Genomic DNA, 57,671 nt, shown 5'->3' on the forward strand with positions numbered 1-57,671 from the left:
AACACGGAAATCCTGACACCCCCGCCCAAGCCGGGATCACCGAGATTCGGTCGGTCGACTATGACGTCATCACACGCGGTAATAACTGCTATGCATCGGCACCGGCTGCGGCGCCGTGGAAACCCTTGGAAGTATCGCAGCCCGGCCGAATGTATCTGGCCCCAGCCGTTCCGCTCTCGAACTATCGATGGCTGCGCGACAACGAGAAGGTCTATTGGATCAACAACAATGACTTTATCTTTTTCGGCCCCAATCAGATCAAGGTCAGTCCTTCCAATCGAAGCTATCTCATCGGTACCGACGGGGACGACACCTTCGATGCGAATTACTACGCAGCGTATGGCCACTGGATCGACAGCAAGCTGCTCGTCAATTTCCTCGCGGGCGACGGCAACGACATGATGGGCGGCAGCAGCCGCAACGACAATCTGTGGGGCGGGACCGGGAACGACACGCTGTTCGGCTATGACGGTGATGACAGGCTGTACGGCGAGGACGGCGACGACGAACTCAATGGTGGCGCAGGCAACGACGTGCTCGACGGCGGTATCGGCAACGACAAGCTCTTCGGCCAGGTCGGTAACGACATCATGAACGGTGGCGATGGCGACGACATCATGATGGGCTTTACTGCATCGAACGACAGCAAGCAAATGCTGGCGTGGGGCGAAACGGATGACGACATCATGTACGGCGGCGCAGGCAACGATCGGATGTGGGGCGGTGTCGGCCACGACTACATGGATGGTGGTGACGGCGCGGACTTCGTGAGTGGCGGGGACGGAAACGACACGGTCTTCGGTGGCGCCGGGAACGACGAACTGCACGGTGATGCAGGCAACGACCGGCTTGTTGGCGACGCCGGTAACGATCGCATCTTCGGCGAAGCCGGCGACGATGTGCTCTGGGGCGGTGATGGCGATGACGTGCTGATCGGTTTCACTGCCAGCAACGATGCCAAGCAAACGTTGTCGTGGGGTGAATCCGACAACGATACGCTGTATGGCGGCAACGGTAACGATGCGCTGTACGGAGGTCTTGGCAACGACTACCTCGATGGCGGCAACGACAACGATTTCCTCGACGGCGGCGATGGCGACGACCGGCTCTTTGGCGGCGCGGGCGACGACGAACTGAACGGCGGCAACGGTCACGACGCGCTTTCCGGAGAAGCAGGTAACGACAAGATTTTCGGCGGCGCGGGCAACGACACGATCTGGGGTGGCGACGGCGACGATATTCTTGTCGGCTTTACGGCCAGCAATGACGCGAAGCAGTCGCTGGCAGCGTGGGAAACCGATGACGATACGATCTACGGCGGGGCCGGAAACGACCTGATCCTCGGCGGTCTCGGCAATGATCAGCTCCACGGCGACGCTGGCGATGATGAAATTCAAGGCGGGGACGGCCACGACAAGCTTTATGGCGGCGATGGCAACGACCGACTGTTCGGTCAGGTCGGGAACGACATCCTGTACGGCGGCGCAGGCGACGACTTGCTGGTGGGCTTCACCGGTGACAACGAGGCGAAGAGGACGCTGGCCCCCGGCGAGACCGACGATGACTATCTCTACGGTGGAGAAGGCAATGACACGCTGCTCGGCGGTCTGGGCGACGACTATCTCGACGGCGGTGCCGGTGCAGATCACATGGAAGGTGGCCAGGGTAACGACACCTATATCGTGAACAGCGTCAACGACGTGATTCTCGAATACGCGAACGAGGGTTACGACACGGTAATCAGCAGCGCAAACTACATTCTCAACGCCAATATTGAAGAACTGAGACTCGTCGAGGGCTTCAACATCAACGGCACGGGCAATGCGCTCGATAACCGGATCGTCGGCAACAGCGCAGACAACATCCTCGATGGCGTCACCGGCGCCGACACGATGATCGGCGGAAAGGGCAACGATACCTACTACGTCGACAATGTCGGCGACCGCGTCGTCGAATTCGCTGGCGAAGGCATCGATACGGTGCAGAGCAAGATCAGCTATACGTTGGGCGAACACGTCGAGAACCTTAACTTGCTGGATTTCGGCAAGCCGGAGAAAGGGCTCGTCGATGGCGCGGCCGTTCACGTGTACGGTTACCCGAAAGCCAACGAGCTGGATTACATGCAAGGCGATGCGGTTCCGACGTTCCAGGGAACATGTGCGCTGACGTCGATCGCGAATTTGCTGACGCAGACCGGTACGCCGACGACCGAGGGTGACGTCGTCCGCCGCGCAATCGACAACCAATGGGCGGTCACCACCCCTGCCGCAACGGACTACCAGCGAGGCGGATCGAATTACGTTCAGCAACAGGCACTGCTCAAGAGTTACGGCATTGCAAACAATCTGCTTGCCGGATACGACGAACATGCGGTCGCGAATCTCATCCGCAGTGGCCGTGGCGTGATACTGGCGCTGAACTCCGGGCGTCTTTGGGGAGACAGCGCTTATCTCGATGGCGGCGGCGTGAATCACGTCGTAACCGTGACGGGCGCGGTTTATGGAGACGCCGACGGTGAGCTCAAAGGCTTCTATATTGCCGACTCGGGCCGCCAGCGCGTCAGCGACATGACGCGCTACATCAGCCTTCAGGAGTTCCGGGCGGCCGCCAACGTACCGAATGCCTACGCGATCTACACGGCCGAGGCGCTGAAACTGTGGAACGAGGACATCGACGGCACGGGTAACGCACTCGACAATACGATCATCGGCAACCGGGGCAACAACGTGCTGGATGGCGGTGCCGGCAACGACATCCTGATCGGCGGCCTGGGCAACGATACCTATCGATTCGGTCGCGGGTCCGGCCGCGACACGATCCGGGACGATGATGAAACGCTCGGCAACAGCGATGTGATCAGCATCGGCGTGGGCGTATCGGCGGATCAGTTGTGGTTCCGTCACGTCGGCAACGATCTGGAGATCAGTATCCTCGGCACCAGCGATACCGCGACGGTGAGGGACTGGTATCTGGGTTCGCGGTATCAGATCGAGCAGATCCGGGTGGACGACGGTCGGACGCTCGTCAACGCCGATGTCGAGAAGCTGGTACAGGCCATGGCGGTATGGTCGCCGCCGGCTGCGGGGGCGGTCACGCTGTCCCCTGAGCATCAGGCCGCGCTTGCGCCGACGCTGGCGACGAGCTGGCGTTAATTCCGGTTCCCGAAGGTCGATTCGTCCGGTTGCACGTTACGTGCGACCGGACGGCCTGCTGCCGGCCGTATCGTATTTCCTTCCCCGCCTTGTGTTCCCGTCATGGACAGTTCCATTCTCCGGCCTACGGCGTCGTCTCCGACGCAGGATGTCGACTCCGGTCTCGTTGTCGTTCTGATGATGGCCAGCCTGCACGGCATCGCAGCCGACGAAGCCGCGTTGCGACATGAATTCGGCTTCGGTCGTTTCGATACTCAAACCATCCTGCGAGCTGCGCGCTCACTTGGCATGACGGCCCGGGCCGTTCAACAGAGCCTCGAACGACTGGATCGGGCACCTTTGCCCGCGGTCGCACGGATGAAAGGCGAAGGCGGCTATTTCGTGGTCGCGCAGTATCAGGCCGGGGACGGAACGCGCGCGCCTCGAACGCTTGTTCAATTTCCGGGCGAGGCGCCTATCGTGCTGACCCGCGAGCGTCTTCTGGAAATCTGGACCGGCGAGCTCATCTATTTCACGAGCAAGAGCAGCATTGCGGGTACCCTGGCGCGCTTCGATTTCAGCTGGTTCATTCCGGCAATCGTCACGTACCGAAAGCTGCTGGGAGAAGTTCTCGCGATCTCTCTGGTGTTGCAGTTGATTGCACTCGCCACGCCGCTCTTCTTCCAGGTGGTGATGGACAAGGTGCTCGTCAATCACGCGATGAAGACGTTGAACGTGATCGCCGTGGGGCTGATTTGCGCGACGCTGTTCGAGGCGGCGCTTTCGGGGATACGAACATGGGTCTTCGCGCATACGAGCAGCAAGATCGACGTCGAACTCGGCGCGCGGCTCTTCTGTCATCTGTTGGCGTTGCCGCTGGCGTGGTTTCAGGCACGCCGTGTCGGCGATTCTGTCGCCCGTATTCGCGAACTGGAGAACATTCGCGCGTTCCTAACCGGCAACGCCGTGACGCTGGTGATGGACCTCGCGTTTTCGTTCGTTTTCCTTGGGGTGATGCTCTGGTACAGCGCGTGGCTTACGTTGATCGTCGTTGTTTCGATTCCGCTCTACGTGCTGTTGTCGGTCGTGTTTACGCCGATCATTCGGCGGCGTCTGAACGAAAAATTCAATAAGGGCGCCGAAAATCAGTCGTTCCTCGTTGAAACCATCAGCGGAATCGATACGGTCAAGGCGATGGCACTCGAACCGCGCTGGACGGACCGATGGGACCGTCAACTGGCCGCTTATGTGAGTTCGGGCCTGTCGGCGACCAACGTTGCCACGATTGCAAGCGGCGGCGTGACGTTGATCAGCAAGCTGGTGACCGCGGCGATCATGTGGCTGGGCGCCACGTTGGTGATCGATGGCAAGTTGACCGTCGGCGAGCTCGTCGCGTTCAACATGCTGGCCGGACAGGTGTCCAGCCCGATACTGCGTCTCGCTCAGCTGTGGAACGACTTTCAACAGGTAGGGATTTCGATGGGGCGCCTCGGGGATATCCTCAACACGGCGCCCGAAACCGCAGCCAAAAAGACGCGAGTACCCCGTCTCGATGGCGCGATCGAATTCGACCAGGTATCGTTTCGCTACCGGCCGGATGCGAGCGATGTCATCCGGCAGATCTCCGTCAGGATCGCGGCGGGCGAGGTCATCGGAATCGTCGGCCGCTCTGGATCGGGCAAAAGCACGCTGACCAAGCTCGCACAGCGGCTCTACGTGCCGGATCGCGGGCGAGTGCTGGTCGACGGGCACGATATTGCAGTGATCGATACGGCGAGTCTGCGCCAGCAGATTGGCGTCGTTCTGCAGGAAAACACACTGTTCAATCGTTCGGTACGGGACAACATCGCGCTGGCTCGACCCACTGCATCGATCGACGCGGTGATCGATGCAGCGAGGCTGGCCGGCGCACACGAGTTCATCTGCGAGCTTCCGGAGGGCTACGACACGCTTGTCGGCGAGCATGGCACAGGGCTCTCGGGCGGCCAGCGGCAGCGCATCGCCATTGCTCGCGCATTGATGACCGATCCACGCATCCTGATATTCGACGAGGCGACCAGCGCGCTCGACTACGAATCGGAAGCCGTCATACAGGCCAACATGCGGGCCATCTGCGCGCGGCGTACGGTGCTGATCATTGCGCATCGGCTCTCGGCGGTACGCGACGCCGACCGGATTCTCGTGATGGATCGCGGGCAAATCGTGGAAAGCGGCACGCACGACACACTGCTGCGCACGAAGAATGGAATCTACGCACACCTGTATTCGCTGCAACAAGGCGGTCGCGACGTAGCAGGGGGACGGATATGAGCATGCGACAGCAGGCAGGGGCCTGGCGTGAACTGTTCGGGCGTTACCGCGATGTCTGGCGTCACTGCTGGAAGCGGCGCCATCGGATGACGCTGCCGACATTCAATGCGAACGAGGCCGAGTTTCTGCCGGCGGCGCTGTCTGTCCAGGCGACACCTGTTTCGCCGGCAGGCCGTTGGGTCGCGCGCATTCTCATCCTGCTCGTAACGACGGCGATCGTCTGGTCGTATTTCGGGAAAATCGACATTGTTGTCGACGGCGGCGGCAAGATCATTCCATCCTCCCGGACCAAGACGCTGGCGGCGGTCGAGGTTGCCAGCGTGCGAGCGCTGCACGTGCGCGACGGACAGGTCGTGAAGGCTGGCGACGCGCTGATCGATCTCGATACGCGCGTAATCGACGCCGAACGTCAACGGGCGGACGGCGACCGGCTGAATGCGGTACTGCAAGCCGAGCGTGCGCGGGCGTTGATCGACGCAATCGACACGGGGCGACAGCCCCGACTGGCGGGGGCGGAGGGCGTGTCGCCCGAGCGCCGGCGCGAGGTCGAGCGGCACCTGCTGGATCAATGGCGCGATTTCGTCGCGCGACGGGACCGTCTCGACGGCGAAATACACAGGTACGGTCAGGCCGCTCCGCTTGCGGCACGTCGTGCGGACGATTACGCCAAGTTGATGGAGACCCGTGACGTTGCGGAGCATGCGTGGATCGAGGCCGAGCAGCAGCGCATCGATACGGCGGGACAGCTTGCGGATGCTCGTCACCAACGCGCGGCTCTCGTGGCAGAGACGCGAAGGATTACCCAGGATGCGTTGAACGATGCGCAGCGTATCGTGGACGCGTCGTCGGGCGACATGCGGCGTGCGGAGGCACACGGGGAACTGCTGCGCCTGACCGCGCCGATCGACGGAACCGTCCAGCAGCTTGCCGTCCATACCATCGGGACGGCGGTGCCGGCCGCACAGCCGCTGATGCAGATCGTGCCGCGAGAGGGGGCGGTAGAAATGGAAGCGTTCGTCGACAACCGGGATATCGGCTTCGTCGAGGAAGGGCAGGCCGCCAGCGTGAAGATCGATGCATTCGAGTACACGAAATACGGCACGTTGTCGGCGACAGTGAGTCATGTCTCGCGCGATGCGATTGACGACGACAAGAAGGGACTTGTCTACTCGGTCAGGATCCTGCTTGATCGTTCGGCGCTGCTGGTTGACGGTCGCGAGGTCGCACTGTCGCCGGGTATGTCGGGTAGTGCCGAGATCAGAACCGGTACGCGGCGGGTGATCGAGTACGTGCTGTCGCCGGTGCTGCAGCATGCGCGGGAGAGTTTGCGTGAGCGCTAGGAGCTTGAAAGATGGCGTGTGTCCGTGGATCTTCGGCCTGATGTTGGTTTCAATTGCCTGCAATGCCGAAACACGCGGGATTCCGGATGCCCTGGCCGATCCGTTGCTGACCCGTCTACCGGTGCTGGATGCGGGGCAGCGATTGCCGGGCGATGACATGGCAGTTGTATGCGCTTCGTCGACTGGCCCGGCGAAGCCGCTGACGCTTGGTGATGCGGTTGATCTTGCGCTATGTCACAACCCCCGTATTCGAGCGGCGTGGGCGTCGATCAAGATCCAGGCCGCTGCGGTGGGTGAAGCCAGATCGGCATGGCTCCCCACCGTCAACGGGGCGATCAGCCAATTGACGACTTATAACCGGTATTCCGATGCACCATCGATGAATACGCGCGGCGTCGGTCGAACGTCGAACGCGACGTTGAACTGGCGGCTACTCGATTTTGGCGGGCGAGCTGCAAACGGCGCGGCGGCGCAACAACTGCTGACGGCAGCGTTGGCGGGCCACGACGCAGCGATGCAAAAGGCGGTCGTGGATGTCATCGGAAGCTATTTCGATGTCCAGAATGCTCAAGCGGCGTTTGCAGCGCGTACCGAGTCAGCGACCTTGGCGGAATCGACGCTGCGTGCGTCGCGCAAGCGGCTGGCCTTGGGCGTAGCATCCCGAGCAGACGTATTGCAGGCGGAAACGGCGTTAGCCAAGGCATTGCTCGCTGCGCGGCGAGCTGGCGGGGAGGTGGCTCGGGCCCGCGCCGAACTGGTCTTTGCGACCGGTCTGCCCGTCGGCACGCGGGTCGAAGTCGAAGAGGCGGTCGCACCGGTTGCGCTGGACGCGGAGCGCCAGCTAAGCGACTGGCTTCGCACGGCCGAAGGTTCGCACCCCGAGATCCGGGCAGCGCGGGCCAAATGGAAGGCTGCGCAAGCGAAGGTCACGGCCGTGCGATCCGACGGAATGCCGACCCTCGATCTAAGCGGTACGCTGTCGCGAAACGGTTACCCGAATCAGGGACTGCAGTCAGTGCGGGCGACGCAGACGAGCATCGGTCTGACTTTGACGATTCCGTTTTTTGACGGCTTTTCTCGCACGTATCGGATTCGCGGCGCGCAGGCTCAAAGCGAACTGGCACAGGTACAGCTTCTCGATACGCAGCAGCAGATTCTGCGTGACGTGCTGAAGGCCCATGCCGACGCGGAGACGACGGCGGGCAACCTGGATGCGTCTGCACGCTTGCTGGCTGCCGCAGAAGCGGCGCTGACGTCGGCGCGCAATCGTTACGCGTTCGGCGCAGGAGATATTCTGGAACTGCTGTCGGCACAAGCGGCCCTTTCCGATGCCCGCCAGGAACGGGTGCGAACGCTGGCTGAGTGGGAGGCGGCACGGCTTCGGCTGTTTGCCAGCGCCGGCGTCATCGGACGGTGGGCATTTCGGTAGTACTGGAGACGGTCGGCACGAGAGCAGCAGTACGCGACCGACCGTCTTCGTTCAATTCTCCGCCGCCGGCATGTTCTGCACGACCAGCATCTGCGGGCTCGACAGCGTGATCCCCGCCGCGCGCAACTGCTTGAGGATCTCGAACAGCAGGTCGCTCTTCGTCGAACTCGCGATCCGCGGGCTCGACACGTAGCCCGTCACGCTCAGCGTGATCCCGTCCGGCGTGAGCTGGCTGAACGTGACCGACGGCGCGGGCTTCTCGAGGATCGCCTGGTGCTCGCGGTACGCGTCGAGCAGCAGGTCGCGCACCTGCTCGGGATCGGTGTTCAGCGGGAACGTCAGCACCAGCGTCGCGACGCCCTGCGTGCTGTTGCCCATCGTCACGTTGCGCACGTTCTGCGAGATCAGCTGCGAGTTCGGCACGATCACGGTCGAGCGGTCGCTGAGCTGGATCTCGGTCGCGCGGACGTTGATGCGGCGGATGTCGCCTTCGACGCCCGCGATGCTGACCATGTCGCCGACCTTCACCGGGCGCTCGGTCAGCAGGATCAGCCCGGACACGAAGTTCTTCACGATCTCCTGCAGGCCGAAGCCGATACCCACCGACAACGCGCTGACGATCCACGCGAGGTTGTTCCACCGCACGCCGAGCAGCCCGAGCGTCATCAGCACCAGCAGTACATAGCCGACGTTGGTGAACAGCGTGATCAGCGACACGCGCATCCCGGTATCCATGCCGAGCGCGGGCATGAACTCGCTGTCGAGCCAGCGTCGCAGCGAGCGCAACAGGTAGAAGCCGATCGCGAACCCGATTACCGCGTTCAGGATCCGGTCGGGCATGATGTTCAGGCTCTGCAGCCGCTGGCTGCCGATCATCGCGACCGCGCTGTCGAGCAGGTCGCCCGGGGTCGTGCCGAAGCCGCCCGTCACCAGCGCGATGGCCGCGATCAGCATCAGCAGGCTCGTTCCGAAGCCGGACAGCACCGTGCGCGCCTGGTCGAGGTGGCGGTCCTCGAGCGCGAACAGGTGCTTGATCTGCTGCCCCGTCGACAGGCTCGACGAGAACAGGCTTTCGCTCGCGTCGCGCGTCAGCTGGATCAGGATGTAGGTCGTGCACAGCACGATCTCGAACCACACGAGTTCGTACGTGATGAAGCGCGCGACCGTGACGTAACCGATCAGGAGTGCGATCAACGACGCGACGATCGCGAGCGTGACGCCGGCATGGATCAGCCCGGCGAGCGTCGAGCGCTGTTCGGGTGCCTCGCCTGCCGCCGCGAGCGCGGCGCGCGCACGGTTGGCGCGCAACAGCGACGCGCCGACCGTCAGCGTGACGACGAGCGACACGATGCCGCGACCGAACAGCGTGACCGACAGGCTGGTGTCGACGATCCGGTTGATCGATTCGAGCGTGCCGGACACGAGCAGCAGCGCGGCCAGGATGCCGGGGAATGGCTTCATCGCGAGCGCGACGGGATCGGCGAGCGCGGGGAGGCGCCACGACGGATGCTTCGTGCAGAGCAGTGCGCGGCCGAGCCCGGCGATCAGTGCGCAGGTCGCGGCGAGCTTCGCGAACTGGTCCCACAGATCGGTCAGCCCCGGCGTGAGGTCGTAACGGCGCGCGACGGCGAGGTAAAGGATCTGAACGGCAACGGCGGTGGCCAGCAGGGTCGACAGCGCGATGGACAACGCCAGCGCGCTGCGGCGCAAGCGGGTGGCCGGCAGGCGGTTCACGCAGAACCAGGCGAGCCCGCGCTCGAGGAGCCGGCGGCCGCCGAGCCAGGCTGCGATCGCGGCAATCAGCAGCAGCGCGGTGATCGCCTTTTGTCCGGGCACCCACGACGAGCGCAGCATGTCGCGGATTTCTTCGTTGAAGTCTCCGAGCCGCTGGGTGTCGTCCGGCGACAGATGGAACAGCGGCAGCCAGAACTGCGCGCTGAAAATGCCGCCCGAACGGAACGCGAGCTGGTTCTTCAGCAGGCCGCGATGCAGCTTCGCGAACTGTTCGGCGAGGTTCGTGAGGTTGGTCTTCTGGTCGGCGGCCTGCTTCAGCGCCGCATCGAGCTGCGTCTTGCGCGCGTCGAGCGTGGCCCGTTGTTTCGCGACGGCTGCCGTTTCGGGCGCGGCGCCCTCGGCGGGCGGCGGCCCGAGCACGTCGAGCTGTGCCTGAATCTGCGCGCGTTGCGGCGTGAGATCGCTTTGCAGTTTCACGACGTCGGTGCTCAGCTCCTGCGCCGAGTCGTCGAGCGCGTCCAGCTCCTTGCTGCTCGACGCGGTCGACGTCTGCTGCTTGATGCGGTCGAGCTCGACCTGCATCTGCTTGAGCTGCGCGACGGCGTCGTTCAGCGAGATGGCGGGCACGGGCGCGCCGACGCCGCTTGCGCCCGGGGCGGAAGCGGCCTCCGGAAACGCCGACGCGGTTGCGATCGCCGCGAACTGCAGCAACGCGATCAGCGCGATCCGGCGAGCGTACGTGGATAGTCGTTGTATGGACATGGAATGCTTACGATTTGCCGACAATGCCGGGCGCCGAAAGGTGCTCGGAAGCCGGTGGTTGGCCCGGTAGCATGTTACCGGGGTGTGGAACGCGTGGTTGTACTGATTGCGTACCCCCTTTGTGGCGGTTCCGGCGGCGTGCGGCCGGGCGAAACGGCGCATCAGGCCCGGACGGTGGGGCCTATGCCGCCGCGATGCGTCGCCGGGTCGCCGTTCCTGCGCGTTTGCCGCACCCGACAGACGGTTACGAAAGTTACACGTTGGTCAGCGCAAAAATGAGGCACCCGAATCGGTTCGACGTACGGCGTGCAGCCGGCCCGTCGTCGCGCGCCGGATATCGGGGCCGGGGTGCGCTCGCGTAGGACGGACGTGCCGGTACAATGCAGCGATTCGCCCGACGGCGGCTCGAAGGTCGCCGGACAACAACACGACACGAACAGGAGACGCGCCCAAGATGGCCTCAACGGACAGCCTTTCGCAGGCACCCGCCCAATCCCCTCCCGTCGACCCCGGCTCCATCTCGGCCCGCCTCGACCGCCTCCCGCCCACGCGTACCGTCTGGAAGCTCGTCGTGCTGCTGAGTCTCGGCTTCTTCTTCGAACTCTACGACCTGCTGTACAGCGGCTACGTCGCGCCGGGCCTCGTGAAAAGCGGCATCCTCTCCGCGACGACGCACGGCCTGTTCGGCACCACGGGCGTCGCGAGCTTCATCGCCGCGCTGTTCTCCGGACTCTTCATCGGCACGATCGCATGCGGCTTCCTCGCCGACCGCTTTGGCCGCCGCGCGATCTTCACGTGGTCGCTGCTGTGGTACACGGCCGCCAACGTCGTGATGGCGTTCCAGGACACCGCGGCCGGGCTGAACTTCTGGCGCTTCGTCGTCGGTCTCGGCCTCGGCGTCGAGATGGTGACGATCGGCACGTACATCTCCGAACTCGTGCCGAAGCAGATCCGCGGCCGTGCGTTCGCATGCGAGCAGGCGGTGGGGTTCGTCGCGGTGCCGGTGGTCGCGTTCCTCGCCTACCTGCTCGTGCCGCACGCACCGTTCGGTCTCGATGGCTGGCGCTGGGTCGTGCTGATCGGCGCGCATGGCGCGCTGTTCGTGTGGTGGATTCGCCGCGAATTGCCGGAAAGCCCGCGCTGGCTCGCGCAGCAGGGCCGGGTCGACGAAGCCGACCGCATCATGCGCGCGCTCGAGGCGAAGGTCGAAGCCGAATACGGACGGCCGCTGCCGCCGCCGGCGCCCGCCGAACCCGTGCCGCCGCGCGGCAGCTTCCGCGACATGTGGGTGCAGCCGTATCGCAACCGCACGATCATGATGACGATCTTCAACGTGTTCCAGACGGTCGGCTTCTACGGCTTCGCGAACTGGGTGCCGACGCTGCTGATCAAGCAGGGCATCACGATCACGTCGAGCCTGATGTATTCGAGCGTGATCGCGCTCGCCGCGCCGGTCGGCCCGCTGATCGGCCTCGTGATCGCCGACCGCTTCGAGCGCAAGTCGGTGATCGTCGCGATGGCGGCGGCGATCGTCGTCTGCGGGCTGCTGTTCAGCCAGACGACGGTCGGCGCATTCCTGATCGTGCTCGGCATCGGCCTCACGCTCGCCAGCAACATCATGTCGTACAGCTTCCACGCATATCAGGCCGAGCTGTTCCCGACGTCGATCCGCGCACGGGCCGTCGGCTTCGTCTATTCGTGGAGCCGCTTCTCGGCGATCTTCTCGTCGTTCGTGATCGCGGCCGTGCTGAAGGGCTTCGGCACCTTCGGCGTGTTCGCATTCATCGCGGGCGCGATGGTGATCGTGATGGCCGCGATCGGGCTCATGGGGCCGCGCACGAAGGGCATCGCGCTCGAAGCCATCTCGAAGTGACCGGTGATCGTGCACGCGTGTCGCACGGTTCGTGCTGCATGCGTGCCATGCGATGGCATCGCACTGCGCGGCCGGCGCGTACGGCTTGTTGGGAATGATCCGGTTTCCGAATCGATTTGGCGAAGCCATCGCACCACGGCGAAAAAGCAGCGCCCTTTGTCGGACTCGAAGGTGCAACCAACGAGATTGCCATGCATCGAAAGATGCGTGCGGCAACGAGTTGAAACAAAGCGTGACGAAGCGCAAATCCCCGTAAAACTGCGGCTTGCATCGCTGAAGATTCCTGCGCGGACGCGTAGAATGAAGGGCCTGACGACTCATTAGCCGCCATCGGACCGTACGCGTTGCATCGGCGAACGGCTCCGCCGCGAAGAGGCGTCGGCGCCGGGCGCACACGATGCGCCGGACGTGTCGATGGCTCGCGCGGAAGATGCGCCGCCCGCAACTGCAGCATGCGGCGGCCGGATCGGCCGATGGCTTCGAACGTATGATGCCTTTCAGCCTGACGCGGCCCATTTCGAAGTCGCGTTGCCGTACCCGCACAGTCGCCGCGTATGTGTCGCTCGCTGTTGCCCTGATCGTTCCCGTGCTTGTCGGGCCGCCTGCGTTTGCCGCGTCCGACCCTTCGTCGTCCGTTGCTCCGTCATCCTCATCAGTTGCGCCGCCCGCGTCGGCGGTGTCTCATGCGCAACGAGGCTCGCCTGCGCATGCGTCGTCGGGGGCGTCGGCCGTACAGCCCGCGTCAGCCGCGTCACACGAGCGTCATGCGGAGCCTGCCAGCGCGGCATCGGGTGCATCGACTGCTTCCGGCACTTCCGCTGCCGACGTCGCCTCAGCCGCGTCCGCCGCTGCGCCCGCGTCCGCCGCTTCCGCCGCTTCCTCCACCGCCGCGAGCGAGGCCGAAGCACCCGCGCCGACGCCGCCACGCCGGCATCCGCCGCTATCGGCAGAAGAAGCAAAAAATGCGACGGCGCGCGCGGTCGACATGCGCAAGCGCTTCACGCAGGAAGTCACGCGGCGCCTGAACGTGCCCGCAAGCGAGCAGCGCGCCTACGGCCAGCGGCTCCAGGAGGCGCTCGCCGATGCGGATCTAGGCGACCTCGCCGGCGAATACGTCGCGATGGTCGACCGCGCGCCGAACGTGCAGGCGCTGTTCATCTACTTCCGTGCAACGCCGGCCAACGCGTGGCTGATGATCGGCGCTTCGCCGGTCGGCACCGGGCTGCCGGGCAAGTACGACCATTTCGTGACGCCGCTCGGCGTGTTCCATCACTCGCCCGACAACATGGATTTCCGCGCGGAAGGCACGACGAACGAGAACGGCATTCGCGGCTACGGCCGCCGCGACATGCGCATCTACGACTTCGGCTGGGTGGACGGCGAGCGCGGCTGGGGCAAGGGCGGTGTGTCGCCGATGCGCTTCCAGATGCATGCGACCGATCCCGACCGGCTCGAAGCGCTGCTCGGCATCCGGCACTCGAAGGGCTGCGTGCGGATTCCCGCGTCGCTGAACACGTTCTTCGATCGTCACGGCCTGCTCGACGACGATTACCAGGCGCGTGTCGAGGCCGGCAAGTCGTTGTGGGTGCTGCGTCGCGACCGCGACATCACGCCGATTGCGGGCCGTTATCTGGTCGTGGTCGACAGTGCGCGCAAGACGCGCCCGGCCTGGGCGCCGATGCCGGGGCGCAATGCGTGGTCGAAGGTGCCGAAGGGCGGCGACACGGCGGATTGACCGCCGGTTCGCGGGGCTGACGGCTGCGGGCGATGCCAGGATGAGAATAAATCCGTTTTATTGATACATAAGAAAAGCAAACTTTTATTATCCGATCCGGGTTCGTATAGTCGAGGCCAGTTTCGCGGAACCCTGCCGCGCCTGGACCACCACCGATCACACGACCCGCATGAAAACTCTCTACAAGCTCGCCCCGCTCGCGATGCTCGGCGCCTTCGCGACCCATGCCTGTGCGCAAAGCAGCATCACGCTGTACGGTCTCATCTCGGCCGGTGTCGGGTTCGCGACCAACCAGGGTGGCAAGAACGCCTGGCAGGCGCTGTCCGGCACGAACCAGAACCCGCGCTGGGGGCTGAAGGGCAAGGAGGATCTCGGGCAGGGGCTGTCCGCGATCTTCCAGCTGGAGAACGGCTTCAACGTGATGACGGGCACGGCCGCGCAGAACGGCCGCGAGTTCGGGCGGATGGCCTACGTCGGCCTTGCCGACCGCACCTACGGCTCGCTGACGTTCGGCCGCCAGTACGATGCGATCCACGACTACATCGGGCCGGTGATCATCGCGAGCAACGGCGTGAACATCGGCGACAACGACAACGGCTACAACGACATCCGCGTGCAGAACTCGGTGAAGTACGTGAGCCCGGTGTACCACGGCCTGAAATTCACCGCGCTGTACGGCTTCAGCAACGCGACGGGTTTCGCGAACAACAGCGCCTACAGCTTCGGGCTCGGCTACGAGCAGGGCCCGCTGCGCTGGAGCGCGGTCTACGCGCAGTACAACCACCCTTACAGCGCGACGAACCAGGACGGCGCGATCGCGAACGACTACGCGTCGCCGCTGCTGATCTTCAGCAAGAGCGCGATGACGCCCGCGGCTTACGCCAGCCGGCAGCGGATCGCGGGCACCGGCGGTTTCTACACGATCGGCCGCGCGCAGTTCGCCGCGATGTTTACCGACGTGCGCTACGATTACCTCGACAATTCGCACCTGCACCTGCAGAACCTCGGCGTGAACGTCGTCTACACGATGACGCCGCAGCTCTTTCTCGGCGCCGCGTATGCGTTCACGAACGGCAAGTACGACGTGATCGACAAGCGGCCGAAATGGCACCAGGTGAACCTGCAGGCCGATTATTACCTGTCGAAACGCACCGACGTCGCGCTGACGGTGATCGCGCAGCAGGCGGCCGGCGACGCGGACCATGCGCAGATCTTCGCGTATGCGCGCTCGACCGGCACGCGCCAGATGATGGCGACGCTCGGCGTCCGGCACGTTTTCTGAGCGCCCGACCATGACCCATCCGATCGCACCCCGCCGCACCTTCCTGAAACTGTCCGCCGCGCTGGCCGGCACCGCGCTGCTGCCCGAAACGGGCGCGTTCGCCGCCGGCGGCGACGCCGCGCGCCGCACGGTGATCATCGATACCGACCCGGGGCAGGACGACGCCATCGCGATCCTGTTCGCGCTGGGCGCGCAGGACCGCCTCGACGTGCGCGCGCTGACCGCCGTCGCGGGCAACGTGCCGCTCGACCTGACCGAACGCAATGCGCGGATCATCCGCGACTGGGCCGGCCGCACGAAGACGCTGCCGGTCTACGCGGGCTGCCCGCGGCCGCTCGTGCGCGATCTCGTGACGGCCGCGAACGTGCATGGCAAGACGGGGCTGGAAGGCGTCGAACTGCACGAGCCGCGCGCGCCGCTCGCGGCAGGCCACGCGGTGTCGTACCTCGTCGATACGCTGAGCCGAGCGGCGCCGAACAGCGTGACGCTGTGCGCGCTCGGCCCGCTGACGAACGTCGCGACCGCGCTGGTCGAGGCGCCGCAGATTCGCGGTGCGCTGCGCGAGATCGTGCTGATGGGCGGCGCGTTCTTCGAGCGCGGCAACATCACGCCGGCCGCCGAGTTCAACATCTACGTCGATCCGCAGGCGGCCGAAGTCGTGTTCGGCAGCGGTGTGCCGATCGTCGTGCTGCCGCGCGATGTCGCGGTGAAGGCGCCGATCACGCCGGCGCGCGTCGCACCGTTCCGTGCGCTCGGCAACCGCTGCGGCGCGATCGTCGCGGACATCATGGATGCCGAACTCGCGTACAACAAGAAGCGGCGCGGCGCTGAAGACGCGCCGATGTACGACCCGACCGCGGTCGGCTACCTCGTCGATCCGACGCTGTTCGGCGGGCGCAAGGTCAACGTGATGGTCGAGACGACGGGACAGTGGACGCTCGGCGAGACCGTCGTCGACTGGAACGGGCGCAGCGGCCGCGCGGCGAACGCGACGTGGATCAACGAGGTCGACGCGGACCGCTTCTATGCGACGCTCGTCGAGCGTATCGCGAAGCTGCCCTGAGCGCGGGCGCTCATGCGGCGAACCGCGAACCGCACTCGGCCGACGCAATCAGATGTGCTTCGCAATCCACTCGCGGCATGTACGCACGTGCGGGCCGCGATCGTCGCCGGCGAGCGAGATCAGCGAGATCGCGCGCGTGACGCGCGGCTTGTCGACGCGCAGCGCAACGAGTTCGGGATCGTGCAGATGCATCGTATAGAGGCTCGGCAGCACGGCGGTCGCGAGGCCGTTGCGCGCGAGCGCGTAGAGCGGCTCGGTGTATTCCATCCGGTAGGTGACGTTCAGGCGCAGCTTCTCGGCGCCGCCGGTGCGATGCAGCGATTCGCTGACGCTGCCGCGCACGAACACCGCGAGCTCGCGATCGACGAGCTTCGCCCACGTGACGCTTTTCGCGCGGGCGAGCGGATCGTCGTGCCGCACGACGATCACGATCTCGTCCTCGAACAGCTGCCGGTAGCGCAGCGTGCCGTCGTCGCTGTCGGGTTCGCGTACGCCGATGCCGAGATCCGCGACGCTGTCGCGCACGGCTTCGACGAGTGCGCTGTTGGGCAGGTCGGTGAGCGTGAAGCGCAGCGTCGGGTGGGCGTCGCGCAGTGCGTTGAGCGCGGGCAGCAGGCGGCCGGCGACCGACGGGATGAACGCGATGCGCACGGTCTGGATGCGTTCGCCGATGAGCCGCGTCATGTCGTCGAAGGTGCCGCGTGCCTGGTTGAGCAGGCGTTCGGCGAGCGGCAGCACGGCTTCGCCCGCGGTGGTGAGCGTGAGCCGGTGCGCGGAACGCGCGAACAGGCGCCCGCCGAGCAGGAACTCGATCTGGCGGATCGACGCGGTGAGCGCGGGCTGCGTGAGCGACAGCGCCTGCGCGGCCTGCGTGAAGCTGCGTGCGTGGGCGAGCACGACGAAGTGCTGAACCTGCCGCAGCGTGAGCGCGGGCAGCAGCGACGAGCGGTCGGACGACATCGGGCAATAACGGTCGGGGTGCGGTACGCGGCAGTATAAGACCGCGCTGCGTGCATCGACACAGGACAATATTCGGAATCACAGGAGAACCACCATGTCAGCGACTGACACGATGCCGGCGCGCGCGCCGGCCAACTGGCTCGAACGCCGCTTCGCGCTCGCCGCGCGCGGCACGAGCGTGCGCACCGAGACGATCGCGGGCGTCACGTCGTTTCTCGCGGCCGCGTACCTGCTCGTCGTGATCCCGTCGCTGCTCGCGACGGGCGGCATGGAGCGCGGCGCGGCGACGACCGCGACGATCGTCGTGTTCGTGCTGTTCACGACGCTGATGGGGCTCTACGCGAACCTGCCGTTCCTGGTCGGCCCCGGCATCGGCGGCTCGGTGATCATCGGAGTGACGCTCGCGACGACGGAGCATGTGGGCTGGCAGACGGGCCTCGGCATCGCGTGCGTGTCGGGCATCCTGTTCTTCCTGCTGACGATTCTCGGTGCGCGCGGCGTCGTGATGAAGCTGATACCGGTGCAGATCAAGCTCGGGCTCGGCGCGTCGATCGGGCTGTTCGTGACGATGCTCGGGTTGCGCAATGCGGGGATGGTCGTCGCGAACGCGAAGACCAACGCGTTCGCGCTCGGCGATTTCTCGCGGCCTGGTGCGCTCGTCGCGCTGATCGGCCTGGCGGTCGCGATCGTGCTGCAGGCACGCAAGGTGCCCGGCGCGATCCTGATCGCGATCCTCGTCGCGGCAGCGGCGGGCGTGCCGCTCGGCGTCACGCATCTGCCCGCGTCGTTCGTGTCGCTGCCGCACAGCATCGCGCCGATCGCGTTCAAGCTCGACATCGGCAGCGCGTTGAGCCTCGCGGCCGCGCCGTACCTGTTCGCGTTCTTCGCGGCCGAATTCTTCTCGACGCTCGGCACCGCGCTCGCGGTCGGCGCGAAGGCGAACCTGCTCGACGAACAGGGCAACCTGCCGAACATCAACCGGCCGTTCCTCGTCGATTCGCTCGCGGCGACGATCGGGCCCGTGTTCGGCATTCCCGCGCTGACCGCGCTGATCGAATCGGCGGCAGGCGTCGAGGCCGGCGGCCGCAGCGGGCTGTCGTCGCTGGCCGCGGCCGTGCTGTTCGCCGCGATGCTGCTGTTCGTGCCGGTCGCGCTCGCGATCCCGAAAGAGGCGACCGCGCCGGCGCTGATCCTGATCGGGCTGTCGATGTTCGCAACGATCCGCCATACGCATTTCGACGACTTCACCGATGCGCTGCCCGTGATGTCGATGGTGCTGCTCACGCTGATGTCGAACAGTTTCGGCACCGGCATCGCGGGCGGGCTGCTGTGCTACGTGCTCGTCAAGCTGCTGGCCGGCCGCCGGCGCGACGTGTCGTGGGGGCTCGTCGTGCTCGCGCTGCCGCTCGGCTATTACGTCTGGACCGTCGTGAAGCCGCACTGAGAGACGGCTTTCGCGACGTATCGGCACTACCCAAAACGAGACTGCAATGAAGGCAACACCAGGTAACGTCCCGGCCGCGCGCACGGGCATCGAGATCACGCCGGCCCATCGGGCCTTCTTCCACGCGCTGCCGAAGGTCGAGCTGCATTGCCACCTGCTCGGCGCGGTGCGGCACGACACGTTCGTCGCGCTCGCGGAACGCAGCGGCGCGCCGATCGAGCGCGCGGAGATCGACGCGTTCTATGCGCGCGGCGAGAAGCCGGTCGGCGTGCTGCACGTGCTGCGCGCGCTCGACAAGTATCTGCTCACACGACCCGACGACCTTCGGCGCATCGCTTACGAGTATCTGGAGGATGCGGCCGCGCATAACGTGCGGCATGCGGAATGCTTCTGGAATCCGACGGGCACGGTGCGGGTGTCGGGGATCGCGTATGCGGACGCGCAGGCCGCGATCGTGACGGCGATCCGCGACGCCGCGCGCGATTTCGGAATCGGCGCGCGCCTGATCCCGAGCATCGACCGCGAGCAGGATCCGGACGAGGCCGTGGCGATCGTCGAATGGATGAAGGCGAATCGCGCGGACGAAGTGGCGGGGCTCGGGATCGACTATCGCGAGAACGACCGGCCGCCGGAGCTGTTCTGGAAGGCTTACCGCAATGCGCGCGCGGCCGGCTTCCGCACGACCGCGCATGCGGGCGAGTTCGGGATGCCGTGGCGCAACGTCGAGACGGCCGTGGATCTGCTGCAGGTGGATCGCGTCGATCACGGCTATACGATCGTCGATAACCCCGAGCTGTGCGCGCGCTACGCGGAACGCGGGATCGTCTTCACCGTCGTGCCGACGAATTCGTACTACCTGCGCACGCTGCCGCCGGAGCAATGGGCGGAACGGCATCCGATGCGCAAGATGCCGGGCCTCGGGCTGAAGATCCACCCGAACACCGACGATCCGACGCTGCACAAGGTCAACCCGTCCGAGGCGTGGGAGCTGATGTTCAGCCATTTCGGCTTTACGCTCGCCGATCTCAAGCAATTCATGCTGAACGGGATCGACGGCGCGTGGGTCGACGATGCGACGAAGGCCGCGTGGCGTGCGGCGTGGGCGCCGGAGTTCGACACGCTGGCCGCGACGCTCGCGGCCGGTTGAGCGCATTGCCTGCCATATCGGCCGGCCGGCGCGTCAGCCGGCCGGTACTTCGTTCAGGTGGAAACGCAGGTCGCCCGCGAGATCGAACAGCGTGTAGTCGCGAAACGCGAAACGCCACGCGCCGTCGACGCGCTCGAACGCGTCGTGATAGCGGCCCGCCGCGATCGGCTGCAGCGGAAAGCCTTCGGTGGCCTGCAGCACCGTGTAGTACGAGCGAGCCGTCGCGCGATGCGCGGTTTCGTCGATCTCGATGACCGGATTCGTGATCACATGCTTCGTGCGCGGCGTGCCGCACGGGTAGCGTTTCACGCGCGCGTCGAACAGCGCGAGCAATTCATCGGCGCCGATCGTCGGCGCATCTTCCGCGACCTTGATCCGCGCGTGCCGGAACAGCGCCGCCATGCCCGGCAGGTCGCCCGCGTCGAGCAACGCCGCGTAGCGGTACAGCAGGTTCGCGATCTCGACAGCGCTTGTGGTCATGCGGCCTCCGGCATCGATGGACGATGACGGCGATGGTGCGCGGTGCGGGGCCGCGCCGCTTCGTCCAGGTGGACTAAGGCGGCGCATCGTTCAGGCGCGATGCCGCGCACGCATCCCGCCATGGCTTCGCATCGCCTGGCGCGACCTGCCAGCCTTGCGGGCTGGCGTACGTCGGTCGCGTTCGCTATATTGGCGCACGGCGGCACCCGGTCGTGCCGCTGCCGCCGTGCGCGCCCGCGCCGGCATTCCGACAATAATTCGAATCCTGAGAGGGCCGCCGTGCGCATTCCTGTTTTCTGTCTGATGTTGTTCGTCTCGATGTCCGCGCGAGCCGGCAGTGCCTGCGACGGGCTGCTCGGCGATTACGCGCCGGCCGCCGGCAAGCCGGCGACGCTGCGCGTCGAGAAAGTGGGCGGCAAGATCGTGCTGCGCGGGCGCGACGCCGGCCAGTGGAGTGCCGAAACGGCACCGACGCAGGAAGCCGAGCTGGAAACCGACGGCCCTGACAAGGCGCCGCCGGGCGCCTGTGTGCTCGAGGTGCCGGGCGGCGAACTGATCAAGATGCCGATCGGCTCGCCGTATCAGGTCACGTCGATCACGGGCAACAGCTTCACCACGAAGCATTCGACCACGGGCGTCCTGCTGCGCAGGGTGCAGGGCTTCCAGGTCGACGGCATCGAGCTGTATCGGGTCGCGCGCCGCGGTGATGCGCCGCCGGCCGCGGCACGCTGACGGCGTGCGCGCCGACGTCCCGCGATACACGACGACACGACGACACGACGACACGACGACGAGGGCGACCCTTCCGATGGGCAATCGATCATGGCTTTATCTCCAGGCCGGTGACGGCGACGACGCGCGAACGATCGAGTTCGCGGAATCCAACAATCACTTTCCGCTGCTGTGGCGCGTGCTGCTCGCCGACGGCGGCGCGAGCGACGCGATAACGGATCAGCGCGTGTTCGGCGACGCCGGCACGCCGAACCTCGCCAGCGATGCGCGCGCGGCGCATGCGCGACTCAGCCGGCTCGCGTCGTTCGTCGTCGCGTATCCGCTGCCCGGCGACGATCCGGCGCTCGCGCACCAGTTCGATGCGCTCGTGCGTCACCTCGGCGAGTCGATCGATGCGTTCGGCGATGCGCATGGCGCACCGCGGCTGTCCGCGAATCTCGACGAACTGTCATGGCTCGACGGCGGCGATCCGGACGAATTCATCCGCGAGGAACGCGACAACTGCACGCGCCTGTGGTGGCGGGTCGCGAACTGCATGGATTTCCGCGACGTGCGCGGCGTGCGCGACGTGCTCGAGATCGATACGCCCGCCGACTGGCGCGACTGGGCGTGGGGCTTCGGGTTCGGCGGCGTGTCGCATTACTATTTCCAGCGACAGGAGCCGCCGCGCGGCGTGGCGTTTGCCGAGATGTTCGACGCCGGCGAAGTGCACGGCAACTGGCTCGGCTACGGCACGTTCAGCTTTCGCGCGCGCAACGGCCTGTGGGGCGTGCGGCGGGAAGTCGACGACGCGTGGCACGTGATCGTGCCGCCAGAGTGGACGAACCTGTGGACGAGCGGCGCGCGCGATCGCCGGTTGCTGTGGGCCGCGCGCGACGGGAAGGTCGGCCTGCTGTTCGCCGATGGCGACGTCGACGGCGATGGCGACGAGATGCGGATCGTGCGCGAACCGGCGTTCGACGCGGTGTGGGATTTCAGCGGCGACGTCGCGTGCGTGCGCGTCGGCGAGCGGTTCGGGCTCGTGGGCACGGATGGCACGTGGGTGCTCGAACCGTCGCTCGACGATTTCGGCGAATTCACCGGCGGGGTTGCGTCCGCGAGCCTGGACGGCCGCTGGGGCTTCGTCGACACGCACGGCGCGTGGGTGATTCCGCCATGCTTCGACGATGCACATGAATTCGTGAACGGCGCCGTCGCGGCGGTATCCGAAGGCGAGCAGTGGGGGCTGATCGGGCGCGACGGGCAATGGCGCGCGCCGCCCGAGTGGGCCGCGCTCGAATGGTCGTCCGAATGCGGCGCCTTCCTCGCGCGACGCAACGGCCATGTGGGCCTGGTCGATGCGAAAGGCCGGGTCGTCGTCGAGCCGTTTTACGCGGAAATCGCCACGCTGACCGACGACGAACGGACGGACATGCTGTCCGAGCTTGGTGCGATCCGCCATGTCGTGCGGCGCGACGACGGGCGTTGCGCGATCGTCGACGGGCAGGGCCACGTGCTGACGCCGTTCGATTTCGTCAACATGGGGGCGCTGCCGTGGTTGCCCGATGACGAAGCCGTGCCGGGCGAACTGTTCACGCGGTACGCGATCGGCGTGCTGCCGGGCGAGCCGGTGAAGGTTGCGATCTGCGATCTCGAGAAGGGCGCGACGGTCGTGCAGGGGCGCTACGACGACGTGGCCGGCCTGTTCTGGGGTGCCGATCACGGCTGGCTGGCCTGCGTGCAGGACGAGGGCGGTGACGACGTGCGGGCGACGGTGTTTCGCGCGGACGGCACCGTGCTGCATCCGGCGCGTTACACGCGGATCGGCGACGATGCGCTGTTCGACGACGATCCCGATGCCGCTGCCGGGCACACGACGTTGATGCCGTGGTACGTCCGTCGTGCCGAGGTCGCGCAGAACTGGAGCATGGGCGAACCGGTCGCCGCGTTGCGTGACGACGGCGTGCCGGTATGGCTGTACGCGGACGGGCACGCGACGACGACGCGGCGCTAGCCGGGGCCGCTGTCGTGCATGCCGGCGTGGCGTGCCGGCACGACGATCAGCGGAAGAACCTCAGCCAGTCGAACAGGCCGGGGTGTGGACGCCGCTTCGGCGCCGGCGCCGGTGCGCTGCGCGGCCGGAAGTCGGGCGAGAACTGCGCACGCGGATCGATCGCGCGCGTACGCAGTGCCGCATCGTAGAACGCCCCGACGATCGGCAACGCGCTGTGCGCGCCCGCGCCCCAGTAGTCGCTGCGCAGCGTCACGTTGCCGTCGTCGAAGCCGACCCACGCACCGGCCACCAGTTGCGGATGCATCAGGATGAACCAGCCGTCCGTGTTGTCCTGCGTCGTGCCGGTCTTGCCCGCGACGTCGATGCGGATTCCGTAGCGCGAACGGATGTCCTCGCCGGTTCCGTAATCGACGACGCCGCGCATCACGTCGACCAGCGTCTGCGCGGCGGCCACCGGCAACGCGCGTTCGGGCGGTGCGCTGTTGAATGCGGCGAGCACCTTGCCGTCGCGATCCTCGATGCGCGTGATCATCTGCGGCGCGACGTATACGCCCCGATTCGCGATCGTCCCGTAGGCGGACACCATTTCCTTCAGCGTGACGGGGCTCGTGCCGAGCGCGAGCGACGGCACCGCGTCGAGCGGGCTTTCGCGCACGCCCATCGCGCGCGCGAGCTGCGCGACCCTGGCCGCGCCTTCGCGCTGCATCACCTGCGCGGTGATGCGGTTGCGCGACAGCGCGAGCGCGTCGCGCAGCGTCATCGGTGCGTCGGTCGGCGGCTCGGCATCGGTCGGACGCCATACCGCGTGCGTGCCGATCGGGATCGCGACGGGGCGATCGACGAACGTGTCACCCGGCCGCATGCCGTCCGCGAACGCGGCGCCATAGACGAACGGCTTGAACGTCGAACCCGGCTGGCGCCGCGCCTGCACCACGTGATCGAACGGCTCGCTGCCGAAGTCGGGGCTGCCGACCCATGCGCGAATCGCGCCGTTGCGCGGGTCGATCGCGACGAAGCCGGCCTGCACCTGCGTCTTGCGTTCGCACAACGCATGCATGAACGCGCGATTCGCGCCGAGCTGCTTCAGCGCGGCGACATCGGTGAGCCCTGCGGCGCGCGCGTCGCGATAGTCGGGCGTCTGCCGGATGAAGCCGCGGAACAGGTCGTTGCGCAGCCCGCAGCCGGACGGGCCGCGCCATGCGCTGTCCGCGACTGCCTGCAGGCGATCGGTTTGCTGCGTCAGCGCTTGCGTCGCCATGTCCTGCAGTTGCGCATCGAGCGTCGTGCGCACGACGAGGCCGTCCGAGTAGAGGTCGTAGTTGTTGCGGTCGGCCCAGGCGATCAGCCACTTGCGCAGCTGCACCGCGAAGTGCGGAGCCGGGCCCGGCTGAGCGGTCTGCGGCTCGAAGTCGACGCGCAGCGGCCGGCGCTGCAATTGCTCGAGCTGCCGCGGCGACAGCATGCCCATCGCCGCCATCCGCGCGAGCACGATGTTGCGGCGCTGGACCGCGCGTTCCGGATTCAGCACCGGGTTGTAGTAGCTGTTGCCCTTCAGCATCCCGACGAGCGTCGCGCTTTCGACGATGTCGAGCTGGTCGGCCGATTTGCCGAAGTAGGTACGCGCGGCCATCTCGACGCCGTACGCGTTGTACAGGAACGGCACGGTGTTCAGGTAGGTCTCGAGAATCTCGTCCTTGCTGTACACCGTCTCGATCTTGAACGCGGTGATCAGCTCCTTCACCTTGCGCGTGAGCGTCGGTGCGCGGCCGACTTCGTCCGGGTACAGGTTGCGCGCGAGTTGCTGCGTGATCGTCGAGCCGCCCTGGCGGCTGCCCGAGAACGTATGCAGCCCGGCCGCGAGCGTGCGGCGCCAGTCGATGCCGTGATGCGCGTAGAAGCGGTGATCCTCGGTCGCGATCAGCGCGTCGACCATGTGCGGCGAGATCTGCTTGAGCGGCACCCATTCGCGGTTGACGGGCCGGAATTCGGCGATGACCTGGCCGTCGGCCGACAGCACGCGCGCGGGGCGGTCGATGCGGGCCTTGCGGATGTCGCCGATGCTCGGCGTGAACGGCACGAACGCGAGCAGCACCAGCAGGCCGACCATCGGTATCGCGGCGAGCGTCAGCGCGACGCCGCGGCGCGTCGGATGGCGCAGGCGATGCCATGCGCCGGCGCACAGCGCGCGGATGCGCGCGCGGCTGGCGGCGGCCAGCGGTGCGACGCGGGCGCGGCAACGGAGCCACGCGTCTCGAAGAAGCGGCACGAAGCGGTTCAAGGCGGCAGGAGCGCGGATGGAGGAGGCGCGATCCTAGCAAACGACCCACGTGCGACGCCCGCTGAAACGGCCGTTTGCTTGCAGGATTTACAGACGATTACGTTTGTTGCCCATCGACAACCTTTTGCGGCACCCGCCGCCGCGATTCCGCTGACGATACGACGTCCGCGAGCCGTTGCGCGGCCGCTTCCATCTGCGCGCGGCCGAACCCGCCGAAGCCCAGCACGAGCCCCGGGCGGGCCGTGCCCGGCGCGAACATCGGCGACACCGCGCGCACCGCGACGCCGGCTTGCGCGGCGCGCTCGACCACGTCGAGATCGTCGATGCCGCTTGCGAGCCACAGCACGACGTGCATCCCCTGATCGCCCGGCTGCACCCACGCGCGTTCGCGCGGCAGCCGCGCACCGAGCGTGTCGATCAGCAGCGCGCGCTGCTCCGCATACACGCCGCGCACGCGGCGGATGTGGCGGTCGAGATGGCCTTCCGCGATGAACGCGGCCAGCACGTGCTGGTCGGCGGTCGGCACATGGCGATCCATCAGTGCGCGCGCGCCGCAGAACGCGGGCACGAGATCGTGGGGGGCGATCACGTAGCCGAGCCGCAGCGACGGAAACAGGATCTTGCTGAACGTGCCGAGGTAGATCACGCGATCGGGGTCGAGACCCTGCAGCGACGGGAATGGATAACCTTCGTAGCGCAGCTCGCTGTCGTAGTCGTCCTCGACCACCCATGCGTGCCGTGCACGCGCCCACGCGAGCAGCGCATTGCGCCGCGCCATGCTGAGCGGCATGCCGAGCGGATACTGGTGCGACGGCGTGACGAACGCGGCGCGCGCATCGGGTGCGAGGCGGATGCCGGCGTCGACGTCGAGACCGTCGGCGTCGACCGGCACGCGCACCATCGCGTCGTGTCGCCCGGTGCTCTCGAGCAGCGCGGTGATGCCGCGATAGGCCGGGTTCTCGACCCATGCGCGGTCGCCCGCGCCGAGCAGCAGCTGGCTCGCGAGATGCAGCCCCTGCTGCGTGCCGCTCGTGATCACGACCTGGCCGGCCTCGCAGCGCACCGAGCGCGAACGGCGCACGTAGTCGGCGATCGCTTCGCGCAGCGGCAGCGCGCCTTGCGGATCGGCATAGCCGGACGGCGCACCGGCGCCGCGCGCGCGCAGGCGGTTGCCGAGCCGGCGCCAGATGTCGTCGGGTGCGGTGAGGCCGATCGGTACCGAGATCGCGAACGGCATCGCCGGCAGCGGGCGGAATTCGCGGGCGATTCGCGCGAAGGCGGCGGCCGGCTCGGGCAGCCCGGCGTGGGCCGCGCGCCGTCGTGGCGCAGGCGGCGCGGGTTCGGGGCCGGGCGACGGTTCCGCGAGCGCGTTCGCGACCCGCGTGCCCGCGCCGCCGCGCGATTCGAGAAAGCCTTCGGCGATGAGCTGCGCATACGCATCGACGACGGTGCCGCGGGCAACCTGCAGCGACGTGGCGAGCAGCCGCGTGGACGGGAGCGCATCGCCCGGCCGGACGTCGCCGCGACGCACGGCTTCGCGCAGCGCCTGCGCGAGCTGGCGGCTCAGGTCGCCGGCCGCACGGTCGAGCGCGCCGAGCGACGGGATTTCGACGATCCGGGTCGTTCTTGCCATGATTCTGGTCTGCTGAAATTGTTCCAAACCGGCTCTACAGCATAAACCAGTTTGAAGTCACAATCGGCGGGTGACGGGCTCGCGCCCGCGCCATTTCCAACCCCGCATGACCGTGGAGCCGACATGTACGTCCCCGACGAATTCAACGAGCCCGACCCCGACGCGATGCGCGAGCTGATCGTGCGGCATCCGTTCGGCAGCCTGATCACGCACGGCAGGAACGGGCTCGACGCGAACCACATTCCGTTCGAACTGCTGCCCGACGACGGCGGGCTCGGCGAGCTGCATGCCCACGTCTCGCGCGCGAATCCGGTCTGGCAGGACGTCGCGAACGGCGACGAGGTGCTCGCGATCTTCCGTGCGGGCGACGCCTACATCTCGCCGACCTGGTATCCGAGCAAGCACGTGGCGCACCGGCAGGTGCCGACCTGGAACTACGTGGTCGTGCACGCGCACGGCCGCATCACGGTGCGCGACGACGAGAAGTTCGTGCGCGGCGTGGTCGCGCGGCTGACGCGCACGCACGAGGCGTCGCAGCCGGTGCCGTGGAAGATGGGCGACGCGCCGAAGGACTACATCGACAGGATGCTGGAGTCGATCGTCGGGCTGCAGATCGAGATCACGCGGCTCGTCGGCAATCGCAAGCTCGGGCAGAACAAGGACGAAGCCGATATCCGCGGCGCGGGCGAAGCGCTGGTCGCGGAGGGCAACCTCGCGATCGGCGAGGCGATGCTCGCGGCGGCCGACGCGAAACGCGAGTGACGCGAATGACGCGCGTGACGCGCAAGCGGCGTGCACGCCGTGACCCCGGCGGCGCGCTCGGGCGAGTGCCACGCCCGCGCACCGGCGCCCGTCATTGCGTGCGCGTCGCGCCCTTCGTGCCTTCTCCCGCCTGCGCGAGCGCATCGCGAATCGCGGCCTCGGTCTTGTCGTACGCGCCTTCGCCATAGCGCGTATAGACGACCTTTCCGCTCGCGTCGATCAGGTAGAGCGCGGGCCAGTACTGGTTGCCGTACGCGCGCCACGTGTCGTAGCGGTTGTCCTGCGCGACCGGATAGCGGATGCCGAAGCGCCTGATCGCATCGGCGACGTTGCCCGCGTCGCGCTCGAACGGATACTCGGGCGTATGCACGCCGACCACCACGAGCCCCTGGTCGCGATACTTGCGGTCCCACTCCTTCACGTACGGAATCGTATGAATGCAGTTGATGCACGAGTACGTCCAGAAATCGACGAGCACGACCTTGCCGCGCAACTGGCCGAGCGTCAGCGGCGCGCTGTTGTGCCAGCGGTCGATGCCCGTGAAAACGGGTGCCGCCGTCCCGGCCTGCGAGGCCGGCATGCTCGCCTCGTCGCGGGTGCCGGCGAACGCGGCGAGCCCGGCCGTGGCGGCGAGGGCGATGACGAGGGCGGCGGTCTTGAGTCGGGGCAGCATGGCGTTCTCCTGAGCGGGAGGCCGCCGCTCGGAGGCGGCGGCCGGACGGGTTTCGACAGGCCCCATTAGGCGGCGCCGACGTATCTGCGATGTGTCCGGCAAGCCGCGCGTGTGCAATGTTGTGTGTCGTCACGGCGGCGCGATACATTGGGATACAAACGCGTGCCCGCCGTGCGGTATAAAAGCGGACATCGCCTGCCTCGACTCATCGAATCATCGATACCTCGATACCGAAACGACCCATGGACAAGATCGACCACGTGCTGATCGTCGACGACGATCGCGCGATCCGCGAACTGATCGCGGATTATCTGGAGAAGAACGGCATGCGCGTATCGCTGGCCGCGAACGGCCGCGAGATGCGCAACGTGCTGGACGACGGCGCGCCCGACCTGATCGTGCTCGACCTGATGATGCCGGGCGAGGACGGCCTCACGCTGTGCCGCGACCTGCGCGCGGGCAAGTTCCGGACGGTGCCCGTGCTGATGCTGACCGCACGCGGCGAGGAAACCGACCGCATCATCGGCCTCGAGATGGGCGCCGACGACTACCTCGCCAAGCCGTTCGCGGTGCGCGAACTGCTCGCGCGGATCCGCTCGGTGCTGCGGCGCGCACGCATGCTGCCGCCCGGCATGCAGGTGACGGAAACGGCCGCGATGCTCGCGTTCGGCGAATGGCGTCTCGACACGACCGGACGCCACCTGCTCGATACCGACGGCACGCTGGTCGCGCTGAGCGGCGCCGAATACCGGCTCTTGCGCGTGTTCCTCGACAACCCGCAGCGCGTGCTGACGCGCGACCAGTTGCTCAATCTCACGCAGGGGCGGCAGTCCGACCCGTTCGACCGGTCGATCGACCTGCTCGTGAGCCGGCTGCGCCAGCGCCTGCGCGACGGCGCACGCGAGCCGCGCTACATCAAGACGCTGCGCAACGAGGGCTATGTGTTCTCGTCGGCCGTGACCGCCGTCGACGGTACGCCATGAGCGCGCGCACGTTGACGATGTGGCATTGGCCGCGCTCGCTGTTCGCGCGGCTCGCGCTGATCCTGTGCGTGGGCCTCGCGCTCGCGCAGACGCTGTCGTTCTGGCTCACGGTGACCGAGCGCGACCAGGCGACCACCAACCTGATGATGGGCTACATCGAGCGCGAGGTCGCCAGCTCGGTCGCGCTGCTCGACCACCTGCCGCCGGCCGAGCGGGCCGCCTGGCTGCCACGCCTCGCGCGGCGCAGCTATGCGTTCATCCTCGGGCCCGGCGAGACCGGCACGCCGCCGGAAGCGCGGCTGTCGGCGCGCGTCGAGCGGTCGATTTCCGACGGCATCGGCGGCGACTATCCACTGACCGCGAACGCGATCCCCGGCGACCGCGAACATCTGCAGGTGCATCTGCGCCTGACCGACGGGTCGCCGCTCACGATCGACATCCATCCGATGTCGACGGTGCCGCTGTCGGGCTGGCTGCCGGTCGTGCTCCTGCTGCAGCTCGCGGTGCTGGCCGCGTGCTGCTGGCTCGCGGTGCGGCTCGCGACGCGGCCGCTCAAGCAGCTCGCGCAGGCCGCCGATGCGCTCGGCCCCGACCTGAAGGGCGAGCGGCTGAACGAGGACGGGCCGTCGGAAGTCGCGCGCGCCGCCCGGGCGTTCAACGCGATGCAGGACCGCATCGCGCAGTACATGGCCGAGCGCATGCAGATCCTCGCGTCGATCTCGCACGACCTGCAGACGCCGATCACGCGAATGCGCTTGCGGGTCGACGTGATGGACGACGACACGCAGGGCGCGAAGCTGCGCCAGGACCTGCTCGAGATGGAGCATCTGGTGAAGGAGGGCGTGGCGTATGCGCGGACGCTGCACGGCACCGAGGAGGCCGCGCGCCGCATCGATCTCGATGCGCTGCTCGACAGCATCGTGTGCGATTACACGGATGCGGGGCAGGACGTCGCGTTGCACAGCCGCGCGCCGCTCGCGCTCGTCACGCGGCCGAAGGCGCTGCGCCGCATCGTCGGCAACCTCGTCGACAACGCGCTGAAGTTCGCGGGCGCGGCAGAGATCGACGTGCACGCCGCGCCGGACGGCGGCGCGGTGATCGCCGTGCTCGACCGCGGGCCCGGCATTCCGGACGATCAGCTCGACGCGGTGTTCGAGCCGTTCCGGCGCGTGGAGACGTCGCGCAACCGGGAGACGGGCGGCACAGGGCTCGGCCTCGCGATCGCGCGGCAACTCGCGCTTGCGATGGGCGGCACGCTCACGCTGAACAACCGGGCGGACGGCGGCGGGCTGGAGGCGCGACTCACGCTGCGCAATGCGGGGTGATGGGGGCGGCGCGTGAGCCGCGGGGTTTCAGGTTCGTGCCGAAGCCGTAGCGGAAACTGACGCCGAAGCCGAAGCCGAAGCCGAAGCCGACGCCGAAGCCGACGCCGAAGCCGACGCCGAAGCCGAAGCCGACGCCGAAGCGCGCGACATCACACGCGCCGCAAATGCGCGTCGACGAGCGGCGCGAGCGTCGCCGCATGCACGGCCGCGAGATCGTGCCGGCCGCCCGGCACGACATGCAGCTGCGCGTCGGGCAGCCGTTCGAGCAGGCGCCGGCCGGCCGCGACGGGGCTGAGCGGATCGTCGTCGCCCCACAGCAGCAGTGTCGGTTGCGCGATGCGGCCGATTTCCCGCGACAGGTCGGCACGGAACGTCAGGAACCAGTCGGGCAGTTGCGGGTTGGCTTGCGCGAACCCGGCCCGCCAGTCCTGCGCGCCGAGCCCTTCCATGTCGAGCCCGCCGGACGTGACCGTCAGTACGAGGTGCGTGACCAGGCCGGGCTTGTCGAGCGCCGCGCGCATCGCGATCACGCCGCCCATCGATTGCGCGATCACGGCGGTCGGCCGGTCGATCGTTTCCAGGACATGACGCACGAGGCTGTCGAAGTCGTCGACGGCCGGATCGCGCGGCGTGTCGCCGAAACCCGGATAGCCGACGATCCGGCGCTCGGCCGGGTGCGTCAGGCTGCCGGCGAGCGGTTGCCAGAAGGCGGTGCTGCCCGATGCACCGGGCAGGAAGAGCAGTTGCGACGGAACGGGCATGGTGGCGCGGTTTTCCTGTGAATGAAGTAACAGCAGGTGGCGGGCAGCGCGTGTCAGCACCGGCCGGTGCGCAGCGCGACGGTCCAGTCGTCGCGCCCGCGCGATGCCGCGGTGGCGGCCGCCGTGTGCCAGTCGTATTCGACCGCATGAAATTCGACGTTCCAGCCGGCCGCCGTGCGCGACACCATCGCGTAGCGCGCATGCGGCGACCCCGTCTCGATGCGGTGCGGGTGCGGCAGGTCGTCCGCGTACGCCTGCAGCCCGACGCTGCCCGGGTTGACGATCAGCCGGCCGTCGTCGAGTCTGGCCGTACGCGGGATGTGCGTGTGGCCGCACAGGATCAGCGATGCCGGTTCGTCGCCCGCGCGTTGCACGATTTCCGCGGGCGTCGCCGCGCGGCAGCCGTCGGGCGTGACGGTTTCGAGGAAATAGGCGAGGTCGCTGCCGGGCGTGCCGTGCACCATCAACACGTCGCCGTCGAGCGTCGTGCGCTCGGGCAGCGCGGCGATCCATGCGAGATGGTCGGCGCGCAGCGTGTCGTGCGCCCAGCGATCCGACAGTCGCATCGACTCGCGATCGCCGCCGAGCAGTTGCCGTTCGTGATTGCCCTTGATGGTCGGCAGGTCGAGCGCGATCAGGCGGTCGGCCGTTTCGGGCGGATGGAGTGCTCCCGACAGGATGTCGCCGAGATTGACGATCACGTCGGCGCCGCGGCGGCGGACGTCGTCGAGCACCGCGTCGAGCGCGGCGAGGTTGCCGTGGATGTCGGACAGCGCGGCGATTTTCATGGTGGATCGTCGGGGAAGGGAACGGCGATTGTCGCCAATTCGGCTCGGGTCGTCCAATGGCTTGCGCATGTATGCATGCATGTATGCATACATGCGATGCCGCAAGCCGCAAGCCGCAAGCCGCAAGCCGCAAGCCGCAAGCCGCAAGCCGCAAGCCGCAAGCCGCAAGCCGCAAGCCGCAAGCCGCAAGCGGCAAGCCGCAAGCGGTTTGGCGTGAAGCTGCAGATGTCGCGTCAGTCGGTCGCGAGGCGCGCGTACATCGCGAAATCGCCCGGTGTGCCGCGCACCATCCTGTACGCGCGCAACAGCCCTTCGTAGCGGTAGCCGCACTTCTGCAGCACGCGCGCGGAGCCCGCGTTGCTGGTCAGCACCACGCCCTGCACGCGCATGAAGCCGCCGTCCGCGAAGGCCCATGCGGTGACGGCCGCGCACAGCGCGCTCGCGATTCCGCGTCCCCAGTGCGACGGCGCGAGATCGTAAGCGATCTCGGCCGAGCGGTTCGCGGTGGAGACGGTATGGAGGCCGATCGTCCCGGCGAGCGCGCCCGATGCGTCGTCGATCACGGCGAGACGCCGGATCGAATCGGGGTCGGTCGATTCGATGGCGTCGAACAGCGGCAGCAGATCGTCGGGCGAGCGCAGGTTCCAGCTCGTGTGGCGGAAGACGTCAGGGTTCGACAGGTACGCGTACCACGCGTCGAGGTCGGCGCGTTCGAGCTGGCGGAGCGACAGGCCCGGCAAGCAGGAGCGGGGCGGTGCGGCGATTTTCATCGGTGTCCGCCCCTACGCCGCATGACGCCGGTACAACGCCAGCGACCCGGCGAGCGCGAGCAGCATCGCGCCGCACGTGCGTTCGAGCCACAGCGCGCCCGCGCGCTTCAGCAGCCGCACCGCGCGTGCGCCGAGCAGCGCATAGCCGAACATCACCGCGCCGTCGAGCAGCGCGAAGGTGACCGCGAGCGCGACGTATTGCGGCGCGAGCGGCGCGGACGGATCGAGGAACTGCGGCAGGAACGCGGAGAAGAACAGGTAGCCCTTCGGGTTCGTCACCGCCGTGAGGAAACTCTTCGCGAAGATCGACGCGTTGCGCCCGGATACCGCTTCACCGTGCGCGGCGGCGACGTCGAGCGAACCCTTCGACATCAGCAGCCGGATGCCGACGTACGCGAGGTAGGCGGCGCCGAGCCACTTCACGACCGAGAACCAGAATGCCGACGCCATCAGCAGCGCGCCGAGGCCGAGCGCGACCGCGACGATCAGCACGAAATCGGACAGCATCGCGCCCGCGAAGCCGTAGGCCGCGCGTCGCACGCCGTAGCGCGAGCCGTTGGTCAGCGCGAGCAGCACGGTCGGGCCGGGTGTCGCGATGCCGACGAAGGCGACGGCGGCGAAGACCAGCAGGGTCGTTTCATGCATGACGGAACTCCCGAGGGAAGGGGCGCGCTCGATTATCGGCTGCGCCCGCCCGGGCTGTACAGGGACGGCGCGCCGCGCACACGGCCGCCCGATCGACTATCTCGATTTTGGCAATAAACTTTTTTCATTATTCCGCTTCAGATTGAAACCGGTTCCATCTACCATGGCGGCCGCAGCGGGCATGCCCGCCGCGTCGTCGCGCGCGGACGATGCCGGCCTCGCACCGCCGGCGGATCTCGCCGCCCGCGCGCTACTCGCAACTGACAGCCAGAACAACGGGTTCACCGCCCGGAGACACGACAATCATGAACAAGCAACTGATCGCGGCCCCGCTGCTGCTCTCGCTCGCGGGCGTCGCCGCCGCGCAAAGCTCCGTCACGCTGTACGGCATCGTCGACGCGGGCGTGACCTATCGCAGCAACGAACGGGTCGGCTCCACGGGCGCGTACACCGGCCATTCGAACGTCGGGCTCACGACCGGCAACCTGTCCGGCAGCCGCTGGGGCATCAAGGGTTCCGAGGATCTGGGCGGCGGGATGCGCGCGCTGTTCGTCCTCGAGAACGGTTTCGACATCACGAACGGCACGTCGGGCCAGGGTGGCCGCCAGTTCGGCCGCCAGGCGTTCGTCGGCCTCGGCAGCGACCGCTACGGCACGGTCACGCTCGGCCGCCAGTACACGTCGCTCGACGACTTCGTGAGCCCGGTCGGCCCGTCGTCGTTCATCGGCGGCTTCGGCGCACACCCGGGCGATATCGACGACCTCGACCAGACGGCGCGCGTCGACAGCTCGATCAAGTACACGAGCGCCAACTACTCGGGCTTCACGTTCGGCGCGCTGTACGGTTTCGGCAGCCAGCCGGGCAGCATGAAGCAGCGCAACACGTGGAGCGTCGGCGCGGCCTACGCGGCGGGCCCGCTGCGCGTCGGCGTCGGCTACGAGCGCTCGGACAACAGCAAGACGGGCGCGACCGACCCGACGGCCGGCAAGTGGCAGAGCACCGACGACGGGCTGTTCAACTCGTCGATCAACGAAGGTTATGCGAGCGCGCAGTCGCAGCAGATCATCGCGACCGGCGCGACCTACGATTTCGGGCCGGCCGTCGTCGGGGTGAACTACAGCAACGTGCAGTACCGCAGCGGCGACCAGTCGCGGTTCACGGGCCACGCGACGTTCAACGTCGCGGGCGTGTTCACGCGCTGGAACGTGCGCCCGCAGACGCAACTGTTCGCGGGCTACAGCTACACGCGCGGCAGCGATGTCGATGGCGTGGACGACCGCGCGCAGTATCACAACGTCACGCTCGGCGCCACCTACGACCTGTCGAAGCGCACCAGCGTGTACCTGCTCGGCGCGTACCAGCACGCATCGGGCATGACGCTCGACGCGCTCGGCCGGCCGGTGGCCGCGACCGCGTCGGTGTCCGACAAGGCGAACGGCCACTCGTCCGATTCGCGGTCGCAGGCCATCGTCAGCCTCGGCCTGCGCCAGAAGTTCTGACGCGCAGCGATCGTTGCGCCCGCAACGTTGCGCGCAGCCGATGCGGGCGACGTTGCAGGCATGCCCCTATACTGTCGCCTCCGTTCTTCGAGGAGACGACATGACCCGAACGTATTCCGCGAGTTGCCTGTGCGGAACCGTCACCGTGACGTTGCGCGGCGAGCCGGCGGCGCGCGCGAACTGCCATTGCGCGACCTGCCGCGATTTCTACGGCACGCCGGTGCTGTCCGCGACCGCGTGGCCGCCGGAGCAGGTGGCCGTCGAGGGCGGCCATGCGACGTTCCCGCATCCGGCGAAGTCGATGTCGCGCACGTATTGCGCGTCCTGCGGCGAGATCGTGTGCGGCACCAACCGGTTCGGCATGCGCGTCGTACCGAACAGCCTGGCCGCGCGTGCGCACGGCGGGCAACTGCCCGGCGACCTGCAGCCGACGATGCACCTGTTCTACCGGCACCGCGTGATCGACGTCGTGGACGCGCTGCCGAAATTTCTCGACGGCTGGGACGGCCCGACGCTCGACGACGCGAACTGAACGATCGCGGCTGCGCGCCGGCACGGCCGGCGCGCGGTTCTCTCCGCCGTATCCCGCTTTCTCCTTTCTCCCTTCCTCCCGCCGCATGCCGCATGCCGCTGCGCTGAATCGCGCCGACGCGATCGAGCCGGATAATATTTTTTCCCTTTCATTTCAATTTCGATTTGTAATCATCGAGCCCATTTCCGGGGAATGAAAAAGGCAATGCGTGAATTTCAGAAAAAATGACGTATTTGCATTGGGCAATCCGGAAGAAAATGCCGGGGAAAAGCGCCGAAGCCGTGCGGCCGGCAAGCCGTTGCGGCGTGGTGGGCGGGTTTGACCATCGTTGACGGAAAAGCGCCGGACGGCAAAAAGAATGGCGTGAATAATTCGTGAGGAAGGCGAATGCGCTTTAGCCGGAATCACCAATATTTCATGCGCCGCGATTTACAGTGTCGACAATTGAACGTTCGGGAGCATTATTCATGTCAATGAAACAAATTCGGGCGGCATTGCTGGGAATGTGCATGGCGATGCTGGCGCCGGCGAGTCACGCGCAGGTGTCGTACTCGACCGACTGGCTCGCGAACACGTACGGCACGCTGGCCCAGCACGTGGGCAATGCCGCGCGCTCGATGTGGGTCGCCCCCGAGGGCGTGATCTACACGGCGTCGCGCTGGGACGAGAACGCGGGCGGTGTCGCGCTCTACCAGAACGGCCAGCCGATGGGCACGATCGGCATCCACGACGAATTCCAGGGCGGCGCGATCACCGGCAACGCGACGTCGATCTTCGTCGCGCTCGGCTACAACCGCAACTTCGGCAGCGGCTCGGTGGGCCGCTACAACCGCGGCACGAACCAGCGCGACCTGCGTATCCCGGTCAGCACGTGGACGGGCCTGCCGAATCCGGACGTGATCACCGGCCTCGCGACGGCCGGCAACCTGCTGTATGCGAGCGATTTCTACGGCAACCGCGTGCGCGTCTATACGACCGACGGCGTCTGGCAGCGCGACATCGGCGTGACCGGGCCCGGTGCGCTGGCGCTCGATGCGGCGGGCAACCTGTGGGTGGCGCGCATGAGTGCGGGCGTGGTCGTGCAGTACAGCGCGACCGGCACGCTGATGAACACGATCCAGATGGCGGCCGGCGCACGGCCGTCGGCGCTGTATTTCGACGCGTCGACGGGGCAGTTGCTGGTGGGCGACCAGGGCCCGGACATGAACATCAAGCTCTACAGCCTCGCCGGGCTGCCGCAGCAGGTCGGCACGTTCGGCGTGCAGGGCGGTTATCTCGACACGACATCGGGCATCAAGGGGCAGGTCGGCGACAAGCGCTTCACGCGCGTGGTCGGCATCGGCAAGGATGCCGGCGGCAACCTGTACGTGCTCAACAATGCGTGGGGCGGGGGCTGGGATCTCGGGCGCAACGGCAGCACCGACCTGCATTCATACGGCCCGACGGGCACGCTGCAATGGAAGCTGCAGGCGCTGAACTTCGAGGCGATCGCCGCGCCCGACCCGGCGACCGACGGCGCGTTCTTCTATAGCGGCAACAACGTGTACACGGGCTCGGCCGGCGGCACGTTCGTCGCGAACACGGTCGATCCGTTCAGCTATCCGAAGGACCCGCGCCTCGACATGAACGACTACCAGCGCGGCCAGCACTTCGGCCAGCTCGTGACGGTCGGCGGCAACCGGATCCTCGTCGCATCGGGCCAGAACCCCGGCAACTTCAACTTCTACTACTTCACGCCGGCGACCGGCTATATCGCGAATCCGGCCGGCTCGCTGCCGGGCAAGCCGTTCAACACGACGCTGCAGGTCACGGCCGGTTTCGACATCGACGGCAACGGCGACGTGTGGGCCGGGTTGAACGGCTCCAACGTGATTACCCGCTACCCGATGACGGGCTTCGACGCGACCGGCAAGCCGTCGTGGGGCAAGCCGACGACGACGGCCGTGCCGGGCACCGTGGCGCCTGTCACGCGCATCATCTACCAGGCGGACAGCGACACGATGATCCTCGCGCAGGGCCTCGCCGGCAACTGGGACTGGACCGCGATGAACGGGCATATCGAGGTCTATCACGGCTGGAAGAACGGCAACACGAGCGCGCCGAACCCGGTGATCAACCTGACGAGCGCAAACCCGAAATCGATCGCGGCGGCCGGCCACTACCTGTTCGTCGGCTACGTGCACACCGTGCCGAACGTCGACGTGTTCGATCTCAACACGGGCGCCCTCGTCACGACGCTGACCAACTCGAACACGTCGGCGATGGATGTCGGCAACGACGTCGACTCGATGTACGGGATCCGCGCGTACCTGCGCTCGACCGGCGAATACGTGATCACGAAGGACAACTACAACGGCACCAGCATGATCGTGTATCGCTGGCGTCCGTGAACGCGCGGGCCGGGCAGGCCGCGCGGCCTGCCCGGCCTGCCCGGCGCCCGCGTCACGGCGCGCCGAGCACGCGGCCGTTCACGCTGAGCCCGTACATCGAATCGGGCGAGTCGTGGAATTTCGCGCGCGTGTCGTGCACCGAGCCCGTGAAGCGCGGGTCCTGCGGACGTTCGTGGCTGTCCATGAAGGTCGCGACGTCCCACGCCTCCTGATCGGTCAGCGTGCCGCCGAGCCCGAGCGGCATGTTGGCCTTGATGAAGCCGGCCGCATTGCGGATGTCGCCCATCCCCGCGCCCCAGTTGAACGAACGCGCGCCCCACAGCGCCGGGAAGACCGCCTTGCCGCCGCTCGACTGCCCCTGGCCGTCCGCACCGTGGCACAGCGCGCAGTGCTGCGTGTAGACGGCGGCGCCGCGCGCATAGTCGGCCTTCTGCGCGGGCGGCGGCAGTTTCAGGAAACCCTGCCCCGGCAGCTTCATGCCGACCGGCGCGCCCTTCGCGAGCCAGTACGAATAGGTTTCGAGCGCGACGAGAATCGGGTCGCCGGCCGGCGGCGCCTTGCCGTTCATGCTGTAGCGGAAGCATCCCTGCAGGCGCTCGGCGAACGTGTTCACGTGGCCGTTCTTGCTGCGGTACGCCGGATACAGCAGGTACGCGGCCCACATCGGGCTCGAGTCGGGCCGACGGCCCGCGTCGAGGTGGCAGCTCGCGCAGGTCAGCTTGTTGCCGACGTACTTGCCCGCGAACTCGGGCGTGTGCAGGAAGATCTGCTCGCCGAGCTTCACGGTCTTGCCGAACTCGTCGGCGGGGATCGCGGATTCGGCGGGCGGCGCGAATGGCCTGGCGGCCGCCGCAACGGCGGAAGGCGCGGATGCGGAAGCGTTGGCCGGTGGTGCATCCTGCGGTGCGGCCGCGAACGCGAGCGCGGGCATCCAGGCCGCGCCGAGGAGTGCCGCGCGGGTGCGGCGGATCAGCGTCGTGCGGTCGATCATCGCTTGTCTCCCTGCGCGGCGCCGCCGCGCGCGTAGTAGGCGGCCACCGCGTCGATGTCGGCGTCGGACAGCTTGCCGGCGATCGCCGGCATCAGCGCCATCGGCCCCGGCGGGCGCGTGCCGTGTTTCCAGCCGTTCAACTGGCCGGCGATATAGGCGGCGGGCTGGCCCGCGAGCGGCGGAAACGCGCTGCCCACGCCGAGGCCGCCGGGGCCGTGACACTGGGCGCATGCGGGCAGGCCTTGCGACCAGCGTCCGCGCGTCGCGAGCCACGCGCCGGTGTTCGCCGGATCGATCGACGTGTCGTCGGCGGCGACGATGCCGGCCGCCGCGGGCAGGCTCGCGAAGTACGCGGATACCGCATCGCGCTCGTGCGGCGTCAGCAGTTTCGAGAGCGGCTGCATGACGGGATTCTGGCGGCTGCCGTCCGCGAACGCGGCAAGCTGCGCGGACAGATACGCGGCGCTCGTGCCCGCGAGGCGCGGGAAGCCGGCCGCCGCGTTGCCTTCGCCCTGGCTGCCGTGACAGCCGATGCAGGCGGCGACGCCCGTCGTCGAACCCTGTGTCGCGAGCGTCTTGCCGAGCGCTGCGTCGTCCGCGCGCGCGTGGCCGCCCAGCAGCGTCGCCGCGGCGAGCAGCAGCGGCGCGAACCGGCGTCGCGGTGTGTGCACCGTATCGTTCACGTGTCCCCTCCTTGTTGTAGGCCGCGAGCGCGCCGCCGGGCAGCCGGCGCGGCCGCGCGGTCAGCCCGCGTCGGGCTGCTTCTCCTGCTGCGCCGGCGCGAGGTGCTGCGGCGGTGTCGCCGCATCGTATCGGCCGAAACCGTAGCGCTGGAAGATTCCGAACGCTTCCGGCGACCGGATGAACGCGAGCCATGCGCGCGCGGCTTCCGGATGCGGCGCGTCCTTCACCATCGCGCCCGCATAGATCGCAGTCGTATTCTGCTCGGCCGGAATGTCGATGTGCATCAGCGGATGCCCGACCTGTTCCTGGAACGCCGCCTCGGATTGCCACAGCACGCCCGCGTCCGCGCGCCCCTGCATCAGGAACAGCGCGGTTTCCCGATGGTGGATGTGCGTGAGCTCGGTCGTGCCGGCGCGCACCTTGTCGTCGTAGACGGTACGCGCGAGCGCGTCGCCGCCGGCCTTCACGAGCGATGCGCGGATCTGCCGCGCGACGCCCTCGAATGCCGGATTGGGCATCGCAAGCTGCACGTCGGGCCGCGCGAGGTCGTTTAGCGACGCGATGCGCTTCGGATTGCCGGCGCGCACCATGATCGTCAGCTGGTTCGTCACGTAGGGCACGGCCGGGCCGGCGAGCGTGCCGTCCGCGATCAAGCCGTCGATCTTGCCGAGCCCCGCGAAATACGCGTCGGGCTTGACCGTCCACGTCATGTTGCCGACGGTGATCGTGCCGCCCGCATGGATCTGCTTCACGAGCAGGCCGGGCGGGATCGTCTCCCAGTAGATGCGGCCGCGGTACTCGGGATGGTCTTCCTCGAACTTCGCGACGAGCGGCGCCATCGCGAAGAAATAGTTGCCGCCGACGAACAGCACGAGCTTCGGCGCGGTGAGGTCGCCGTGGAAATCGGCGAGCACGTCGACCTGCGGCACCGTGAATTCGAGGCCGCGATGCGTCGCGTCGTTGTTGCGGCCGTCCTGCCAGGGCGGGAAGACGTTCGCGGCGGGGCCGGTCGGCGCGGCGAGCGACAGCGCCGATGCGCAGCAGAGCCAGGCGGCCAGCACGGCGCGCAGCGTGCGCCGACGGCGCGGCAACGGTGACGGCGGTTGCAGGGGGATCGATGTCATCGCGGTGCTCATTTTGCGTACGTGAAGCCGGCCTGCTGCAGTTCGGGCAGCGTGCCGACCGCGCCCGGCGTGACGACTGCCGACGGGATCACATGGTTGGTCAGGTCGGCCGCGAGCGCGTCGAGCGGCAGCTTGTCGGGATTCGCGTTCGCGCCGTCGAGCCGCTCCGCGAGTTCCCAGATCGCGTTGTGGCACGACAGGAACACGACGCCGCGCTGCTGCAGCGCGGCGATGCTGTTGTCGTGCGACGAGAATGCGCCGTCGGGCGACTCGTGGTCTTGCGCGCCCTTCGATTGTGCGGGTTTCGCGTCGAGCAGCGTGTTGGCCGGAAAGGCGGCGCCGGCGAATTTCGCGAGGCCGTATTTGTCCCACGCGGCCTGGTCGAACAGTGCGAGATGCGCGCTGCCGTGCGTGGCCGATACGACGAGGAAATCCGGATGGCGATACGACCAGATCTGCGCGTTCAGCGAATTGCGCATCAGGTTCAGCCACGGGCCGCCGAGCTCGGTGTTGTCCCATACCTGCTTCGGGCCGCCGCGGTAGCCGGCCAGTTCGGCGAGCGCCGCATGATCCCACTGGTCGGGGCGTTCGAGGATCATCGGCACCGTCTTGAAGTCGCGCCGCCGCGGCGCGGCCGCGAGGCGGCGCGTGAGGTCGGCGAGGTGCGTGGCGCCGCCGGGCAGCAGCGCGCCGGTTTCGGGCGCGGCGGCGCGAGCGGGGCGCGCGGCGGCGAGCAGCGCGGTGCCGGCTGCGAGGCCGAGTGTCTTGAGCGCGCCTCGGCGCGCGTGCCGGTCGGACATGGGGTATCTCCCGGAATCGTTTTTGTGGGGGCATGCCGCGTTGCGGTACGGCGCTGCGGCGTCGCGAATGCGTAGCCAGTCTAGCGGCGCGCGTCCGGTACGGAAAATCGCGGTATCGGATGGGAGATATTCGAGAGGCTGATGATTGGGCGGCCGGCGTTGGGGCGATCGGTGAAACGACCATCGGTTCGGTCATTGCACCCGGCTTCGGTCGGCGAGCCCGTCGTTCAGGGGTTTCCTGCGGACGGTTCCGGTTTCGGTTTTGATCGGCGAATCGATCTTCCTGTTGATACGGATAGCTTATTATCTGGAACGGGATGAACTGGATCGACTTGTATAATCGCCTCCTGCAAATTCACACATGCCTGACCGAGAGAGAGAACGTTACTCATGAATTGGGACGATGCCCGCGTTTTTCTGGCCGTTCATCGCACCGGAACGCTGCGCGAGGCCGCGGCCGTTCTCGATGTCGACCAGGCCACCGTGGGGCGACGGTTGACCGCACTCGAGAAGGCGCTCGGTGCGAAGCTGTTTCTCAAGACATCGTCCGGTTATGTCGTGACGCCGGTCGGCGAGCTTTCGCTGCACGCTGCGGAAGCAATGGAGCAGGCGGCGTGCGAATTCGAGCGTCGCGTCCAGGGCTCGGACGATCGCCTCGAAGGCGAGGTCCGGGTGACGACGACCGATTCCCTCGCGATGGATTTCGTCGTTCCCGCGATACGGGAGCTGCGCCGGAAATGTCCGGCGATACACGTGATCCTGACGACGTCCGTGCAGGTGCTCAACCTGACGCGACGCGATGCGGATCTCGCGATTCGCACCGTGATGCCGGAAAATCCCGACCTCGTGCGCCGGAAGCTCGCCGAATGGGAGGTCGGGCTGTTCGCGAGCCGCGAGTATCTGGATGCGCATGGCGAGCCCGCGATCGGAGCCGCCTTCGAAGGGCATGACCTGGTCGTCTACCAGCCCGGCACGACGTCGAACCAGGGGAACGCGCTGTGCGGCGAGTCGATGGAGCGCGGGCGCATCGTGGCGCAGGTGAGTTCGAGCCTGATGCTGGCGGCGTCGATCCGGTCGGGTATCGGCATCGGCGAACTCCCCGCGTATATGGCGCAAGACGACGATTCGCTCGTGCGAATCTGGCCCGACCGGACGCGAGCCGCGCCGTATCAGGTCTGGCTCGTATCGCATACCGACCTGAACCGGACGGCGCGCGTTCGGGCGGTCACCGCAGAGATCGCGGCTACGTTCGACCGTTATCGATAGCGGCCGGGGCCCCGCCCGCGCAGGGCCACGGGCTCAACGGGGTAGCGTGTCGCGCATCGAGAGCGTGCGGCGCGCGGCACACCAGCGCGGCACGATCGCGATGGCCGCGACGATCGCGAAGAACGGGATGGCCGCCGCCAGCACGTGGCTTCCGGTGCCGAGCAGGCCGCCGGACACGGTGGCGGCGAGCGACGCACTGCCGATCTGGAAGAAGCCGACCAGCCCCGACGCCGTCGCCGCGCGCCCGTGTTCGCTCGCGATGGCGCCCGAGACCGCGAGCGACAGCGACGATCCATTCGACAGGCTGACGAGCACCATCGGCATCACGATCGCGACGACCCCTTTGACATGCCACGATTCGCACAGGGCGAACGCCATGCCGCCGGCAACGAAGCAGCCCACGCCGGCCACGACGATCGAGTCGTAGGACATCCGGTCGAGCATGCGGCGCGCAACCAGGTTGGCGGAAACGATGCCGGCGGTCAGCGGCAGATAGAGCCAGCCGCTTTGCCGTTCCGAAAGACCGAGGCCGGAGAAGATGAACGGCGACTGCGTCAGGTAGACGAACCACGCGCAATAGATCGCACACACGACGAGCGTGTAGCGGATGAAGGCCCGGTCCGCGAGTACGCCGGTGAAGCCGGCCAGCGGTGCGGCGCGATGTTGGCCCGGCGCGACGGGCGGCCGGGTTTCCTTCAGGAGCAACTGAACGAGCGCGAGTGCGACGACGCCGAATGCGGCGACGAAAATGAAATCGCTTCGCCACCCGAACGCCGCAGCCAGATATCCGCCGATTGCGGGGGCGATTGCCGGAGACAGCGACACGAGCGGATAGACGATGCTGTAGATCTTCGCGGATGCGTTCTTGTCGCAGGTGTCGGCGATGATCGCGCGACCGATGACGAGGCCGGACGCCGCGCCGAGCGCTTCGAGCACGCGCCATCCGAGAAAGCTCGCGAAGCCGCCGGCGCTTGCGCAACCGATCGAGCCGAGGATGTACAGGACGATGCCGGCCGTCAGCACGGGTTTGCGTCCCCATCGATCGGAGAGGGGGCCGTAGGCCAGCTGCGCGCAGGCGAGCGCGATCAGGTAAGCCGATACCGTCTGCGGCATCTGCCATGCGCCGATCGAAAACTCGTGGGCCATCGACGGCATCGCGGGCAGGTAGACGTCGGACGCGATCAGGCCGAAGGCGCTGAGCATGGAGACGACGAGGATGAGTGAGAGGTTGGACATGTTCGCAGGTGGTTGGAGCGGAGCGCGAGCGCGAATGGAGACGTAGACGCGCATCGGGCCGCCGTGGAGAAAAGCCGGGGCGATCATACGGCGCGCGGTGCGGTTCGGGAGCGGGCGGAATTGCATCGCTCGGATGCATTTTTGCGGGCGGAGAAGCGAGTGCCGGGGAGGTGTGTAGATGGCGGCGTCGGGTGCCGCGCGGGACGGCAGTCAAGCGGAATCCGGCGCTGGTGTGGGCGGCAAGCAACGGGGTGATTCGCTGTCGATCCTGCTTCGCCGGCGGATCGGACGATGTTCCGTCGCCGCGTCGTCGGTGGTTGTCCGGCACAGCGCGCGCGGATTCGCGGTGACCGCTTGCGAAGCGGCAAGGATGCATCACCGGGGCAAGGAGCGAGCCGCTACGCGTCGCGAGCGGCTGCGACTACGGCCGTGGTGCATGGGCCGCGCGTTCGGGCTGGCCCATGCACGCATCGGGCGATCGGAACGTCAGGCCATCAGAACGACACCGTCGTCGTCAGCGTGACGAGCCGCGGCTCGCCGACCGCGACGATCAGGTTGTTGTTGCTCGACGGGTAGTAGGTCTTGTCGAGCAGGTTTTTCACGTTGAGCTGGAAGCGTGTCGGGAACTTGCCGATCGTCGTTTCGTAGGCTGCGAAGGCATCGACGGTCACATAGCCGGGCAGCGTGAAGCTGTTCGCCGTGTCGCCGGAGCGTGCGCCGACGAGACGCGCGCCGCCGCCGAAGCGCCAGCGGCCGGGCAGATTCGCGATGGCCGTGTCGTACACGGCGAACAGGCTCCCGGTGTGGCGCGCGACGTTCGTGAGCGGGGTGTTGCTGTCGCGATCGGTCGCGTTCGTATACGCGTAGCTGCCGATCACGCTCAGGTGGCGCGTGATCTGCCCGGCGACGTCGAGCTCGATCCCGCGCGAGCGCGCGGTGCCGATCGTCGACGTGATGTCGCCGACCGTGACCGCGACGTTGCGCTTGTCGATCTGGTAGACCGCGAGCGTGCCGGTGATCGCGGGCTTCAGGCTGAACTTCAGCCCGGCCTCGAGCACGCGGCCGTATTCCGGCGCGAGCGGCGCGGCGACGTTCGATGCGACGTTCGGCTTGAACGACCGGCTCACGTTCGCGTAGGCGGTCAGCGCCGGCGTGAGCGCGTATGCGAGCCCGAACTGCGGCAGCCAGACGCTGCCGCGCGAGCGGTCGGCGAACACGAACGGCCGGCCCATCCCCGATTCCTGCTGCCAGTTTTCCCAGCGCAGCCCGCCTACCGCGGTGAGGCGGTCGGTGATCTTCACCGAGTCCTGCACGATCGTCGAATACGCATGCACGACCGAGCGCGAATCGCTTTGCTTCGCGTTGGGCGTGCCGCCCGCCGCGAGCAGGCCGTACACGGGATCGTAGAGATTGAAGCCCGTCGTGGCCTTGCCGCGGATCGTGTCGCCGCGGAAGCTGCGCTGCCGCTCGTATTCGCCGCCGATGTAGATCGCGTGGTTCATCCCGGCGAGCGTCACGTTGCCGAGCAGGCCGAGCGTCGCGATCTGGTCGGAGTCGTTGCGGCCGAGGTTCGCGTCGGACGAGCGCGTCATTGCGCCCGTCTTGCTGTTGAACGAGTTGCCGCGGGTGATGGTTTGGTCGTAGCGGTCGCGGCCCCAGCCGTAGGTCGCGCGCACGCGCCATGCGTCGGAGAAGCGGTGCTCGATGCGCGTCCGCAGCGTTTCCTGGATGCCGCTGCTTTGCGACCATGCTTCCTCGTAGCGGCGATAGCGCAACGCATCGTCGAGCTGGCCGTTCACGAGCACGGTGCCGCGATCGAACGGCATCGTGTAGTCGACGTACTGATAGCTGACGTCGATCGACGTGTTCGCGTCGTGCCACGACAGCGCGGGTGCGATCAACGCGTTGCGTTCGCGGCCGAAGCTGCGCCAGTAGCGGCTCGTGTCGTATTCGCCGGTCAGCCGGAACGCGAGCGTGCCGCCCGCGACCTGGCCGGGGTTGCCGAGCGGGCCCGTGAGATCGAACTGCGCGTTGCTGCCGCCGTGGTTCGTGCGCGATGCGGAGATCGAGCCGCCGAACGTGTCTTCCGGCTTGCGCGTGACGAGGTTGATCACGCCGCCCGGATCCTGCATCCCGTACAGCAGCGAAGCCGGGCCCTTCAGCACCTCGGCGCGGTCGATCGTCGCGAGATAGCTGTGCAGCACCGGCGTGCGTACGCCGTCGACCAGCACGGAGCCGTCGTTGTTCGATCCGAAGCCGCGCTTGATGAACGCGTCGCGCGTGCCGCCGAGCGTGTTGGTTTGCGTCACGCCGCTGATGTTGCCGAGCACGTCGTCGAGCGAACGCGCCTGCTGGTCCTGCATCACGCTGCTGCTGACCACCGCGACCGATTGCGGAATCTCTTTCAACGGACGGTCGCTGCCGCCCGCGATGCTGCTGGTGCGCGGCTGGTAGCCGATGGTCGGGTCGACGGTCGACGATGCGTTGACGTTGATGGCGGGGAGTTCTTTCCCGGCCGGCGTCGCGGGTACCGATGCGGTTGCACCGGCTTCCGCGTTGGCCGCATGCGCGCCGCTTGCGACGCAAAGGGTAATCAGGGCAGGCAGGCTCGAGCGCCACGGACGCAGGGTCCGGACGCGGCGGGGCGTTCGACGGGATGGCATGAATCGATACAGGAGGGAGTGCTAAGGATCGTGTCGCGGGCCGCGGCGTTTCGTTACGGCCAAGGCGTGCATGATATATGTAATGAGAATCATTTGCAATTGTAATGACATGATTGCCGGCGCCCGGGTGTCGGTTGCCGGGCTGGCGGCCGTCTGCTACCGTAGCGGCCAAAATCAGACGCAGTGAAATTCAACGAGAGAACCGGGGGCCGCACCATGTCATCTTCCTGTCACGTCGCGTTCCGTGCGACGCCACGCACCGCGCACGACCACGCGGGCGATGAAGTGATCGCAGCCGTCATCCGCCATTCGAACGATTAAAGCAACGGAAGCGAATTCATCCGGCGTTGCGCCGGGCTTCAATCACTTCAACCACCACACTAGACGGGAGACCACCCATGAAGAAGATTTCCGCGCCGTTCGCGGCGGCCGCGCTTGCGGCCTGCGCGCTGCTGGCAGGCATTCACCAGGCTGCTTGCGCGGCTTCCGATGCCGACGCGATCGACGCGCACTACGGCGCCGTGATCGAGGCCTACACGCAGGACGTGGCCGCCGCGAAGGCGAAGTACGACGGCAAGCGCCTCACGTTCGTCGGCGCCGTGATCCGGATGGGCAGCGATCCGGGCGGCACCTACTTCGGCGCGCTGACGGCCGACGGCGAGCAGTTCGATACGCATTTCGACGTGGCCGACCAGGATGCGCTGAAGCCGAAATTCCCCGGCGGCGAAATCAAGCCGTTCGTCACGTCGGCGGCTTTCCGCTTCAGCTGTGTGAACGAAGGCTATATCGATGCGCCCGTGTTGCCGGGCCTGAAGCTGGCCCACTGCCGTCTCGCCAACTGACCGGCGCACGGGCGTCCGGCGTTCAGAACTTCTGCTGGATGCCGGCCATCACGCCGAGCTGGTTCATCCCGGTGCCGACCGTCCCGCCCGCGGCGACCGCGTTCGCGGCCAGCGTGCTGTTGAACATGTAGCCCACCGACGTATAGACGGTCGTCCGCTTCGACAGGAAATAGTTCGCGCGGCCGACGAGCAGCGTCGCGTTCGTGCCGCCTTCGCTGTTTTCCCGGCGTTGCAGGTAGCGGACGCCCTGAAGGTCGAGCGCGAGGTAGGGCGTCGCGTAGTACGTGCCGCCGGCGAACACGATATCGGCCTGCAGGTGCTCGGCTGCCGCGAGGTTGCGGCGAATCCAGCCGGCGCCCAGTTTCGCGGGGCCGATCTTCACGTAGCCGGCGACGATGTCGCGCGTGTCGGTGTAGGCCGGATTGTTCAGCGGCGCGAGCGCACCGCCGCCGCCGCGCATCACGTCGTGCGACGCGGCGAGCCCGAAATTGCTCGCGTCGTACGCGAGCATCGCCGTGTATTGGCGGCAAGCGACGAAGTCGCCGGGCACCTGTCCGGCACAGCCAGTCGCCGACGGCCCTGCCGGCCCGGCCGCGTCGCGGCCGAAGCTGTAGGTGGCGCCGAGCGTTACACCGTGGAACGTGCCCTTGTAGCCGATCGCATTGTCGCTGCGCGCGTTCGGCAGATAGGAATCGAAATCCGCCATCGAGTGAATCGACGGGCCGATCACGTCCGCATTGGTCAGCACGATCATCGACATGTTCATCTGGCGGCCGAGGGTCAGCGCGCCGAGCGGACTGTTCACGCCCACGTTCGCCTGTCGCCCGAACAGGCGCCCGCCGTAGTTCAGTGCGCCCGTGCCGGGCTGGAAGCCGTTCTCGAGCACGAAGAAAGCCTGGTAGCCGCCGCCGAGATCCTCCGTGCCCCTCAGCCCCCAGCGTGACGGCACTTCGCCGGTCAGTGTCGGCATACCCGTGAACGATCCGCCATGTGCGGCGTTGTTGTAGTAGGACACGCCGGTATCGATGATCCCGTACAGCGTCACGCTGCTTTGTGCGCAGGCCGGTCCGGCCAGCGCCAGCGTCAGTGCCATCGCCGTCGCCGTCGCGAGTGCGGCGCCCAGTTTCGTTTTCATGGCTGTCTCCAAACAGTATGTAGATATGCTTATCGATATTCTTATGACCCGAGCCGATCCGGGATGCCGACGGGTATCGGCAAGGCTGCGTGCGTCGTGCGTTACGACATCGCCGGGTCGCGTTGCCTGTGCGGTGCCGCGGCACGCGTACCCACCACGGCGACGGCGATCGCCGCGCCGATCATCGGCACGAGGAACGCGAGATACAGATGGGACACGGACCAGCCGTCGTCCAGCAGCGCACCGACCGTCATCGGCGACAGGATCGCGCCGAGGCGGCCGATGCCGACCGCGAGGCCGATGCCGGTCGTGCGGATTTCGGCGGGATACGGTGTCGGCGACAGCGCATACATGCCGGCCACGCACGCATTGATCACGGCGCCGAGGAATACCCCGACCGTCATCCCGATCCCGAGCGAGCCGGTGTTTGCGCCGAACACGACCATCAGCGCGCCGCCGAGCAGCAGCGTCGCGCCGAGCAGGTTGCGGAGGCCGAACCGCGTCGACAGCAGGCTGAAGAGCGATGCGCCCGCAATGCCGCCGAGATTGAGCAGCACGCCACCGGTGACCCCCTGCGATGCCGACAACCCGGCCTGAACCAGCAGCTTCGGTGTCCAGCTCACGACGAAGTAGAAGCTGCCCATCACGAGAAAGAATGCGATCCACAGTGCGATCGTGCGGCGCGTCAGCGGCGCGCGCAGCACGGCCGTCCAGCTCGACGCGGCGTTCGCCGAGTCGATGGCGGCAGTCGCCGCGGGCAGCATGTCGATCGGCGCGCGCTTCATTCTCGCGAGGATGCGGTTGATTTTCTGCAGCGCGTTGTCCGGACGCCTTGCCAGCAGGAAGTCGAGCGATTCCGGCAGCAATGCGAGCACCATCGGGATCGCCAGCAAGGTCAGGATGCCGCCGAACGCGAATACGCTGCGCCATCCCCACGTCGACAGCAGGTAGCCGGCGATGACGCCGCCGCCGGTCGCGCCGATCGCGTAGCCGGTCGACTGCATGCCGATCGCGGCGCTGCGCCATTTGCTCGATGCGTACTCGCCGCTGATGACGGTCAGGCTCGCCAGCATGCCGCCGATGCCGAGCCCCGTGTACGCACGCGCGACGGCGAGTTGAATCGTGCTGTGCGTGGCCGCGCAGGCGAGCATCCCGGTCGAGATCACGGCGAGGCAGAGCAGGATGATGCGGCGGCGGCCGACGCGGTCGGCGAGCGGCGCGATCAGCACCGAGCCGATGCCCATGCCGGCGAGCCCGGCGCTCAGCAGCAGGCCGATTTCCTTGCCGCTCAGTTTCCACTCGGCCGCCAGGTGCGGCGCGGCGAACGCGATGGCCAGCACGTCGAAGCCGTCGAGCATGTTCAGCACGACGCAGGCGGTGACCGCCATCGTCTGGAACGTGCTCATCGGGGATTCGTCGATCGTATTGCGGATGTTTGCGCTCACGTCAAAGATCCTTGTAAATAGTATGACTAATTAAATGGGATGAAATCGAAGCCGGTGTTGGCGAATGGGGCGAAAGCGATTGAACGGGCCGACGGGACACCCTGCAGAGCGCCCGTCGCGACCGGCGGGTGTTGTCGGCGGGGCGGCGCGATGCTCAAGCGGGTTCGAGCAGCAGCCGCTCGATCACGCGCCGCGCACGATTGGGGCCCGCGTCGACGTGAATGTCGATCTGGCGGCCGCCCGGAAACCGCAGCTGGTTCCGGTATTGCGCTTCGATCACGGCCTTGTCCTCGTCGAACGTCGCCGCGGATTGCTCGATGACCGTTTGCGCGACGCGCTCGATGTCGTGTTGCGGATTGGTCGCGACGGTCCAGAAGTAGTGCGTCGTCGTTTCCGTCTCGGGCGTGATGCCGTGGAAGCCGCGCATGTGAAAGCCGCCGCGTGCCGGATCGTGCAGGTCGCCGGTGCCGGCGTCCATCGCGCCGGTCCAGATCCGGATGTGCGACACGTGGAATTCGATTTCCTGCCAGCGATCGACGCGGCCTGCGAACGGCCACGCAGCGGTATAGGTTGGCGGCGGGTCGGAATCCGGCATCCGGCGAACCAGCGTCACGGTATCGCCGTCGCTGCTGACGCGGGTTTCCGCACCCATGTGCAGCGCCGCGTTGCCGCCGATCGTTTTCAGATGGACATAACCGAGGTGGCTCAGGTCCATCAGGTTGTCGTGAATCAGTTGATACGGTGCGTCGTAGTGGTAGTGGCCGCCGCCGAACCGGTATTGCGGATCGGCATGGAACGCATAGCGTGGCGGCGCGCTCGTCGGTCGAGCGTGCGCGTCGGCGCCGATCCAGATCCACACGATGGCGTCCTGTTCCCGTACCGGATACGACGACACGCACGCCTTCGCCGGAATCCGGTCCTGGCCGGGAATCTCCACGCACGTGCCGTCGCGGTCGAACAGCAGGCCGTGATAGCCGCAGCGCAGGCCGCGCGATTCGAGCGAGCCGCACGACAACGGCAGCGACTTGTGGCAGCAGCGATCCTCCAGTGCGCCGACTTCCCCGGACGGCAACCGGAACAGGACGACCGGGCGGCCGAGGAGCGTGCGGGCGACGGGTTTGTCCGTCAGCTCGGATGACAGCGCGGCGACCCACCATCGGTCGGCCGGGAACTGAGTAGTACTGAGCGGTGCCGGGGCATGTTGCTCCATTGATCGTCTCCAGTATTGTGGTTGGCCGCCGCGAGTCGGGCGGTCCGTCTACAGCTTTGCGGATCTACAGATCGAGGACCAGCAGGTCGCTTCGCGATCGCGAGCAGCACGGCATGAACTGATCGCCGGCTGCCTTTTCGTCGTCGGTCAGATACGCGTCGCGATGATCGGGCTCGCCTTCGAGCACACGCGTCGCGCAGGTGCCGCATACGCCTTGTTCGCACGACGTCAGCACGTCGACGCCGTTCGCCGCCAGCGCCGCGATGACCGTGCATTCGGCCGGCACGTCGATCACCATGCCGCTGCTTGCGATCCGAACCTGGAACGCACGGTCCGCGCCGGACGACGCAACCGCGCCGCCGAAGAACTCGTAGTGCAGCCGCGCTTCGGCCCAGTTGCGCTCGCGCGCGGCGTTCAGCACGGCGTCCATGAAGCCGCGCGGGCCGCATACGTACAGGTGCGTGCCTGCGGGCGCGGCGGCGAGCACGGCGGCGAGGTCGAAGCGTTGCCCGGGATCGCCGTCGTCGACGTGGAGGCGGGCGCGATCGTGAAACCCGGCCGCGTTGATCCGCTCGACGAAGGCCATGCGATCGGTCGAGCGCGCGCAGTAGTGCATGTCGAACGGCATGCCGGACGAGAACAGTCGTTCCGCCATGCTGAGGATCGGCGTGACGCCGATCCCGCCCGCGAGCAGCAGGTGGTGCGGCGCGTCGGGGGCGAGGGGAAACTGGTTGCGCGGCACGCCGATCCGCACGGTATCGCCTTGCCGGACTTCGTCGTGGATCGCGCGCGACCCGCCGCGGCCGTCGGCATCGCGCAGCACGGCGATCTGATAGCGATCGGCGTGTTCCGGGTGATTGCACAGCGAGTACTGGCGCACGAGCCCGCCCGGCAAATGCACGTCGATGTGGGCGCCGGCTTCAAAGCCCGGCAGCGGCGAACCGTCGTCGCTGACGAATTCGAAACCGCAGATGTCGCGCGCTTCCTGCCACTTGCGGGCCACCCGGACCGTCAATGTCGCGGCGCTCATGACGCCTCCTTGACCTGCGCGACCGGAATCACGGGCCGCTGCGGGCTCGCCGCGTTTTCTTCGGCGAGCAGCCGGTCGATCACCTTGCGCGACAGCACGCCGCCGGCGTCGATGTTGAGTTTGAGCAGCTTGCGGTCCGGCCACTGCTCGAGGTTGAGCTGCTGGCGTTCGAGCATCTCGAGATCCTCGGCGAAGATCTTGCCCTGGCCTTCGCGGATCTCGGCGGTCAGCGCGTGATCTTCGGGCCGGAAGTTGCGCGCCATGCCCCAGAAATACCAGATCGAGGTGTCCGTCTCGGGCGTGATGAAGTCGACCACGATCGACGACGCCTTCAACTCGGCCGGCGCGTCGTAGCCGCCGTGGCCCGCATGGGCGACGCCCACTTCGATCATCACGTGGCTCGGCGGCGTGAAGCGGCAGATCTGCCAGCGGTCGACCGGCACGTCGTCGGCGAGCCCGTTGCCGCGCAGCGCCATCCGCCAGAACGGCGGCGGCATCACGTTCTCCATGAAGCGGCTCGTGACGACTTCGTCTCCATGACTGGTGGTCTTCGGCGGCGCTTCGTCGATTTCCTTCTGGCCGATGCTCGACGCATGCACGTAGGTTTCGTGCGTGAGGTCCATCAGGTTGTCGATCATCAGCCGGTAATCGCAACGGATGTGATAGAGGCCGCCGCCGTGCGCCCAGGCCGGGTCTTCGGCCCAGGCCAGCGCGGGCAGCTTGGCGGGATCGGCTTCCGACGCATTGCCCGGCCAGACCCAGACGAATCCGTAGCGCTCGATCACCGGGAAGCTGCGAATCGGCGGGAAGCCGCCGACGCGCTGGCCCGGCATGCCGGACGCCTTGCCGTCGCAGCCCATTTCCAGCCCGTGATAACCGCACACGAGCACACCGTCGCGCACGAATCCCAACGACAGCGGCGCGCCGCGGTGCGGGCAGAAGTCCTCGAGCGCGGCGACCCGGCCGTCCGCCGCGCGGTAGAACACCATCGATTCATTGCAGATCTTGCGGCCCAGCGGCTTGCCGTCGATTTCATCGGGCGTGCACGCCACATACCAAGCGTTCTTGAGAAACACGTTCGTCGTCTCCTTCGGGGCGGTGCCGCTGACATGCGGCAGCTCTTCATTCCGTGTACTGAATGAGATTCAGTGTACGCATTGAGATAGGCCGGGGCAAGGCGAGCGGTATACTGGTTTTCCCGGGAAATGGCGCGAGGCAGCGCCATGCCGTCGGCGCGCGCAACCGGCGCGCGCCGCCTATGTCATCGACTCATTCATGGAAAAAACGAATCCCGCCGACGCGCCGGCTTTCCCGCTCGACCTGTACGACGAGCCGGGGCACCTGATCCGGCGCGCGCACCAGATTGCCGTCGCGATGTTCTACGAGAAGCTGGGCCGCGACGTGACGCCGGTGCAGTACGCCGTCCTGCGGATGCTCTACGAGTGTCCGGGGCTCGATCAGGTGACGCTGGCGCAGCGGGTGGCGCTCGACACGTCGACCACGGCCGACCTCGCGGTCCGGCTCGAAGCGAAAGGATTGATCGTTCGCGAAGTGCTGCCGCGGCGTCAGCGGCGCCTGCTGCTGACACCGACGGGCGTCGAACTGCTCACGCGCCTGATTCCGTCAGTGCAGGAGCTGCGTGCCGGCTTGTTCGACGGGATGGGCGAGGAAGATTCGCAGGAGCTCGTACGCCTGTTGCGCAAGTTCGTCCATTTGAACAACGAGCAGAGCCGCGCGCCGCTGCGTGTCGGCGAGGATTCCTAGCGGTCGGTTACGCGCGGCGCACGATGCGACGTGCGTCGGGCCGCACCCCTGCGTCACGGGCGTGACGCTTCCCCTTCCAGCCGCCGCACGGCTTCCGCCACTTCATTCCTGAACCGCACGAGCGCCGCCTGTTCCGGCGCCGGCGGCTGCACGGCGGCCCACAACATGTCGACGAGCTGCGTGGCCGTCGTTTCCGTGTCGAGCTTGCGGTGCCCGAGGATCGCATCCCACAGCACGTGCTCGATCGGCCCGAACACCATCGAGCGCAGCAGGCTCAGCGGCAGGTCGGTACGCACCTGCCCGGCCGCCTGGCCGCGCGCGAGCACGTCCATCAGCGGCGCGGTGTAGCGGCGCTGCAGCGCGGTGAGTTCGTCGCTCAGCGCATGTTGCTTCGCGCGGCCTTCCGACAGCACCAGCGCGCACAGGCCCGTGCCGTTCACCAGCATCAGCCGCAGGTGGGTGCGCACGATGAACGCGAACTGCTGCCGCACCGACGCATCCTGCGGCATCCCCTGCTCGAACGCGGCGATGTTTTCGTCGTACCAATCCGCGATGACACGCGCGCACAGCTCGCGCTTGCCGCGGAAGTAGCTGAACACAGTCGCCTCCGATACGCCGACGCGCTGCGCGATCTCGGCGGCCGTCGCATGCTCGTAACCCTTTTCGGCGAACACTTCACGACCGGCGCGCAGGATGTCCTGCACGCGTTGCTGGGATTTGCGCCCGGCGGGCGCGCGCGACGTGTCGGCGCGATCGGCTTTGACGGTGGCGGTCATGGTGTCGGCGGTAGCGGCTGTCATCTCGGCATGATATCTGAGTGTCACTCAAAAAACTATTGACGCCGAACCCGACGAGGCGCGAAACTGTGCAAAATTTACGCTGTATTGGTCAATGAATCGGTGCATTCATTCGATTTGAGCGAAACTCAGAAATCGGTGGGTGCCACACACTTTCTGGAGACGGAGGAGACATGATCAACCTGCCCGGTGTGCAATTCATGCTCGGTGAAGACATCGAGATGCTGCGCGACGCCGTCGCGACGTTCGCGGCGAAGGAAATCACGCCGCGCGCGGCGGAGGTCGACCGCACCGACCAGTTTCCGATGGATCTGTGGAAGAAGTTCGGCGATCTCGGCGTGCTGGGCATGACGGTGGCCGAGGAGTACGGCGGCGCGAACATGGGCTATACCGCGCACATGGTCGCGATGGAGGAGATCTCGCGCGCCTCGGCGTCGATCGGCCTGTCGTACGGCGCGCACTCGAACCTGTGCGTGAACCAGATCCACCGCAACGGCACCGAGGCTCAAAAGCAGAAATACCTGCCGAAGCTCGTGTCGGGCGAACACATCGGCGCGCTCGCGATGAGCGAGCCGAATGCCGGCTCGGACGTCGTCAGCATGAAGCTGCGCGCCGACAAGCGCGGCGATCGCTACGTGCTGAACGGCACGAAGATGTGGATCACCAACGGGCCCGATTGCGACACGCTGGTGGTCTACGCGAAGACCGACCTCGAAGCCGGCCCGCGCGGCATCACCGCGTTCATCGTCGAGAAGGGGATGAAGGGCTTCTCGGTCGCGCAGAAGCTCGACAAGCTCGGCATGCGCGGCTCGCACACGGGCGAGCTGGTGTTCCAGGACGTCGAAGTGCCCGAGGAAAACATCCTCGGCCAGCTCAACGGCGGCGTGAAGGTGCTGATGAGCGGCCTCGACTACGAGCGCGCCGTGCTGTCGGGCGGCCCGACGGGCATCATGGCCGCGTGTCTCGACGCGGTGGTGCCGTACATCCACGACCGCAAGCAGTTCGGCCAGGCGATCGGCGAATTCCAGCTGATCCAGGGCAAGGTCGCCGACATGTACACCACGTTCCAGGCGTGCCGCGCGTATCTGTACGCGGTCGGCCGCCACCTCGATTCGGCCGGCAGCGACCACATCCGCCAGGTGCGCAAGGACTGCGCGGGCGTGATCCTCTATACGGCCGAGAAGGCGACGTGGATGGCCGGCGAGGCGATCCAGATCCTCGGCGGCAACGGCTACATCAACGAATACCCGGTCGGCCGCCTGTGGCGCGATGCGAAGCTGTACGAGATCGGCGCCGGCACGAGCGAGATCCGCCGGATGCTGATCGGCCGCGAGCTGTTCGCGGAAACGATGTAACGCCCCACGTCACGCGAACGGAGCCCCGTCGATGCCGATCATCGAATCGAAACTGAACCCGCGCTCGGAAGACTTCCGCGCGAATGCCGCCGCGCTCGAGGCGGTCGTCGCCGACTTGCGCGCGAAGATCGAACAGCTCGCGCAGGGCGGCGGCCAGGCCGCGCGCGACAAGCACCTGGCGCGCGGCAAGCTGCTGCCGCGCGACCGCATCGCGCAACTGCTCGATCCGGGCGCGCCGTTCCTCGAGTTCTCGCAGCTCGCGGCGAACGGCATGTACAACGACGACGCACCGGGCGCGGGCGTCATCACCGGGATCGGCCGCATCGCCGGCCGCGAATGCGTGATCGTGTGCAACGACGCGACGGTCAAGGGCGGCACCTATTACCCGGTCACCGTGAAGAAGCACGTGCGCGCGCAGGAGATCGCCGCGGAAAACCGGCTGCCGTGCGTGTACCTCGTCGATTCGGGCGGCGCGAACCTGCCGAACCAGGACGACGTGTTTCCCGATCGCGACCACTTCGGCCGCATCTTCTTCAACCAGGCGACGATGTCGGCCGCGGGGATCGCGCAGATCGCCGTCGTGATGGGCTCGTGCACGGCGGGCGGCGCGTACGTGCCGGCGATGAGCGACGAGTCGATCATCGTGAAGGAGCAGGGCACGATTTTCCTGGGCGGCCCGCCGCTCGTGAAGGCCGCGACCGGCGAGGAAGTGAGCGCCGAGGATCTCGGCGGCGGCGACGTGCATACGCGCCTGTCGGGCGTGGCCGACCATCTCGCGCAGAACGACGCGCATGCGCTGTCGATCGCGCGCACCATCGTCAGTCATCTCGCGCCGAAGATCGCGCCGCCGGTCGCGCTGCGCGAGCCGAAGCCGC

45 protein-coding genes and 1 pseudogene (1 of these 46 running past the window's edge) are annotated in these 57,671 nt (G+C 67.2%); 23 read left to right on the plus strand and 23 right to left on the minus strand.

The genetic code is table 11. From position 1 onward, the window contains the following. Positions 1–23 precede the first annotated feature (23 nt). The 4 genes and pseudogenes from VK92_RS26140 to VK92_RS26155 form a co-directional block, all read left to right on the plus strand. Positions 24–3,152, plus strand: a pseudogene (locus VK92_RS26140) (calcium-binding protein); the annotation flags it as partial. A gap of 102 nt (positions 3,153–3,254) precedes the next feature. Further along, positions 3,255–5,441 (plus strand): type I secretion system permease/ATPase, encoded by a 2,187-nt coding sequence (locus VK92_RS26145; protein WP_048026725.1) that lies wholly within the window; start codon positions 3,255–3,257, stop codon positions 5,439–5,441. Beyond that, complete coding sequence (locus VK92_RS26150; protein WP_048026724.1) at positions 5,438–6,781, plus strand: HlyD family type I secretion periplasmic adaptor subunit; 1,344 nt, start codon at positions 5,438–5,440, stop codon at positions 6,779–6,781. Before VK92_RS26145 ends, VK92_RS26150 begins: the two co-directional genes overlap by 4 nt. Next, on the plus strand, positions 6,753–8,210 hold the full coding sequence (locus VK92_RS26155) for a TolC family protein (protein WP_048026722.1): 1,458 nt from the start codon (positions 6,753–6,755) through the stop codon (positions 8,208–8,210). The genes VK92_RS26150 and VK92_RS26155 overlap by 29 nt, the downstream gene beginning before the upstream one ends. Before the next feature lie 51 nt (positions 8,211–8,261). On the opposite strand, the gene VK92_RS26160 is transcribed toward VK92_RS26155, so the two are convergent. Further along, positions 8,262–10,706 (minus strand): DUF3772 domain-containing protein, encoded by a 2,445-nt coding sequence (locus VK92_RS26160; protein WP_048026721.1) that lies wholly within the window; start codon positions 10,704–10,706, stop codon positions 8,262–8,264. 454 nt (positions 10,707–11,160) lie between these two features. Between VK92_RS26160 and VK92_RS26165 the strand changes: the two genes are divergently transcribed. From VK92_RS26165 to VK92_RS26180, 4 genes are all read left to right on the plus strand, one after another. After that, a complete protein-coding gene (locus VK92_RS26165) occupies positions 11,161–12,579 on the plus strand; it encodes an MFS transporter (RefSeq protein ID WP_048025425.1) in 1,419 nt (472 codons plus the stop codon). A 397-nt stretch (positions 12,580–12,976) separates the two neighbouring features. Next, positions 12,977–14,314 carry a hypothetical protein gene (locus VK92_RS26170; RefSeq protein WP_048025426.1) on the plus strand — a complete coding sequence of 446 codons (1,338 nt, stop codon included), beginning with the start codon at positions 12,977–12,979 and terminating at the stop codon, positions 14,312–14,314. 169 nt (positions 14,315–14,483) lie between these two features. Then, the gene (locus VK92_RS26175; RefSeq protein ID WP_048025427.1) at positions 14,484–15,596 is read left to right on the plus strand and encodes a porin; all 1,113 of its coding nucleotides are present in this window, start codon (positions 14,484–14,486) and stop codon (positions 15,594–15,596) included. Between the two features lie 10 nt (positions 15,597–15,606). Then, complete coding sequence (locus VK92_RS26180) at positions 15,607–16,659, plus strand: nucleoside hydrolase (RefSeq protein WP_048025428.1); 1,053 nt, start codon at positions 15,607–15,609, stop codon at positions 16,657–16,659. Between the two features lie 48 nt (positions 16,660–16,707). On the opposite strand, the gene VK92_RS26185 is transcribed toward VK92_RS26180, so the two are convergent. Further along, the gene (locus VK92_RS26185) at positions 16,708–17,619 is read right to left on the minus strand and encodes a LysR family transcriptional regulator (protein ID WP_027790547.1); all 912 of its coding nucleotides are present in this window, start codon (positions 17,617–17,619) and stop codon (positions 16,708–16,710) included. Between the two features lie 94 nt (positions 17,620–17,713). Here VK92_RS26185 and VK92_RS26190 point away from each other — a divergent pair, with 94 nt between their 5' ends. Both VK92_RS26190 and add read left to right on the plus strand, forming a co-directional pair. Beyond that, a complete protein-coding gene (locus VK92_RS26190) occupies positions 17,714–19,063 on the plus strand; it encodes an NCS2 family permease (RefSeq protein WP_048025429.1) in 1,350 nt (449 codons plus the stop codon). Between the two features lie 46 nt (positions 19,064–19,109). Continuing rightward, positions 19,110–20,210 carry an adenosine deaminase gene (add, locus tag VK92_RS26195; RefSeq protein ID WP_048025430.1) on the plus strand — a complete coding sequence of 367 codons (1,101 nt, stop codon included), beginning with the start codon at positions 19,110–19,112 and terminating at the stop codon, positions 20,208–20,210. 33 nt (positions 20,211–20,243) lie between these two features. Here the strand turns inward: add and VK92_RS26200 are convergent, their stop codons facing one another. After that, on the minus strand, positions 20,244–20,690 hold the full coding sequence (locus tag VK92_RS26200; RefSeq protein ID WP_048025431.1) for a nuclear transport factor 2 family protein: 447 nt from the start codon (positions 20,688–20,690) through the stop codon (positions 20,244–20,246). A gap of 120 nt (positions 20,691–20,810) precedes the next feature. On the opposite strand from VK92_RS26200, the gene VK92_RS26205 reads away from it, so the two are divergent. Continuing rightward, positions 20,811–21,422, plus strand: a complete 612-nt coding sequence (locus VK92_RS26205; protein ID WP_230965974.1) for a hypothetical protein — start codon at positions 20,811–20,813, stop codon at positions 21,420–21,422. 76 nt (positions 21,423–21,498) lie between these two features. Then, on the plus strand, positions 21,499–23,415 hold the full coding sequence (locus VK92_RS26210) for a WG repeat-containing protein (protein ID WP_048025467.1): 1,917 nt from the start codon (positions 21,499–21,501) through the stop codon (positions 23,413–23,415). A 46-nt stretch (positions 23,416–23,461) separates the two neighbouring features. Here the strand turns inward: VK92_RS26210 and VK92_RS26215 are convergent, their stop codons facing one another. Next, the gene (locus VK92_RS26215; RefSeq protein ID WP_048025433.1) at positions 23,462–25,693 is read right to left on the minus strand and encodes a penicillin-binding protein 1A; all 2,232 of its coding nucleotides are present in this window, start codon (positions 25,691–25,693) and stop codon (positions 23,462–23,464) included. 97 nt (positions 25,694–25,790) lie between these two features. Further along, on the minus strand, positions 25,791–27,326 hold the full coding sequence (gene pdxR, locus VK92_RS26220; RefSeq protein ID WP_048025434.1) for a MocR-like pyridoxine biosynthesis transcription factor PdxR: 1,536 nt from the start codon (positions 27,324–27,326) through the stop codon (positions 25,791–25,793). A gap of 123 nt (positions 27,327–27,449) precedes the next feature. On the opposite strand from pdxR, the gene VK92_RS26225 reads away from it, so the two are divergent. After that, the gene (locus VK92_RS26225) at positions 27,450–28,088 is read left to right on the plus strand and encodes an FMN-binding negative transcriptional regulator (RefSeq protein ID WP_048025435.1); all 639 of its coding nucleotides are present in this window, start codon (positions 27,450–27,452) and stop codon (positions 28,086–28,088) included. 91 nt (positions 28,089–28,179) lie between these two features. Here the strand turns inward: VK92_RS26225 and VK92_RS26230 are convergent, their stop codons facing one another. Next, positions 28,180–28,761, minus strand: coding sequence for a thioredoxin family protein (locus VK92_RS26230; RefSeq protein WP_048025436.1), 582 nt, complete (start codon positions 28,759–28,761; stop codon positions 28,180–28,182). Positions 28,762–29,003: 242 nt separating this feature from the next. On the opposite strand from VK92_RS26230, the gene VK92_RS26235 reads away from it, so the two are divergent. Next, on the plus strand, positions 29,004–29,744 hold the full coding sequence (locus VK92_RS26235; protein ID WP_021161177.1) for a response regulator: 741 nt from the start codon (positions 29,004–29,006) through the stop codon (positions 29,742–29,744). Continuing rightward, positions 29,741–31,069 (plus strand): ATP-binding protein, encoded by a 1,329-nt coding sequence (locus VK92_RS26240; RefSeq protein WP_048025437.1) that lies wholly within the window; start codon positions 29,741–29,743, stop codon positions 31,067–31,069. Before VK92_RS26235 ends, VK92_RS26240 begins: the two co-directional genes overlap by 4 nt. On the opposite strand, the gene VK92_RS26245 is transcribed toward VK92_RS26240, so the two are convergent. The 5 genes from VK92_RS26245 to VK92_RS26265 all read right to left on the minus strand — a co-directional run bounded on the left by VK92_RS26245 (position 31,047) and on the right by VK92_RS26265 (position 34,033). Further along, complete coding sequence (locus VK92_RS26245; protein ID WP_048025438.1) at positions 31,047–31,268, minus strand: hypothetical protein; 222 nt, start codon at positions 31,266–31,268, stop codon at positions 31,047–31,049. The genes VK92_RS26240 and VK92_RS26245 overlap by 23 nt on opposite strands. Continuing rightward, the gene (locus VK92_RS26250; protein ID WP_048025439.1) at positions 31,219–31,830 is read right to left on the minus strand and encodes an alpha/beta fold hydrolase; all 612 of its coding nucleotides are present in this window, start codon (positions 31,828–31,830) and stop codon (positions 31,219–31,221) included. Before VK92_RS26250 ends, VK92_RS26245 begins: the two co-directional genes overlap by 50 nt. Positions 31,831–31,883: 53 nt before the next feature. Beyond that, positions 31,884–32,618: a metallophosphoesterase family protein gene (locus VK92_RS26255; RefSeq protein ID WP_048025440.1), complete on the minus strand. Its 735-nt coding sequence runs from the start codon at positions 32,616–32,618 to the stop codon at positions 31,884–31,886. Positions 32,619–32,851: 233 nt separating this feature from the next. After that, positions 32,852–33,388, minus strand: a complete 537-nt coding sequence (locus tag VK92_RS26260) for a GNAT family N-acetyltransferase (protein WP_048025441.1) — start codon at positions 33,386–33,388, stop codon at positions 32,852–32,854. Between the two features lie 12 nt (positions 33,389–33,400). Beyond that, positions 33,401–34,033, minus strand: coding sequence for a LysE family translocator (locus tag VK92_RS26265; protein ID WP_021161182.1), 633 nt, complete (start codon positions 34,031–34,033; stop codon positions 33,401–33,403). Positions 34,034–34,338: 305 nt separating this feature from the next. Here VK92_RS26265 and VK92_RS26270 point away from each other — a divergent pair, with 305 nt between their 5' ends. The 3 genes from VK92_RS26270 (at position 34,339) to VK92_RS26280 (ending at position 38,454) form a co-directional block, all read left to right on the plus strand. Further along, positions 34,339–35,532: a porin gene (locus VK92_RS26270; RefSeq protein ID WP_048025442.1), complete on the plus strand. Its 1,194-nt coding sequence runs from the start codon at positions 34,339–34,341 to the stop codon at positions 35,530–35,532. 100 nt (positions 35,533–35,632) lie between these two features. Continuing rightward, positions 35,633–36,064 carry a GFA family protein gene (locus tag VK92_RS26275; RefSeq protein ID WP_048025443.1) on the plus strand — a complete coding sequence of 144 codons (432 nt, stop codon included), beginning with the start codon at positions 35,633–35,635 and terminating at the stop codon, positions 36,062–36,064. A 467-nt stretch (positions 36,065–36,531) separates the two neighbouring features. Then, positions 36,532–38,454: an SMP-30/gluconolactonase/LRE family protein gene (locus VK92_RS26280; RefSeq protein ID WP_021161188.1), complete on the plus strand. Its 1,923-nt coding sequence runs from the start codon at positions 36,532–36,534 to the stop codon at positions 38,452–38,454. Between the two features lie 52 nt (positions 38,455–38,506). Here the strand turns inward: VK92_RS26280 and VK92_RS26285 are convergent, their stop codons facing one another. The 4 genes from VK92_RS26285 to tetH are packed head-to-tail and all read right to left on the minus strand — an operon-like array spanning position 38,507 to position 42,053. Beyond that, positions 38,507–39,445 (minus strand): c-type cytochrome, encoded by a 939-nt coding sequence (locus VK92_RS26285; protein WP_048025444.1) that lies wholly within the window; start codon positions 39,443–39,445, stop codon positions 38,507–38,509. Beyond that, positions 39,442–40,128 carry a c-type cytochrome gene (locus VK92_RS26290; RefSeq protein WP_048025445.1) on the minus strand — a complete coding sequence of 229 codons (687 nt, stop codon included), beginning with the start codon at positions 40,126–40,128 and terminating at the stop codon, positions 39,442–39,444. Before VK92_RS26290 ends, VK92_RS26285 begins: the two co-directional genes overlap by 4 nt. A 60-nt stretch (positions 40,129–40,188) precedes the next feature. After that, positions 40,189–41,253, minus strand: a complete 1,065-nt coding sequence (locus VK92_RS26295; protein WP_048025468.1) for a molybdate ABC transporter substrate-binding protein — start codon at positions 41,251–41,253, stop codon at positions 40,189–40,191. 8 nt (positions 41,254–41,261) lie between these two features. Next, positions 41,262–42,053, minus strand: coding sequence for a thiosulfate dehydrogenase (gene tetH, locus VK92_RS26300; protein ID WP_048025446.1), 792 nt, complete (start codon positions 42,051–42,053; stop codon positions 41,262–41,264). A 390-nt stretch (positions 42,054–42,443) separates the two neighbouring features. Between tetH and VK92_RS26305 the strand changes: the two genes are divergently transcribed. After that, positions 42,444–43,319, plus strand: a complete 876-nt coding sequence (locus tag VK92_RS26305; protein ID WP_048025447.1) for a LysR family transcriptional regulator — start codon at positions 42,444–42,446, stop codon at positions 43,317–43,319. Between the two features lie 33 nt (positions 43,320–43,352). Here the strand turns inward: VK92_RS26305 and VK92_RS26310 are convergent, their stop codons facing one another. Both VK92_RS26310 and VK92_RS26315 read right to left on the minus strand, forming a co-directional pair. Beyond that, entirely contained in the window at positions 43,353–44,555 is a 1,203-nt protein-coding gene (locus VK92_RS26310; RefSeq protein ID WP_048025448.1) for a multidrug effflux MFS transporter, read from the minus strand. A gap of 494 nt (positions 44,556–45,049) precedes the next feature. Beyond that, a complete protein-coding gene (locus VK92_RS26315) occupies positions 45,050–47,218 on the minus strand; it encodes a TonB-dependent siderophore receptor (protein WP_048025449.1) in 2,169 nt (722 codons plus the stop codon). A gap of 398 nt (positions 47,219–47,616) precedes the next feature. On the opposite strand from VK92_RS26315, the gene VK92_RS26320 reads away from it, so the two are divergent. Further along, the gene (locus tag VK92_RS26320; RefSeq protein WP_021163009.1) at positions 47,617–48,060 is read left to right on the plus strand and encodes a hypothetical protein; all 444 of its coding nucleotides are present in this window, start codon (positions 47,617–47,619) and stop codon (positions 48,058–48,060) included. Positions 48,061–48,082: 22 nt separating this feature from the next. Here VK92_RS26320 and VK92_RS26325 read toward each other — a convergent pair whose 3' ends face one another. The 5 genes from VK92_RS26325 to VK92_RS26345 all read right to left on the minus strand — a co-directional run bounded on the left by VK92_RS26325 (position 48,083) and on the right by VK92_RS26345 (position 53,956). Next, complete coding sequence (locus VK92_RS26325; protein ID WP_048025450.1) at positions 48,083–49,195, minus strand: porin; 1,113 nt, start codon at positions 49,193–49,195, stop codon at positions 48,083–48,085. Positions 49,196–49,296: 101 nt separating this feature from the next. Next, complete coding sequence (locus VK92_RS26330) at positions 49,297–50,640, minus strand: MFS transporter (RefSeq protein WP_048025451.1); 1,344 nt, start codon at positions 50,638–50,640, stop codon at positions 49,297–49,299. A gap of 154 nt (positions 50,641–50,794) precedes the next feature. Next, positions 50,795–51,850 carry an aromatic ring-hydroxylating dioxygenase subunit alpha gene (locus VK92_RS26335; protein WP_048025452.1) on the minus strand — a complete coding sequence of 352 codons (1,056 nt, stop codon included), beginning with the start codon at positions 51,848–51,850 and terminating at the stop codon, positions 50,795–50,797. Between the two features lie 64 nt (positions 51,851–51,914). Then, the gene (locus tag VK92_RS26340; RefSeq protein ID WP_048025453.1) at positions 51,915–52,880 is read right to left on the minus strand and encodes a PDR/VanB family oxidoreductase; all 966 of its coding nucleotides are present in this window, start codon (positions 52,878–52,880) and stop codon (positions 51,915–51,917) included. Further along, a complete protein-coding gene (locus VK92_RS26345) occupies positions 52,877–53,956 on the minus strand; it encodes an aromatic ring-hydroxylating dioxygenase subunit alpha (RefSeq protein WP_048025454.1) in 1,080 nt (359 codons plus the stop codon). Before VK92_RS26345 ends, VK92_RS26340 begins: the two co-directional genes overlap by 4 nt. 199 nt (positions 53,957–54,155) lie before the next feature. Here VK92_RS26345 and VK92_RS26350 point away from each other — a divergent pair, with 199 nt between their 5' ends. Continuing rightward, on the plus strand, positions 54,156–54,644 hold the full coding sequence (locus VK92_RS26350; protein ID WP_021163015.1) for a MarR family winged helix-turn-helix transcriptional regulator: 489 nt from the start codon (positions 54,156–54,158) through the stop codon (positions 54,642–54,644). Positions 54,645–54,697: 53 nt separating this feature from the next. Here the strand turns inward: VK92_RS26350 and VK92_RS26355 are convergent, their stop codons facing one another. Further along, positions 54,698–55,444, minus strand: coding sequence for a TetR/AcrR family transcriptional regulator (locus tag VK92_RS26355; protein WP_048025455.1), 747 nt, complete (start codon positions 55,442–55,444; stop codon positions 54,698–54,700). A 170-nt stretch (positions 55,445–55,614) separates the two neighbouring features. On the opposite strand from VK92_RS26355, the gene VK92_RS26360 reads away from it, so the two are divergent. Both VK92_RS26360 and VK92_RS26365 read left to right on the plus strand, forming a co-directional pair. Then, the gene (locus VK92_RS26360) at positions 55,615–56,796 is read left to right on the plus strand and encodes an isovaleryl-CoA dehydrogenase (protein WP_021163017.1); all 1,182 of its coding nucleotides are present in this window, start codon (positions 55,615–55,617) and stop codon (positions 56,794–56,796) included. 31 nt (positions 56,797–56,827) lie between these two features. After that, a protein-coding gene (locus VK92_RS26365) for a carboxyl transferase domain-containing protein (protein ID WP_048025456.1) crosses the window boundary here: on the plus strand, positions 56,828–57,671 show its 5' portion. 764 nt of this gene lie beyond the right edge of the window; 844 of the gene's 1,608 nt are visible here — the first part of the coding sequence; its start codon is at positions 56,828–56,830; its stop codon lies beyond the right edge, outside the window.

The organism is Burkholderia sp. LK4, from assembly GCF_001043615.1.
Taxonomy (GTDB): Bacteria; Pseudomonadota; Gammaproteobacteria; order Burkholderiales; family Burkholderiaceae; genus Burkholderia; species Burkholderia cepacia.

What these genes read in the sequence shown, in the direction of transcription:
- VK92_RS26145 (WP_048026725.1), top strand. Translation starts at nt 3,255, where the DNA reads ATGGACAGTTCCATTCTCCGGCCTACGGCGTCGTCTCCGACGCAGGAT.
- VK92_RS26150 (WP_048026724.1), top strand. Translation starts at nt 5,438, where the DNA reads ATGAGCATGCGACAGCAGGCAGGGGCCTGGCGTGAACTGTTCGGGCGT.
- VK92_RS26155 (WP_048026722.1), top strand. Translation starts at nt 6,753, where the DNA reads ATGCGCGGGAGAGTTTGCGTGAGCGCTAGGAGCTTGAAAGATGGCGTG.
- VK92_RS26160 (WP_048026721.1), bottom strand. Translation starts at nt 10,706, where the DNA reads ATGTCCATACAACGACTATCCACGTACGCTCGCCGGATCGCGCTGATC.
- VK92_RS26165 (WP_048025425.1), top strand. Translation starts at nt 11,161, where the DNA reads ATGGCCTCAACGGACAGCCTTTCGCAGGCACCCGCCCAATCCCCTCCC.
- VK92_RS26170 (WP_048025426.1), top strand. Translation starts at nt 12,977, where the DNA reads ATGCGCCGGACGTGTCGATGGCTCGCGCGGAAGATGCGCCGCCCGCAA.
- VK92_RS26175 (WP_048025427.1), top strand. Translation starts at nt 14,484, where the DNA reads ATGAAAACTCTCTACAAGCTCGCCCCGCTCGCGATGCTCGGCGCCTTC.
- VK92_RS26180 (WP_048025428.1), top strand. Translation starts at nt 15,607, where the DNA reads ATGACCCATCCGATCGCACCCCGCCGCACCTTCCTGAAACTGTCCGCC.
- VK92_RS26185 (WP_027790547.1), bottom strand. Translation starts at nt 17,619, where the DNA reads ATGTCGTCCGACCGCTCGTCGCTGCTGCCCGCGCTCACGCTGCGGCAG.
- VK92_RS26190 (WP_048025429.1), top strand. Translation starts at nt 17,714, where the DNA reads ATGTCAGCGACTGACACGATGCCGGCGCGCGCGCCGGCCAACTGGCTC.
- add (WP_048025430.1), top strand. Translation starts at nt 19,110, where the DNA reads ATGAAGGCAACACCAGGTAACGTCCCGGCCGCGCGCACGGGCATCGAG.
- VK92_RS26200 (WP_048025431.1), bottom strand. Translation starts at nt 20,690, where the DNA reads ATGACCACAAGCGCTGTCGAGATCGCGAACCTGCTGTACCGCTACGCG.
- VK92_RS26205 (WP_230965974.1), top strand. Translation starts at nt 20,811, where the DNA reads ATGGCTTCGCATCGCCTGGCGCGACCTGCCAGCCTTGCGGGCTGGCGT.
- VK92_RS26210 (WP_048025467.1), top strand. Translation starts at nt 21,499, where the DNA reads ATGGGCAATCGATCATGGCTTTATCTCCAGGCCGGTGACGGCGACGAC.
- pdxR (WP_048025434.1), bottom strand. Translation starts at nt 27,326, where the DNA reads ATGGCAAGAACGACCCGGATCGTCGAAATCCCGTCGCTCGGCGCGCTC.
- VK92_RS26225 (WP_048025435.1), top strand. Translation starts at nt 27,450, where the DNA reads ATGTACGTCCCCGACGAATTCAACGAGCCCGACCCCGACGCGATGCGC.
- VK92_RS26230 (WP_048025436.1), bottom strand. Translation starts at nt 28,761, where the DNA reads ATGCTGCCCCGACTCAAGACCGCCGCCCTCGTCATCGCCCTCGCCGCC.
- VK92_RS26235 (WP_021161177.1), top strand. Translation starts at nt 29,004, where the DNA reads ATGGACAAGATCGACCACGTGCTGATCGTCGACGACGATCGCGCGATC.
- VK92_RS26240 (WP_048025437.1), top strand. Translation starts at nt 29,741, where the DNA reads ATGAGCGCGCGCACGTTGACGATGTGGCATTGGCCGCGCTCGCTGTTC.
- VK92_RS26245 (WP_048025438.1), bottom strand. Translation starts at nt 31,268, where the DNA reads ATGCGGCGACGCTCGCGCCGCTCGTCGACGCGCATTTGCGGCGCGTGT.
- VK92_RS26250 (WP_048025439.1), bottom strand. Translation starts at nt 31,830, where the DNA reads ATGCCCGTTCCGTCGCAACTGCTCTTCCTGCCCGGTGCATCGGGCAGC.
- VK92_RS26255 (WP_048025440.1), bottom strand. Translation starts at nt 32,618, where the DNA reads ATGAAAATCGCCGCGCTGTCCGACATCCACGGCAACCTCGCCGCGCTC.
- VK92_RS26260 (WP_048025441.1), bottom strand. Translation starts at nt 33,388, where the DNA reads ATGAAAATCGCCGCACCGCCCCGCTCCTGCTTGCCGGGCCTGTCGCTC.
- VK92_RS26265 (WP_021161182.1), bottom strand. Translation starts at nt 34,033, where the DNA reads ATGCATGAAACGACCCTGCTGGTCTTCGCCGCCGTCGCCTTCGTCGGC.
- VK92_RS26270 (WP_048025442.1), top strand. Translation starts at nt 34,339, where the DNA reads ATGAACAAGCAACTGATCGCGGCCCCGCTGCTGCTCTCGCTCGCGGGC.
- VK92_RS26275 (WP_048025443.1), top strand. Translation starts at nt 35,633, where the DNA reads ATGACCCGAACGTATTCCGCGAGTTGCCTGTGCGGAACCGTCACCGTG.
- VK92_RS26280 (WP_021161188.1), top strand. Translation starts at nt 36,532, where the DNA reads ATGTCAATGAAACAAATTCGGGCGGCATTGCTGGGAATGTGCATGGCG.
- VK92_RS26285 (WP_048025444.1), bottom strand. Translation starts at nt 39,445, where the DNA reads ATGATCGACCGCACGACGCTGATCCGCCGCACCCGCGCGGCACTCCTC.
- VK92_RS26295 (WP_048025468.1), bottom strand. Translation starts at nt 41,253, where the DNA reads ATGACATCGATCCCCCTGCAACCGCCGTCACCGTTGCCGCGCCGTCGG.
- tetH (WP_048025446.1), bottom strand. Translation starts at nt 42,053, where the DNA reads ATGTCCGACCGGCACGCGCGCCGAGGCGCGCTCAAGACACTCGGCCTC.
- VK92_RS26305 (WP_048025447.1), top strand. Translation starts at nt 42,444, where the DNA reads ATGAATTGGGACGATGCCCGCGTTTTTCTGGCCGTTCATCGCACCGGA.
- VK92_RS26310 (WP_048025448.1), bottom strand. Translation starts at nt 44,555, where the DNA reads ATGTCCAACCTCTCACTCATCCTCGTCGTCTCCATGCTCAGCGCCTTC.
- VK92_RS26315 (WP_048025449.1), bottom strand. Translation starts at nt 47,218, where the DNA reads ATGCCATCCCGTCGAACGCCCCGCCGCGTCCGGACCCTGCGTCCGTGG.
- VK92_RS26320 (WP_021163009.1), top strand. Translation starts at nt 47,617, where the DNA reads ATGAAGAAGATTTCCGCGCCGTTCGCGGCGGCCGCGCTTGCGGCCTGC.
- VK92_RS26325 (WP_048025450.1), bottom strand. Translation starts at nt 49,195, where the DNA reads ATGAAAACGAAACTGGGCGCCGCACTCGCGACGGCGACGGCGATGGCA.
- VK92_RS26335 (WP_048025452.1), bottom strand. Translation starts at nt 51,850, where the DNA reads ATGGAGCAACATGCCCCGGCACCGCTCAGTACTACTCAGTTCCCGGCC.
- VK92_RS26340 (WP_048025453.1), bottom strand. Translation starts at nt 52,880, where the DNA reads ATGAGCGCCGCGACATTGACGGTCCGGGTGGCCCGCAAGTGGCAGGAA.
- VK92_RS26350 (WP_021163015.1), top strand. Translation starts at nt 54,156, where the DNA reads ATGGAAAAAACGAATCCCGCCGACGCGCCGGCTTTCCCGCTCGACCTG.
- VK92_RS26355 (WP_048025455.1), bottom strand. Translation starts at nt 55,444, where the DNA reads ATGACAGCCGCTACCGCCGACACCATGACCGCCACCGTCAAAGCCGAT.
- VK92_RS26360 (WP_021163017.1), top strand. Translation starts at nt 55,615, where the DNA reads ATGATCAACCTGCCCGGTGTGCAATTCATGCTCGGTGAAGACATCGAG.